General features: G+C 41.4%; 47 protein-coding genes and 2 pseudogenes (1 of these 49 running past the window's edge). 29 read left to right on the forward strand and 20 right to left on the reverse strand.

Features of this window, described 5'->3' with window-relative positions:
* Nucleotides 1-121 precede the first annotated feature (121 nt).
* The 4 genes from CDG76_RS09360 to CDG76_RS38235 all read left to right on the forward strand — a co-directional run bounded on the left by CDG76_RS09360 (nucleotide 122) and on the right by CDG76_RS38235 (nucleotide 1,760).
* Nucleotides 122-910, forward strand: coding sequence for a DUF1868 domain-containing protein (locus CDG76_RS09360; protein WP_190240806.1), 789 nt, complete (start codon nucleotides 122-124; stop codon nucleotides 908-910).
* A 152-nt stretch (nucleotides 911-1,062) separates the two neighbouring features.
* Nucleotides 1,063-1,314 carry a hypothetical protein gene (locus tag CDG76_RS09365; RefSeq protein ID WP_094348780.1) on the forward strand — a complete coding sequence of 84 codons (252 nt, stop codon included), beginning with the start codon at nucleotides 1,063-1,065 and terminating at the stop codon, nucleotides 1,312-1,314.
* Nucleotides 1,311-1,550, forward strand: coding sequence for a hypothetical protein (locus CDG76_RS38230; RefSeq protein WP_223265191.1), 240 nt, complete (start codon nucleotides 1,311-1,313; stop codon nucleotides 1,548-1,550). Before CDG76_RS09365 ends, CDG76_RS38230 begins: the two co-directional genes overlap by 4 nt.
* 12 nt (nucleotides 1,551-1,562) lie before the next feature.
* Entirely contained in the window at nucleotides 1,563-1,760 is a 198-nt protein-coding gene (locus CDG76_RS38235; RefSeq protein ID WP_223265192.1) for a type II toxin-antitoxin system VapC family toxin, read from the forward strand.
* A 144-nt stretch (nucleotides 1,761-1,904) separates the two neighbouring features.
* Here CDG76_RS38235 and CDG76_RS09375 read toward each other — a convergent pair whose 3' ends face one another.
* Nucleotides 1,905-2,690: an RDD family protein gene (locus CDG76_RS09375; RefSeq protein WP_094348781.1), complete on the reverse strand. Its 786-nt coding sequence runs from the start codon at nucleotides 2,688-2,690 to the stop codon at nucleotides 1,905-1,907.
* A gap of 45 nt (nucleotides 2,691-2,735) precedes the next feature.
* Nucleotides 2,736-3,581, reverse strand: coding sequence for a hypothetical protein (locus tag CDG76_RS09380; RefSeq protein ID WP_094348782.1), 846 nt, complete (start codon nucleotides 3,579-3,581; stop codon nucleotides 2,736-2,738).
* Between the two features lie 80 nt (nucleotides 3,582-3,661).
* On the opposite strand from CDG76_RS09380, the gene CDG76_RS09385 reads away from it, so the two are divergent.
* The 12 genes from CDG76_RS09385 to CDG76_RS09440 all read left to right on the forward strand — a co-directional run bounded on the left by CDG76_RS09385 (nucleotide 3,662) and on the right by CDG76_RS09440 (nucleotide 15,533).
* Complete coding sequence (locus tag CDG76_RS09385) at nucleotides 3,662-4,615, forward strand: stage II sporulation protein M (protein WP_094348783.1); 954 nt, start codon at nucleotides 3,662-3,664, stop codon at nucleotides 4,613-4,615.
* 96 nt (nucleotides 4,616-4,711) lie between these two features.
* On the forward strand, nucleotides 4,712-4,987 hold the full coding sequence (locus CDG76_RS09390) for a hypothetical protein (RefSeq protein WP_143854062.1): 276 nt from the start codon (nucleotides 4,712-4,714) through the stop codon (nucleotides 4,985-4,987).
* Between the two features lie 88 nt (nucleotides 4,988-5,075).
* Complete coding sequence (locus tag CDG76_RS39035; RefSeq protein ID WP_262984316.1) at nucleotides 5,076-5,210, forward strand: hypothetical protein; 135 nt, start codon at nucleotides 5,076-5,078, stop codon at nucleotides 5,208-5,210.
* A gap of 339 nt (nucleotides 5,211-5,549) precedes the next feature.
* Nucleotides 5,550-6,593 (forward strand): phosphate ABC transporter substrate-binding protein PstS, encoded by a 1,044-nt coding sequence (pstS, locus tag CDG76_RS09400; RefSeq protein ID WP_094348785.1) that lies wholly within the window; start codon nucleotides 5,550-5,552, stop codon nucleotides 6,591-6,593.
* Between the two features lie 181 nt (nucleotides 6,594-6,774).
* Nucleotides 6,775-7,752, forward strand: a complete 978-nt coding sequence (pstC, locus tag CDG76_RS09405; protein ID WP_094348786.1) for a phosphate ABC transporter permease subunit PstC — start codon at nucleotides 6,775-6,777, stop codon at nucleotides 7,750-7,752.
* Nucleotides 7,753-7,826: 74 nt separating this feature from the next.
* A complete protein-coding gene (gene pstA, locus CDG76_RS09410; protein ID WP_094348787.1) occupies nucleotides 7,827-8,708 on the forward strand; it encodes a phosphate ABC transporter permease PstA in 882 nt (293 codons plus the stop codon).
* A 177-nt stretch (nucleotides 8,709-8,885) separates the two neighbouring features.
* Nucleotides 8,886-9,665 (forward strand): phosphate ABC transporter ATP-binding protein PstB, encoded by a 780-nt coding sequence (gene pstB, locus CDG76_RS09415; protein WP_094348788.1) that lies wholly within the window; start codon nucleotides 8,886-8,888, stop codon nucleotides 9,663-9,665.
* Between the two features lie 854 nt (nucleotides 9,666-10,519).
* Complete coding sequence (locus CDG76_RS09420; RefSeq protein ID WP_094348789.1) at nucleotides 10,520-11,299, forward strand: phosphate ABC transporter ATP-binding protein; 780 nt, start codon at nucleotides 10,520-10,522, stop codon at nucleotides 11,297-11,299.
* Nucleotides 11,300-11,485: 186 nt separating this feature from the next.
* Nucleotides 11,486-12,760 carry an IS1/IS1595 family N-terminal zinc-binding domain-containing protein gene (locus CDG76_RS09425; protein ID WP_094348790.1) on the forward strand — a complete coding sequence of 425 codons (1,275 nt, stop codon included), beginning with the start codon at nucleotides 11,486-11,488 and terminating at the stop codon, nucleotides 12,758-12,760.
* Between the two features lie 81 nt (nucleotides 12,761-12,841).
* Complete coding sequence (locus CDG76_RS09430; protein ID WP_094348791.1) at nucleotides 12,842-13,546, forward strand: SDR family oxidoreductase; 705 nt, start codon at nucleotides 12,842-12,844, stop codon at nucleotides 13,544-13,546.
* A gap of 106 nt (nucleotides 13,547-13,652) precedes the next feature.
* A complete protein-coding gene (gene hppD, locus CDG76_RS09435) occupies nucleotides 13,653-14,738 on the forward strand; it encodes a 4-hydroxyphenylpyruvate dioxygenase (protein ID WP_094348792.1) in 1,086 nt (361 codons plus the stop codon).
* A 102-nt stretch (nucleotides 14,739-14,840) separates the two neighbouring features.
* Nucleotides 14,841-15,533 carry an HAD family hydrolase gene (locus CDG76_RS09440; RefSeq protein WP_094348793.1) on the forward strand — a complete coding sequence of 231 codons (693 nt, stop codon included), beginning with the start codon at nucleotides 14,841-14,843 and terminating at the stop codon, nucleotides 15,531-15,533.
* Nucleotides 15,534-15,689: 156 nt separating this feature from the next.
* On the opposite strand, the gene CDG76_RS09445 is transcribed toward CDG76_RS09440, so the two are convergent.
* Nucleotides 15,690-16,316, reverse strand: a complete 627-nt coding sequence (locus CDG76_RS09445; RefSeq protein WP_094348794.1) for a CPP1-like family protein — start codon at nucleotides 16,314-16,316, stop codon at nucleotides 15,690-15,692.
* Between the two features lie 649 nt (nucleotides 16,317-16,965).
* Between CDG76_RS09445 and CDG76_RS09450 the strand changes: the two genes are divergently transcribed.
* Nucleotides 16,966-17,685 (forward strand): response regulator transcription factor, encoded by a 720-nt coding sequence (locus CDG76_RS09450; RefSeq protein WP_094348795.1) that lies wholly within the window; start codon nucleotides 16,966-16,968, stop codon nucleotides 17,683-17,685.
* A 621-nt stretch (nucleotides 17,686-18,306) separates the two neighbouring features.
* On the opposite strand, the pseudogene CDG76_RS09455 reads toward CDG76_RS09450, so the two are convergent.
* Nucleotides 18,307-18,498 (reverse strand): annotated as a pseudogene (locus CDG76_RS09455) (DUF2811 domain-containing protein); the annotation flags it as partial.
* A gap of 471 nt (nucleotides 18,499-18,969) precedes the next feature.
* Between CDG76_RS09455 and CDG76_RS09460 the strand changes: the two are divergent.
* Nucleotides 18,970-20,244, forward strand: coding sequence for an MFS transporter (locus CDG76_RS09460; protein ID WP_094348797.1), 1,275 nt, complete (start codon nucleotides 18,970-18,972; stop codon nucleotides 20,242-20,244).
* 18 nt (nucleotides 20,245-20,262) lie between these two features.
* Here the strand turns inward: CDG76_RS09460 and hisIE are convergent, their stop codons facing one another.
* Nucleotides 20,263-20,913, reverse strand: coding sequence for a bifunctional phosphoribosyl-AMP cyclohydrolase/phosphoribosyl-ATP diphosphatase HisIE (gene hisIE / locus CDG76_RS09465; protein ID WP_094348798.1), 651 nt, complete (start codon nucleotides 20,911-20,913; stop codon nucleotides 20,263-20,265).
* Between the two features lie 235 nt (nucleotides 20,914-21,148).
* On the opposite strand from hisIE, the gene hemL reads away from it, so the two are divergent.
* Both hemL and CDG76_RS09475 read left to right on the forward strand, forming a co-directional pair.
* A complete protein-coding gene (hemL, locus tag CDG76_RS09470; RefSeq protein WP_094348799.1) occupies nucleotides 21,149-22,447 on the forward strand; it encodes a glutamate-1-semialdehyde 2,1-aminomutase in 1,299 nt (432 codons plus the stop codon).
* A gap of 724 nt (nucleotides 22,448-23,171) precedes the next feature.
* Nucleotides 23,172-24,092, forward strand: coding sequence for a polysaccharide deacetylase family protein (locus CDG76_RS09475; RefSeq protein WP_094348800.1), 921 nt, complete (start codon nucleotides 23,172-23,174; stop codon nucleotides 24,090-24,092).
* A 76-nt stretch (nucleotides 24,093-24,168) separates the two neighbouring features.
* On the opposite strand, the gene CDG76_RS09480 is transcribed toward CDG76_RS09475, so the two are convergent.
* Nucleotides 24,169-25,002 (reverse strand): fasciclin domain-containing protein, encoded by an 834-nt coding sequence (locus CDG76_RS09480; RefSeq protein ID WP_094348801.1) that lies wholly within the window; start codon nucleotides 25,000-25,002, stop codon nucleotides 24,169-24,171.
* Between the two features lie 741 nt (nucleotides 25,003-25,743).
* Between CDG76_RS09480 and CDG76_RS09485 the strand changes: the two genes are divergently transcribed.
* The 3 genes from CDG76_RS09485 (at nucleotide 25,744) to CDG76_RS09495 (ending at nucleotide 29,971) form a co-directional block, all read left to right on the forward strand.
* Nucleotides 25,744-26,538: a glutathione S-transferase family protein gene (locus CDG76_RS09485; RefSeq protein ID WP_094348802.1), complete on the forward strand. Its 795-nt coding sequence runs from the start codon at nucleotides 25,744-25,746 to the stop codon at nucleotides 26,536-26,538.
* A gap of 81 nt (nucleotides 26,539-26,619) precedes the next feature.
* On the forward strand, nucleotides 26,620-28,350 hold the full coding sequence (locus CDG76_RS09490; protein ID WP_094349382.1) for a helicase HerA domain-containing protein: 1,731 nt from the start codon (nucleotides 26,620-26,622) through the stop codon (nucleotides 28,348-28,350).
* A 637-nt stretch (nucleotides 28,351-28,987) separates the two neighbouring features.
* Entirely contained in the window at nucleotides 28,988-29,971 is a 984-nt protein-coding gene (locus CDG76_RS09495; protein ID WP_094348803.1) for an RNA polymerase sigma factor, RpoD/SigA family, read from the forward strand.
* A gap of 447 nt (nucleotides 29,972-30,418) precedes the next feature.
* Here the strand turns inward: CDG76_RS09495 and CDG76_RS09500 are convergent, their stop codons facing one another.
* Nucleotides 30,419-31,003, reverse strand: a complete 585-nt coding sequence (locus CDG76_RS09500; protein WP_094348804.1) for a calcium-binding protein — start codon at nucleotides 31,001-31,003, stop codon at nucleotides 30,419-30,421.
* A 199-nt stretch (nucleotides 31,004-31,202) separates the two neighbouring features.
* Here CDG76_RS09500 and CDG76_RS09505 point away from each other — a divergent pair, with 199 nt between their 5' ends.
* Nucleotides 31,203-32,834 carry an NB-ARC domain-containing protein gene (locus CDG76_RS09505; protein ID WP_094348805.1) on the forward strand — a complete coding sequence of 544 codons (1,632 nt, stop codon included), beginning with the start codon at nucleotides 31,203-31,205 and terminating at the stop codon, nucleotides 32,832-32,834.
* 713 nt (nucleotides 32,835-33,547) lie between these two features.
* Here CDG76_RS09505 and CDG76_RS09510 read toward each other — a convergent pair.
* Nucleotides 33,548-35,755: a CHASE2 domain-containing protein gene (locus CDG76_RS09510; protein ID WP_094348806.1), complete on the reverse strand. Its 2,208-nt coding sequence runs from the start codon at nucleotides 35,753-35,755 to the stop codon at nucleotides 33,548-33,550.
* 189 nt (nucleotides 35,756-35,944) lie between these two features.
* Nucleotides 35,945-36,229, reverse strand: coding sequence for a hypothetical protein (locus CDG76_RS09515; RefSeq protein WP_094348807.1), 285 nt, complete (start codon nucleotides 36,227-36,229; stop codon nucleotides 35,945-35,947).
* A 469-nt stretch (nucleotides 36,230-36,698) separates the two neighbouring features.
* Here CDG76_RS09515 and CDG76_RS09520 point away from each other — a divergent pair, with 469 nt between their 5' ends.
* Complete coding sequence (locus tag CDG76_RS09520; RefSeq protein ID WP_094348808.1) at nucleotides 36,699-39,746, forward strand: PAS domain S-box protein; 3,048 nt, start codon at nucleotides 36,699-36,701, stop codon at nucleotides 39,744-39,746.
* 273 nt (nucleotides 39,747-40,019) lie between these two features.
* On the opposite strand, the gene CDG76_RS09525 is transcribed toward CDG76_RS09520, so the two are convergent.
* The 6 genes from CDG76_RS09525 to CDG76_RS09550 form a co-directional block, all read right to left on the reverse strand.
* Nucleotides 40,020-41,057, reverse strand: coding sequence for an aliphatic sulfonate ABC transporter substrate-binding protein (locus CDG76_RS09525; RefSeq protein ID WP_094348809.1), 1,038 nt, complete (start codon nucleotides 41,055-41,057; stop codon nucleotides 40,020-40,022).
* Nucleotides 41,058-41,270: 213 nt separating this feature from the next.
* Complete coding sequence (locus CDG76_RS09530; RefSeq protein WP_094348810.1) at nucleotides 41,271-42,359, reverse strand: sulfonate ABC transporter substrate-binding protein; 1,089 nt, start codon at nucleotides 42,357-42,359, stop codon at nucleotides 41,271-41,273.
* A gap of 579 nt (nucleotides 42,360-42,938) precedes the next feature.
* Entirely contained in the window at nucleotides 42,939-43,802 is an 864-nt protein-coding gene (locus CDG76_RS09535; protein ID WP_094348811.1) for a TauD/TfdA dioxygenase family protein, read from the reverse strand.
* 37 nt (nucleotides 43,803-43,839) lie between these two features.
* Nucleotides 43,840-44,946, reverse strand: a complete 1,107-nt coding sequence (locus tag CDG76_RS09540) for an aliphatic sulfonate ABC transporter substrate-binding protein (RefSeq protein ID WP_094348812.1) — start codon at nucleotides 44,944-44,946, stop codon at nucleotides 43,840-43,842.
* A gap of 306 nt (nucleotides 44,947-45,252) precedes the next feature.
* Complete coding sequence (locus CDG76_RS09545) at nucleotides 45,253-46,074, reverse strand: class I SAM-dependent methyltransferase (RefSeq protein ID WP_094348813.1); 822 nt, start codon at nucleotides 46,072-46,074, stop codon at nucleotides 45,253-45,255.
* Nucleotides 46,075-46,144: 70 nt separating this feature from the next.
* Complete coding sequence (locus CDG76_RS09550) at nucleotides 46,145-47,671, reverse strand: amidohydrolase family protein (protein WP_094348814.1); 1,527 nt, start codon at nucleotides 47,669-47,671, stop codon at nucleotides 46,145-46,147.
* Between the two features lie 74 nt (nucleotides 47,672-47,745).
* Between CDG76_RS09550 and CDG76_RS36010 the strand changes: the two genes are divergently transcribed.
* Nucleotides 47,746-48,111: a hypothetical protein gene (locus CDG76_RS36010; RefSeq protein WP_190240807.1), complete on the forward strand. Its 366-nt coding sequence runs from the start codon at nucleotides 47,746-47,748 to the stop codon at nucleotides 48,109-48,111.
* Here the strand turns inward: CDG76_RS36010 and CDG76_RS09555 are convergent.
* The 5 genes and pseudogenes from CDG76_RS09555 to CDG76_RS38240 all read right to left on the reverse strand — a co-directional run.
* Nucleotides 48,078-49,130, reverse strand: a complete 1,053-nt coding sequence (locus tag CDG76_RS09555; RefSeq protein ID WP_094348815.1) for an ABC transporter substrate-binding protein — start codon at nucleotides 49,128-49,130, stop codon at nucleotides 48,078-48,080. The two genes, CDG76_RS36010 and CDG76_RS09555, sit on opposite strands and share 34 nt — an antisense overlap.
* A 311-nt stretch (nucleotides 49,131-49,441) precedes the next feature.
* Nucleotides 49,442-49,771, reverse strand: coding sequence for a 4Fe-4S binding protein (locus CDG76_RS09560; protein WP_094348816.1), 330 nt, complete (start codon nucleotides 49,769-49,771; stop codon nucleotides 49,442-49,444).
* Nucleotides 49,768-51,414, reverse strand: a complete 1,647-nt coding sequence (locus CDG76_RS09565; protein ID WP_094348817.1) for an FAD-dependent oxidoreductase — start codon at nucleotides 51,412-51,414, stop codon at nucleotides 49,768-49,770. The genes CDG76_RS09560 and CDG76_RS09565 overlap by 4 nt, the downstream gene beginning before the upstream one ends.
* 507 nt (nucleotides 51,415-51,921) lie before the next feature.
* The gene (locus CDG76_RS09570) at nucleotides 51,922-53,736 is read right to left on the reverse strand and encodes an iron uptake porin (protein WP_094348818.1); all 1,815 of its coding nucleotides are present in this window, start codon (nucleotides 53,734-53,736) and stop codon (nucleotides 51,922-51,924) included.
* 514 nt (nucleotides 53,737-54,250) lie between these two features.
* Nucleotides 54,251-54,675, reverse strand: a pseudogene (locus CDG76_RS38240) (hypothetical protein); the annotation flags it as partial.
* Between the two features lie 542 nt (nucleotides 54,676-55,217).
* Between CDG76_RS38240 and ssuD the strand changes: the two are divergent.
* The 3 genes from ssuD to CDG76_RS09585 form a co-directional block, all read left to right on the forward strand.
* Nucleotides 55,218-56,366, forward strand: coding sequence for an FMNH2-dependent alkanesulfonate monooxygenase (gene ssuD, locus CDG76_RS09575; RefSeq protein ID WP_094348819.1), 1,149 nt, complete (start codon nucleotides 55,218-55,220; stop codon nucleotides 56,364-56,366).
* Between the two features lie 99 nt (nucleotides 56,367-56,465).
* Entirely contained in the window at nucleotides 56,466-57,296 is an 831-nt protein-coding gene (ssuC, locus tag CDG76_RS09580; protein ID WP_094348820.1) for an aliphatic sulfonate ABC transporter permease SsuC, read from the forward strand.
* A 116-nt stretch (nucleotides 57,297-57,412) separates the two neighbouring features.
* On the forward strand, nucleotides 57,413-57,671 hold the 5' portion of the coding sequence (locus CDG76_RS09585; protein ID WP_094348821.1) for an ATP-binding cassette domain-containing protein. Its footprint extends 512 nt past the window's final position; 259 of the gene's 771 nt are visible here — the first part of the coding sequence; its start codon is at nucleotides 57,413-57,415; the stop codon falls past the right edge of the window.

Here is a 57,671-nt window from a genome sequence, read left to right on the forward strand (position 1 = left end):
CCCCCTATCTCCCTCATCTCCCCACTTCCCACTCCCAAAAATTAAATACTTTTGAAATCATTCTCTTAATCAAGGTAATTTTCCCTAAAATCTATCAAGTGAGAGCGTGAGGCTATGAAGATTGGACGACAACTATCAAACTTACTTAAATCGGTTAGCAAGACTGACGCTGCCAGAAGCCTACAGATCCCAAGCCCAGCATATACAGGAATCTTCTAAGTTTCAGCCACATTCTGGGTTGAGACAAGCGGCATCCTTTCCTGGCTATACGCTAATTACCCCGCCGGCAGAAGAAGAATCACACAACTCTGCTTTCTATGCCAAATTACAGACTTACCAACAGGAACTTTTGCAGTTGCCTGTAAACCGTAATTTGATTGTACCTGTACCTCCTGCTAGCTTCCATCTGACTTTAGCGGATTTAATTTGGGACAATGCTTACCTTGACACCTACGAAAAAAATCCTAAATTTGACGAGGAGTTACACTCTTGTTTAGCTGAAATATTTCAAAAATATCAACAATTGATGACAAACAGGAGTCATCCAATTAAATGGCAAATGCTGGGACTAATACTGATGCCAAGAGCTGTAGCCATTTGTTTAGTCCCCCAAGATGAACGCTGTTACGAGGAAATTATTCAATTTCGTCGAACAATTTATCAAAATCCCAAGTTAATTGCCTTGGGTATTGAGCAGCATTATCACTTGACAGCCCATGTTACATTAGCCTATTTTGGGGAGGTTCCATCTGACCTAGACCGCATAAGCTTCAGCACCATGCTTTCTCAATTGAATGAAGAATGGCTGTTGAATTTGCCAGAATTTTTGATCGATCGTGTTGAATTACGAAAGTTTGACAACATGACACGCTATTATCGTGAACCAGACTGGCCGATTTTAGCTTTTTAAGTAATTAGTTAGTAGTTAGTAGTCAGTAGTTTCCACTCACTCACTGACAACTGACTACTAATGATTAGTTATGTCTGCCTTTTTGAAAGAATTAGGATATACCCAAGAGTAAAGACGCTAAAATTTACAGATGTTGACAACGGGTTAGATTGATGAGTCCGTCACTTGAAAAAATTTTAAGCGAGATTGAGCAACTGACTCCAGAAGACCAATTGACGGTAATGGGGCATTTGGTAGAGCGCATAAAAAAGCATATTAATCAAGCCCAACCAAAACGCAAGTGGAGCGATTTGAAGGGTATGGCTCCCTATCCGCTATTGGGTGAGGATGCTCAGGAATGGGTTTCGCGGACTCGACAAGAAGGAGATGAGCATCGAGAACGGTTGTTGCGAGGAGAGGAATGAAGATTAGTGATGCATTAGCTAATGTTTCTCGCTTGTTTCTCGATACAGCACCCGTAATTTATTTTGTAGAACGCAATCCGCAGTTTGTGGATTTAGTCGATTCAATTTTTGAGCGATTGTCAACTGACATTACAGCAGTAGCATCTGGGATAACGTTATCAGAGTGCTTGGTAGGTGCTATACGTCTGGGGTTAGCTGACTTAGAGCAAGCTTTTGTCGATGTGTTGCAACAATAACAAGTGGTTTTTGTGGAGATTAATGCTGCTATTGCGCGAGAAGCTGCGAGAATTCGGGTACGTTATAACCTTCAGTTACCCGATGCGTTGCAGGTGGCGGCGGCAATAATTGCTGGTTGTGAGGCGTTTTTGACCAATGATGCAGCTTTGAAGCGGGTAACGGAGTTAACGGTTTTGGTGGTGTGTGAGTTGGAAAGCGAGAACCCGTAACATACGCCCTTGGCGATCGCTTACAGTGCTGGTTGAAGTGGTTAGCAGTAATTGTCTAAAATAATTAGCTCAAAGATAAATCCTATGATTTTGTCTTATAGGTAAAGCTAGCTTTTTGTCAATGCTCTAAACAAAATCTCCAGCCTAAAATTTCGGTTGTTGATAACCGAGGTAAATTGCTTCTAAAAAAACATCAGGCGTAACAGCTTCTGGCAATTTTTCTAAATTAATAATAGCTTTAACTTGCTCGGCTAGCTTTAGAGATAGTGAGGCTCTTGCCTTTAACGACATTGCGCCACGTCGCTGTAAATACTCACGAATAACAGCAAAATCATCTGGCATCAATTGCGATAAATCAGCAATTTCGATTAACTGTTCATGAAGTCCTTTTGCTTGTTCTGAAATTGTCAATGTTGCAGATGCAGTGGGTGCTTGGGCTTGAATGACAATTGTGCCAGCAGCCAAATCACCTAAGCGCTTTTCGCGGCTACCCAGCATAATTAAAAAAGCACCGATAAACAAAGTTTCATCAAAGGGCCGCAGTAAAGCACGTAGCGTTGCTTGTTGTAACCCGATCAGTCTACCATCATCTCGAACTACACGAATTTTAGCAAAGCGTTTACCAGGAGTTTGCCCAAACCATAAGGTTTCAAAAAATACAAAATAACCGATGTAAATTGCAAAGGCGATAATGAAGAAAATTGCTAACAACCAAATATCTAAACTTGTTAAATTTTTAAAAAAATATTCAACAAAATTTAACAGCTGTGTCGAGAAGACACTCCAAGTAAGGACAAACAGAAGCAAAGTTACACCCAACACTGTATAGTCAATAAGGAGTGCCAAAGCTCGATTACCGATTCCCGCTAGAGTAAATTCCAACTCTACGCTTTCTGGAGTCTGGAATGTGATGCGATTAAAAAAGCGCATATTTTAACTAATTCAAAATTAATAGAGTTGGATTAAGGTGTTTAATTAACGAAAATCTTGCGAGGGAGGTTCTCGTAATTGTAAACCTAGACCTTCACGCCGACTACGCAAGTCCAAGTATAAAACAGCTTTTAGTGCTTGCCAAAATGGCATGACTAAAACTCCACCGATCAAGCTTCCAATCACAGAAATAAGATTAACAATCGAGTAAATAGCAGTACCAGGCTCAAGCCTGATTAGGAATAAGCTAGGTATATAGTTTAATACAAACACCAACGGCAATGTAACGATAAAACCAACTAAAACAATGCCTTGAATGCGAAAGACTGAGGCTTTAGTTAGATCCCAACTTCTGGCAACACTTTCGCCACCATTGATATTTTCCTCAACTGCTAAGGGCACTTCAGCTACTATCCAACGGGAGTAGAACCAAGTTAGTCCTAACAATATAATGCCTGCCGTTATAATTATTGCCAATGTGGTTGCAACTATAACGCCTGAACTGCCTAATATTCCTCCTAATGCTACTCCGATCAAGCCAGCTAGTACACCGCCCACGATCGCTAATCCAATATAAATTACCAGTAAAGATATACCTACTTGGAAACCAACTCTTAAAAAAGACCAAAGACGTGGATTAACATGGCTGCGGGCAGTTTGAACACTTTCAGGCTGGTAAATCAATTCTCCAAAAGCCAAGCGTGAAATTAGTCCAGAAATGGCTGCATATTTTGCCCAACCATACACAGGAACTAGAACCCACAAGTGCGCGATCGCAGCTAGGTTAAGATAAGTCTTCAAATGAGAACGATACAACTGTACCGCAGCACTGACAACGTTCCCGATACTCAGTGGTTGTATCTGGCCGGAAGAGCCAAAGTTTTCAGACATAATGGTAAATTTCCCTTGAAATTACGGAGATGAATTTGAGGCTATCTTAAGCTAAGTTAAACTCAGTGTTCCCAAAATTCATGAATATTCAACGTTGGATTGCGCGACGAGAACCGAATTGGCAGCGTTTGGATGCCCTATTAAGGCAGATAGAAAAAAAAGGGTTAAAGTCCTTACGGGCAGCAGAAATTAGAGAGTTAGCGAGTTTGTATCGTTCTGTAGCAGCAGATTTGGCACGTGCCCGCACTCAGCAAATCGGCAATACTTTAATCCAAAGTTTACAATCTTTAACAACTCGTGCCTATACGCAGATTTACCAAGGTTCGCGGCGACAAGAATGGCAGTCAATCCTAGAATTTTATCGTTGGGGATTACCATCTGTAGTCCAGAAATCATTTGTATATATTGCTGTGGCAACGGCGCTGTTTTTACTAGGCGCACTAGTGGCTTGGTGGTATTCCTGGCAAAACCCCAGCTTTATGCCTTTGATTGTACCTGAAAGCTTGATTACCAAAGTACGAGATGAGCATAAATTATGGATGGGTTCAATTGTCGGTGTTGAACCTCTGGCATCCAGCGGCATCGCAATCAATAATTTGTCGGTGTCTTTTGGGGCTGTCGCTGGTGGGATGACGGCTGGAGCATACACAGCCTATTTGATGGTATTTAATGGTTTATTAATTGGTGCTGTTAGTACTTTAGTTGGTCAAAATAATCTGGCTTATCCTTTTTGGGCCTTTGTGTTTCCGCATGGTTCCTTGGAATTACCGGCGATCTTTTTTGCTGGGGGCGCGGGATTTTTATTAGCAAGAGCAATTTTATTTCCTGGTAAATATCGCCGTGGAGATGCACTGAAATTCTATGGTTATCAGGCAGTGCAGCTAGTATTTGGGATTGTACCAATGTTGATTATTGCTGGTGCGATCGAAGGCTTTTTCTCCCCTAATCCTAATGTACCTGATGCAATTAAATATTTGGCAGGAATAGGATTATTTATACTTTTGGTGCTATATTGTAGCCGCAGGAAAGCATGAAATGATTAGCAAAAAAATCGTTAGTACGAAGTGAAATTTATAGTTTCCTGTCTACTTCAGGGTGTTTTTATCCTCTGGCTAATATGGTGGGGAGTCTTGGCACTTCTATTACCATTCAATGAATACGAAGGGTCAAGCATTCCAATTCCAGATTGCGATACTGATGTTGAATTAGTTGCTTGGCTAAGTATGTGGGTAATATGGTTGACTACAATTATTGTGGTAGGTGTAAGTATTCGTCTCAGGTTTTGGCAGCATCTGAGAATGCTATGGTTCATCAACATTATTGCTATAATTTTTTCACTTAGCAGTATTGTGAGATATCAAGAATTGATTCATTACAGTGAGCAGCTTCAGCAATATTGTAAATAACGGGACATTCCACCCTAAATAATTTAATTATGATTATTTCTCCTTTTGGTACTGTATTTTAGCTGCAACCAAACATTAAAGAATTTAGATGGCGGCTAATTGGCAAGGACAACAACCTTTACCTTTTGAGGAAATTGAGTCTGTTTTACCAGTGCCAGAATTTTGTCAGGGGTTACAGTTGACGGTAGGTGATATTTTTGGATGGTTAAAGGTGACTGCGTAACAAATATTTGGTTCAAGCAAACTTACTATTCTTACGCTGAAATATACCAAGACGCACAAATGATATGCCAAAACGCATCATCACCGAATTATCTGATGAACAATTAGATTTCATTATTTACTCACCTTTAATTATTTAAATTAAACTTTAAATTTTTATTAATTTTTAATCAAATAATTTAGTCAATCAAAATCAATAAGAAAAAATCTTTTAATTTAATATTTAAACAGACATTAATTTTTTATTCATCATTTGTTAAACAAAGTTTAAATATAAAAAATGTACCTTGTTTTAAGACTGGAATAACACCAAGGAAATATTCCTTTAATCAGAGGTAATATGATTTTCTCGACCGCCAAATTCAATCGTGTCGTTGCTACTTCAATGGTGACAACTTCTGTTGCACTTAGTCCATTTTTTGGTGCGATCGCACAAGCTGAAACTCTCAATGGTGCAGGAGCAACTTTCCCGGCTCCGCTTTACGAACGCTATGCTCGTGAAGTGAAGAAGAAATATCCAGACTTAAAAATTAACTACCAAGCAATTGGTAGTGGTGGCGGTATTCGTCAAGTCATCGCTGGAACCGTTGACTTTGGTGGTAGTGATGCTGCAATGAAAGATGATGAAATCGCTAAAGTCAAGAATGGTGCAATCTTAGTACCTACAGCAGGCGGTGCTGTTTCTGTTGTTTACAATCTTCCAGGTGTTAACGATCTCAAATTATCCCGCGCTACATTACCAGCAATTTATTCGGGTCAAATTACCAAATGGAATGACGCAAAAATTAAAGCTGATAATCCAGGCGCTAATCTACCAAATCAAACAATTAAATTTGCTGTTCGTGCTGATGGTAGCGGTACAACTTTCATTTTTACGAATCACTTGAGTGCCATCAGCGGTTATTTTAAAGGCAGAGTTGGAACTAACACTGCTCCAAAATGGAATCTGCCAAATGTCCTCAAAGGCAAAGGGAATCCCGGTGTAGCTGCTATAGTAGCTCGTACTCCTGGTTCTATTGGTTATGTTGAATATAGCTACGCTGTCCAAAATAAGCTGAAATCAGCATTGGTACAAAATAAGAACGGAGAATTTGTTGCTCCTTCTTTAGAATCTGCAAATGCAGCTTTATCAACTGTCACTTTCCCAGACAACTACCGCGTTTTTATAGGAGATCCAGGACAAGGTTATCCCATTGTCGGTCTTACTTGGATGATGGTTTACAAACAGTATGCTAATGCTGCTAAAGCTGATGCAATTAAGAAATGGATTAATTGGGTATTGAAAGATGGTCAACAATATAACGATGACCTTAACTACACCAAAATTCCATCGGATGTAGTAAATCGAGTGCTTCAGACAGTGAATAGCTCTGTCAAGCCTTAATTTGTAATTTTTAGAAATTACGCAAAAGACGATCCCTCAATTCCCTTAAAAAGGGAAGAGTGCTTTGAATATATCCCCCTTTTAAAAAGTTTAGGGGGATTATTTTACTAATTTCTTTCCCTAATAGACTGAGTTAATAACTCCCTCTACCAGTAATAAAAATCTATTTTACTGATTTGTAATGGCAAATTTATCAGATGATTCAAATCTAGGCGATGAAAATTTCAATCTAACTACTACCAGCGGCACAAATTTCTGGTTTGACCAAGGTTTTACACAGCTAGTATACTTTTTTTCCGTGATTACCGTTGCAGTACTCTTTTTGATGAGTTGGGTAGTTTTACACGAAGCTCTACCAGCCATTAAGCAGTTTGGAATAGGGTTTTTGTGGGGACAAGATTGGGATACAGGTAATCAGATTTTTGGTGCATTACCCTATATTTATGGAACTTTGGTAAGTAGTGCGATCGCTATTTTATTCGCTGTCCCAGTGGGAATTGCAGTAGCCTTGGTCACGAGTGAAAATTTTTTACCTACATCACTGCGAACCACCCTAGCATTTGTTGTTGAATTAATTGCCGCAATTCCCAGTGTAATTATTGGTTTATGGGCAATTTTTGTCTTTATTCCAGTTCTAGAACCTCTACAAAAGTGGTTAGCCAATACTTTTAAATGGATACCACTTTTTAATACAGAAGATCCTTCTGGGACTAATATGTTGACTGCTGGATTTATTCTCGCCATCATGATTTTGCCCACAATGGCAGCAATTAGTCGTGATGTGTTAATGGCTATACCTAAAGAATTGCGTAGTGCATCTATGGCTTTGGGTGGCACTCGTTGGGAAACCATTTTTCGAGTCTTGCTACCATCTGGATTTTCTGGAATAGTAAGTGCAGCAATGCTTGCTTTAGGACGGGCTTTGGGTGAAACAATGGCCGTTACTATGGTGATTGGTAACTCTGCTCAAATCAGCGCTTCTTTACTCGATCCAGCTTATACAATTCCCTCTGTATTAGCTAATGAATTTGCCGAAGCTGAACCGGGTTTGCATATAGGTGCTTTAAGCTATTTAGCACTGATTTTGTTTGGGTTGACTTTAGCTGTAAATATTGGCGCTGTAATCTTGGTGAAGTGGGTTGGCGGGAAAAATAAATAACACTATTTTACCTTGAAATCACTACAAATAATCCAGTCTAATAAAACGTTTATCAATCAAAATTTCTCAAACTTATGAGTGGTTACATCCAGTCAGAAACAGATGAATCTTTGGCGGCAGAATTATGCAGTCCTCTCCCAACAGAGCGAGTAATATTTACATACGCAATGAATGCGATCGCTTTTGGTCTTACAGGTATAGTACTCATTCCTTTATTATCAATTTTGTGGGAAATTTTCGTCCGGGGAATATCTGGACTCAAATCAGAAATGTTTGTCAAAGCAGTTATTGATAATGGCTTTGGCAATGCCATCTTGGGAACCATAATCATGGTGGTAATTGGTGCTATTTTAAGCATTCCCACAGGGATCATGACAGGAATTTTCTTAGCAGAATTTAATCAAACTAACCCAGTTGCTAGTATCGTTCGTTTTGTTACTAGTATTCTTACAGGTGTGCCTTCAATTGTTGTCGGCGTGTTTGCTTATGGTGTGATAGTTTTGGTAACTAAAGGATTTAGTGCGATCGCAGGTGGTTTTGCTTTAGCCGTGATTATGCTACCTGTAATTATACTGACAACAGAAGAATCCTTAAAACTGATTCCCACATCTCAACGCCTCGCCTCCGCTGCTTTAGGTGGAACTCGCTTCCAAACTACTTTTCGCATTGTTGTAACTACAGCAATCCCTGGAATCACTACAGGTATTTTATTAGCTGTAGCTCGTGCGGCTGGTGAAACAGCACCCTTAATTTTTACCGCTTTATTTAGTCTAGATTGGTCAGAAGGATTGTTAAGTCCAACAGCTTCTTTACCAGTATTGATTTTTAACCTCTATAACGACCCCGACCCCCAAAAAAGTCAATTGGTATGGACTACTTCTATAGTTCTACTCGGCTTAATTTTATGTGTCAGTATTATCTCTCGCTTAGTTATTAGGCAGAGAAGAATAAATTGAAGAAGAATTCAGAATTCTGAATTCAGGTGGTCGCCGAGCGCAGTCGAGGTGAGTCAGAATCAAGATGTTTGCGTTCGCTATTCGTCAGTCGTACAGAATTCATACTGAATCCTGACTCCTGACTCCTGACTCCTGAATTCTGTTTTGATAAATTTTTATTTCGCACCTTGGGAAAGCATGAGTAACCTAATTCCAGCTATCAAAGTTAAAAATATCAGCTTTTACTATGGCACAATCAAAGCAATTGAAAAGGTGTCAATAGATATTTACCAAAACCAAGTCACGGCAATTATTGGCCCTAGTGGTTGTGGTAAATCTACCTTCATCAAAATTCTTAATCGCATTAGCGAATTAGAAGGGCCTGTAAAAATTGAAGGAAATGTAGAATTCTTTGGTCAGAATATTTATGCTCCTCGTGTCAACATAAATCGTTTACGCCGCCAAATCGGTATGGTATTTCAAAAACCAAATCCTTTTCCTATAAGCATTTACGAAAATGTTGCCTACGGGATGAGAATAGCAGGTAGGCATTCAAAATTAGAATTAGATGAAATTGTTGAATCTGCACTTCACAGTGCTGCTCTTTGGGATGAAGTCAAAGATAAGCTCGATAAATCAGCTTTAGGGCTTTCTGGTGGTCAGCAACAAAGATTATGTATTGCCCGTGCTTTAGCAGTCAAGCCAAAAGTTCTGCTGATGGATGAGCCTTGCTCGGCTCTTGACCCCATCGCCACCATGAAAGTTGAAGAACTACTCCACAGTTTACAGTCTGAGTTGACAATTGCGATCGTTACTCATAATATGCAGCAAGCCGCTCGCGTCTCTGATTTTACGGCTTTCTTTAGCACCGATGAAAGTCGGATTGGTCAAATGGTTGAATTTGGCGCTACAGAGCAAATCTTTAACAACCCATTAGACCCCCGCACCCGCGACTACATTTCAGGGCGTTTCGGTTAAGATACTTTCAAGCGTGACTTATTGATTTTTGTCGAACTAGCTTGCACTAGAAGATACTCATAAAATGTAGTTTAAAAAAGTTACTAATTTATCTTTATAAAAAACTAACTCCTCACTATTTATGAGAAATATACAGCAATACAGTTCAGTTAAGCCTAAAACTCAACTTCTATGTAGGTTGGGTTGAGGAACGAAACCCAACACTTCCTTGACTTTGTTGGGTTTCACTTCGTTCTACCCAACCTACAATTTTCTTAACTTAACGGTATTGAAATATACAGTAAAATTCATAATTCAGGAGTAAAACACTCTTTATATAGGAATCATATTTGATTTCTGAAAAAATCTCGGTAGTCTTGTAATGGACTGTCATGGCTTTAATGTTGCAAAAAAATTGTAGGTTGGGTGAAGCGGAGCGCAACCCAACAAAAGTCTACGTCTAATGAACTATTTTGCGTAGACATTCCACTACCTGCATTTCAAAAATCAAATACTAGTCCTTATCTGGGTAACAGACTTAGCTTGTGTAACCTCACCAAATTGAAATCTGCTGTATGATATTCATATTTTCATTTCTACGTAGCTATTTTAAATTGAACTAGACCTAATCCTTTTTTATAAGAAAGGATGCTATATCAGTCAAGGTGCAAAAGATAGGTATAAAAAGTCTGTAAAAGATCGATTTTGGAACACAGTCTTGATACAAATATTTAATAACACTTTATTTGCTGTATGACTAGTGTGTAGCTACGTAATTTCTATGAATATCTCATTTTGGCAGTAACATAGTGAAACAGCATTGCTGATTTGTACTGTTTTACTTAATCAAGTTTTGTTTCACACGTTTTAGGAATATGAGTAAACTAATTCCAGCCATCAGAGTCAAAAACTTCAGCTTCTCTTACGACACTCAAAAGATAGTTGAAGGCGTGTCAATGGATATTTACCAAAACCATGTCACGGCAATTATTGGTTCTAGTGGTTGTGGGAAGTCTACTTTTCTTAAATCGTTAAATCGCATGAGTGAATTAGAAGCAGAAGTAAAGGTTGAAGGAAAAGTGGAATTTTTTGGGCAGAGTATTTATGAGCGTCGTGTTAACATCAATCGCTTACGTCGCCAAGTTAGCATGGTTTTTCCCAAACCAAATCTTTTTCCCATGAGCGTTTACGATAATGTTGCTTATGGGGTGAAGTTAGTTGGATGGCATCCGAAAGTAGAATTAGATGGAATTGTTGAATCTGCCATCAAAGCTGCCGAACTTTGGGATGAAGTGAAAAATAAGCTGCACAAATCTGCTTTAGAGCTTTCTGGTGGTCAACAGCAAAGATTATGTATTGCCCGTGCTTTAGCGGTCAAACCTAATGTTTTGCTGATGGATGAGCCTTGTTCAGGTCTCGATCCTATGGGTAGTATGAAAATCGAGAATTTGATCCATAATTTGCGTTCTGAGTTGACAATTGTGATTGTTAGTCACAATATGCAGCAAGTTACTCGCCTATCTGATTTTACGGCTTTCTTTTATAGTAATGAAAATCGTATTACTCAAATGGTTGAATTTGGTACTACAAATAAAATATTCACTAACCCTGTGGATTCTCGCACCCGCGACTATGTTTTCGCTCGCGTCAGTTGAAGCGCTTCTTAAATTCTAGCCATTCAGAGGGTTACTACATAGTGCAAGCGGAAATTAAGGGTTGAATTGAATTTCCGCTTGCTTTAAGTTTTTCTGGTGTTAGGCAATGCAATCTGATATTGACAGTATTTTTTTATACTATATATTTAAAGACAAGTATTTGCTTTAGACCACCTGAATCATAAAATGAAATGTCCCCGGTGCGAATCTACTTCATATCGTAAAAATGGTCGTCGGAATGACAAGCAGAATTACCTGTGCAAAAATTGTGGTAAACAATTCCTAGAACCCGCATTCTCTCGTCCCTTAGAAACCGACTTGCTTGCTAACAGCAACGGATACACTAAAGTATCTACGGCTGAAACGATGGAACTTTCTTTAGTAAAAAACCTGCCAGAAGAAAAAATCACAGAGACAAGCCTTGACTCTTTTAGTTTGACATTAGCTGAACAACTGCTGCAAACAATATTATCGCCTGGTTGGTTAGAATCTGCTGCTTTCAGCCAATTTATTCAAAAAATTCAACAAAAAGCTGAAATAAAGTATCAATTAGAAACAGGGATATCGCTTCTACTTTTGGATGCAGAAAACTTAAAACTAGATATTAATTCAGAATTATTTTTAGCTAGTGTCTGCAAATATCCCCTCCAATTTAAAATGGCATTTGCCAACTGGAAAAATCCAAGTATTGGAAAGCAAGATATTGAACTATATAACCGTGGCTATCAACTTGTCCATGTGCCAGAGGGTAAGGATAGTGCTGATGCAAAAATGATCGCTTTCGGTGCTTGTATTGTACGTTCTTATCCAACAGTTAAAGAAATATTAGTCTGTTCTAGTGATGGAATTTTAATTCACCTTTGCAACGAACTCCAAAACCAAGGATTAATTGTCTATTGGGTACGTAGACAAGGGCAAAGTTTGCATATAGAAAACCGGAATACTGGCAAATTAACTCATTATTCCTTAGCAATGGCAACAGAAGTTCCATCCTTGGAAAAAGTGGTTGAGCAAATTCAAGATTTAATTAAAAATGAACAAGATTCAATCAATACTCGATTACACAGGTTAACAACCATTGCAAGTTTATTTCAAGAAAGATCCAATATTACTAATAAATCTAATCATAAGAAACCAGAAATTGAGGAAATTATCCCTATTATAGATAATTCATCTGCACAATCTATTCAAGAAGAATCTGCGGAAATTCCTAATGAAAAAACATTAGATAAATTACTATTAAAAATTATTCAAGATATACAAACAAAGTCTCCTAAAACTAAATTATCTGTGTCCAAACTAGGTTCAGAGTTACAGAAAATAACTGGAGAGTCTCCTAATTCAATTATTAAAAAATTAAAGTTAGGTTCCAATTTTACCAAATATTTAGAATCATCTCCCACATTTACATTAAAGGCGAGTGGCAAGGAATATGAGGTAATGGTGCTACTCAGCGAGTAAATACTTTCTATATGTCTACCTACAACCTAAGCCTGTAATTCTGTATTATGTAAAAAGATGTAAAGAAATGTAAATAATACAATGCAGGATAAAGTTGTTGTTATTGTCGGTGCTACTGGTGGTATTGGTTCAGCTTTAACACAAAAACTTGCGCCTACCGGAGTTCGGTTGGTACTGGCTGCCAGAGATGCGGTGCGTTTAACCACACTGGCTGCTGATTTACCAGGAGAAGTTTTAACTGTTCCCACCGATATTACTGACCCCAAACAGGTAGATACTTTGATAGAAAAGACCATCGCTGAGTTTGGTCAAATTGATATTTTAGTGAATGCAGCTGGTGCTGGTATACTCAAGCCCTACAACAGCCTAGAACCCGCTGATTTAGACAAGATGCTAGATGTCAACTTAAAAGGTAGCTTTTACACCACTCAGGCGGCTGCTGAAGAGATGCAAAAGCGCAAGTCTGGTCACATCTGTAATGTCGTAGGAATTCTGGGCAAGCATTCGATGGGGATGGCGGCAGCTTATTCGGCTTCTAAGTTTGGTGTTGTCGGTTTTAGCAAGTGCATGGCAGAGGAACTCAAGCGTTTTGGTATCAAGTTCACGCTATTCTACTTTGGTGGGGTAGATTCTCCTTTTTGGGATAACGTCAACCTAAAAGTAGACCGAAAAAAAATGCTCAGTCCTGAAACTGCTGCCAATGCGATTTTCTTTGCTCTTTCTGCCGAACCGCAAGCTGTGCCAATGGAAATTAACATTCAACCTGATAGTCATTTGTTCTTTTAAAGGGGGAGTGCGCCTAGATAATTCTTGCTTAGGAAGGACGTGAAAATCTAGCAAAAAAGGCAAAATTTACAGATATATAAACTGTTATGCTGAATTTTCAGTATCTATGAAAATTGATCACGTTCATTTCTATGTAGAAGACGCCAAAGTATGGCGGGATTGGTTTGTACACCATCTTGGTTTTCAAGCAGTAACCGATCGCATCAGTTCATTTCACACTTGTACAGAAGTGGTGAAAAATGGTGATGTCTGCTTTTTTCTGTCTTCACCACTGTTACCTACAAGTCCAGTAGCTGAATTTCTGCGTCAATATCCACCTGGTGTGGCAGATGTGGCTTTTGCTGTCGAAGATGTCGAAGGCGCGATCGCACAAGCTCAAAAACACGGTGCTACAATCCTACAACCCATCCAAGAACGCAAGGTAGGTACGGTGTTCATCAAATGTGGCAAAATTGCTGCCTGGGGTGGATTGACTCATACATTGATAGAAAGGTCATTGGTCATTTGTCCGTCGTCATTTGTAACTAACACAAATGACAAAGAACAAATGATAAATGACAACACTTTTACCGCCATAGATCACGTAGTGCTAAACGTGGCAGTTGGTGAATTGGATGGTGCTGTGGCTTGGTACGAAAAAATCCTAGATTTTCAACCCCAGCAGGCATTTAAAATTAAAACCAATCGCTCTGCTTTACACAGCCAGGTGATGGTTTCACATAATGGTAGCGTCCAATTGCCAATTAATGAACCGGCTTCTGAGAATTCTCAAATTCAGGAATTTCTAGATGTCAATCGGGGGCCAGGAATTCAACATATTGCCTTGCGGACGACTAATCTTGTGAGTGCGATCGCTAAATTTCGTGCCAGTGGTTTATCCTTACTCTCGGTTCCCCAAACCTATTACTCACAGCTAAAACAGCGTCCAGGACTCACGCTATCACCCTTAGAATTAGAAGCGATCGCTCAACAGGAAATTCTGGTGGACTGGCAAGAATATACTTCCGTAGAGGCACAACAAACCGCGCCCCTACTACTGCAAATTTTCACCCAGCCCATTTTTGAACAACCGACATTTTTCTTTGAGTTTATTGAACGCCGTTTCCAAGCTCAAGGTTTTGGCGAAGGTAATTTTCGCGCTTTATTTGAAGCCATTGAAAGCGAACAAATCAAACGCGGTACTTTGCAATGATGCCTGAGTGCAAAATATCAATTGAAATTAGCTAAACTTGATAGTCTCGAAAAATAGACATACATCTGAGATAATTTTAATAAAAATTAACATTTTCCGCCGATGCTAAGACTGATTACTGACTTCGACGGCCCAATTATTGATGTTTCCGAACGGTACTACCGCGTTTATCAATTCTGCTTAGATAAAACCCGTCGCCCAGATCAAGTAGTGCAAGAACTTCCGAAAGCGGAATTTTGGCAGTTAAAGCGATCGCGTGTTCCTGAAAAACAAATCGCCTTAAATTCTGGGTTAGACGAAGCCCAAGCCCAAGAATTCGCCCAATTGCGGCGGCAAACTGTGCATACAGAAGCTTATTTCAACTATGACACTCTCGCGCTTGGTGCTGTGGATGCACTGTTAAAAATTCAAGAAGCTGGAATTGATTTGGCAGTTATGACGATGCGCCGAGTTCGAGAACTAGATTATGCCTTTAAAAAATACGATTTAGGTAAATTTTTCCCGGAAAATCGCTGTTACTGTCTAAGTAACGACTACGTTAAAACTCGCGATATTGAAGATAAGCCCTTGTTAATGGCTAGGGCATTAAAAGAACTGCCCCCGGCTGCTGATACCTGGATGGTGGGAGATACGGAAGCCGACATCACCGCTGCGAAAAATTATGGTATTAAGGTAATGGCTGTAGAATCTGGGATTCGCGATCGCACCCAACTAGAACTTTACCACCCCGACTTAATCGTTCAGGATTTCAGCACTGCTGTAGATATAGTTCTAAAACCTAAATATTTGGTATAAAAAGGCTCTGTAGCTGCAACAGATTCAATAAATCAGAAATTCAGGTTGCAAATTAAAATAGGAGTCAAAATAGGTATTTTGACTCCTGACTTTTTTATCTTAGAAGAACACACATAAACCATGTCTTCTTTATACAAACGTACTTACGGCAGTGGTTTAACGTAGAAAACTACTAATTAACCACAACAATATAAACGTCACTACAGTAGAGAACTGATTCGTTTCCAGACTGATAAATGATATTTGTGGTAAGAGCCAGCTAGCAACTAGTCCCCCAACGATTAGGCCAATTATTAAACTGACCAGGGTGAACAAAACTGCTCGGCCAAATTTGCCTTCCTTGCGATTGAGAAAGTAAATACTAGTGCCTACGCCAACCACCAATGCTAACTGCAAAACCTGATCGCCTCCCTCTGGATAGAACAGGCTAATAGAACTCAAACCGAGAAACCAAGCTCCTGGTAAGAGTATATCCGCAGGAGTTGGCTGATCCAGCATCCGTTGCAGCCATGCGGGTGACTGCTGGCGAGGGGTTGGACTTTCTTTAGGAGGCGATTGCACTCGCAACTCTGGAAACCGTATCCGCTCAGGGACTTTGATTTTACCTTCCTGGCGCATCCGTAAGCGATCCATTAAAATCGCATCGTAAGCAGCCTCAATCACTTCTAAATGCTTGGCATCGCCATTATGTTGCTCGAATAGGCGATTACGAGCATCCTGAATTTCATCGAAGCTAGCCTCTTCTGATACCCCAAGTTTTTCGTAGGGATTTTGATCGCTCATGGGAGTTTGTTACTTCAGCCTCAATCAGCGGCAGTCTTTTATCGAATAAAAAACAGCTTTAGGTTTTATTTTGATCGAAACTAAAGTCTCGACCTAATTTATATGCCCTACCAGGATAGTAGCACGGGTTAGTTTGATCGACTTTGTAATTTCAACTATAGTAACTTTAACATATCGCTATAACTCCGTGTATACCCTCATGTCGTTGTCTAATTCTGGCTCTAATCTAGAATTTGAACGGAGAGTACCTAAAAGTCATGGTTTTTATGAAAAAATCAACTTTAATGTTTCAAATTTGGCAACTTACTGTGCCCTAAAAGAGTTTTTTTAATTATACTGAATAATCGCTTGTGGTATATATCCACATATCGATTTAAAATTGAAACGTTTTAAGTTACCACCTAACGGGGATTGAGAAGGTGTCTTGCTATCAAGAACGGTTGCAGTTAAAGTCAGAGCGCTTATATACTGTTGGCTAACAGAAGTTTCGCCTTCTAATTGCCTACAATCCTGATTAGAGTATTTATTTTTGAGCGATCGGGATTGTTATACCGTAGCCATGTAGATTCTTAGTTAGTCCTAAAGTGGCAACTGCGTTTTTACGCAACTTTCTTGTTAATCTTACGAATTTTTGTGCAAAGTAATGGTCATGGCTCCCGCCAAGATTCTTGTAGTTGACGACGACCCTGCGGTTCGGAATTTAATCCAACGCTTTTTAATTAAGCAGAACTATCAGGTGGAGGCTGCCGAAGACGGAAAGACAGCCTTAAATCTATTTGAGCAATTTAACCCTGATTTGGTGATTCTAGATGTGAATTTACCAGATGTCACAGGGTTTAACCTCTGCCAAGAGATGCAAAGTCGTAATGGTGTTTTTGTTTTGATGTTGACTAGCCGTGCTGACGAAGCTGATAAAATTCGCGGCTTTGCTAAAGGTGCTGACGACTATCTCACCAAGCCTTTTGGACTAGGAGAGCTAGAAGTCAGAGTCGGAGCTATTTTGAGGCGTCAGCGAGTGATAACTACTGCCGAGCAGAAACGCTTGGTATTTGAAAAACTTATGATCGATCCAGTGCGACGGGAGGTAGCACTTAATAACCAAGCAGTACCTTTAACTGCTCTGGAATTTGACTTGTTGCATTTTTTAGCTAGTCATCCAGGCCGAGTTTGGCGGCGGGCAGAACTAATCCAAGAGGTGTGGGATTATGAATATGTCGGCGACCAGCGGGTTGTAGATGTTCATATTGGCCAAATTCGCAAGAAGATTGAAATTGATGCTAGTCAGCCAGCATTAATTCAAACTGTACGTGGCGTAGGCTATAAATTTGAATCTCCTGCTCATCCCCAGCATTTGGAAGCCAAGTCCTAAGTTTATAGTCTAGAGTTTTTTAACTCTTGACTGTTGACTCTTGGGGTAGTGGTTGGTGAATTTTCTTGGTTTTAGTAACAGACAAATTTAGATAATCAAAATAAGTAGATATTCCTCAAATACACGCCAAACAGTGATTTGAGATATTTATTTATCTATTTAAGATAGTGGACAAGGGAGAGAGTCCACAGGAAAAAATTTCTTGGTAGTTACCGTTTTGGTAGATATAACGGTGCTGAGATTGCAATTCATAGGGCACATAGCTGTGCATTGGTGTCAACTTAAGCTAAATTCCCCCTAAAACCCCGTTTCTAGCCTCTTTGGGCTGCTGTAAGTCAGGGAGGCGGTAGCCTCAAATGAGAACAAAGGTAAATTTCGACCCGTTACCAACTAGTTTTGGCAATAATTAAGAGAAACTATTAGAACTTTTTTATGGATCGGAATCTACCGATCTTTTTTATTGTAATTTTGCCGATCGCTATTAGCTTAAGATCCGGTTAATGGGGCACGGTATGCCGTGCCCCATTAATAGGGGAATAACGCCCTTCATACCAGTACCTATGGGGTGTCTAGTAAATTAGCTGTTGCTGGTGAGTCGGTACAGGACATTTCTACTGTGGAGTGGTGGAACAAAGTTTCCAGATAGACTCGAGCAGCACGGCGATCGCTATCTCCATTTTGGAGTAAAAACAATGATAGTGCCGCCGTCAATACTCTGTTTTCATCCCAATCGGGATGGGTTTCTAAGTAGTTTTTTAAGGATTCGTGGAGTGTTTCAGGAATTTCTGTAAAGATGCTAACCGTTGATTTCATGAGATTTTCCTCCTATGAGGATAATCAAGAGGGACAAGTTGCTTGCGGTAAAGCGGTTTAGAGCTTTACACGCTCTTTCGCTATCCCGACAATTTGCACTTACATCCGATGGTAATATATTTTACACATTTGATGCCAGCCGATTGAACGGATTATAAAAGCAAGCCGCATCATTGTGCGCCAAGAGGGGGTGGGTTTGTCAATGCTGCGAAATGTTAAAAACGATTGTATAAAAAATAAATACGAACGAAATAATCAGAGTTTAAGGCACTTTTTTGTTACTTTACTTCACAAAAACTCAGTCCTTAAACTTCTTTGGTACTTATAATCAACAATCCCCAGTAAGACAGCAAGAAGCCTATTAGCTCGTATAGCACCTGTGGAAAACTGCTAAAATCCCTGTGGAAACCCTGTGGAATGAGTGAGGAAAATAGTAGCCAATGATAAGAATTACAAAAATGTCATCAACCTATGACATTTAAGCTCATGAAATTAGCTTCTCAATCTCAGTTATCATCGTGGTTGCCCTCGATACATCCCCAGGTCTGGATTTTCGCAATTGGGAGATTTCTCTCAGAAGTTGGCACCGGCTTTACCCTGTTTTACGCCCCCATCTTTTTTGTTAATCAACTTGGTTTATCTGCAACTAGTGTTGGGGTAGCCTTGGGTAGCGCCTCGATTTCCGGCATTCTAGGGCGGATTGCAGGTGGTTCTTTGGCTGATTCTGAATATTGGGGACGCCGCCGCACTTTGTTGCTAGCAACGGCGATTTCAGCAATTGCTTCTCTAGTTTTAGCTACAACCAATAATTTCACTTCTTTGGTAATCGGTAGCTTGATTAGCGGTTTAGGGATAGGTTTCTATTGGCCGGCGGCTGAAGCTGTGGTTGCTGACGCTAGCCAAATTGACAATCGCCGGGAAACTTTTGCGATCGCCAGACTAGCTGATAATCTGGGGTTAGCGATCGGAATTGTGCTAGCAGGGTTTTTGATCGCGATAATTGGGAGTTATCGCTGGCTATTTGTGATTGATGCCATCTCTTTTATGGTATTTTTTGGGGTTGTCTATGTGGGGATTACTGAAACTGAACAACAGCAGATAGAGGAATCTGAAAAGACAGAACTTTTTGCTGCTTGGATGGCAGTATTAAGCGATCGCCGTTTCCTGGTCTACATCGCAGTTAATATATTCTTTACAATCTATATTTCTCAAATCCACAGCACCCTGCCGCTTTACTTCAAAAACTTTGTCTTTGTCGAAAGTACCGCCAAGGGATTTGCTGAAACTACCATTAGCGGACTATTTGCTTGGCATCTGGTGTTTGCAATTATTTGTCAGTTGCCTGTCACCAGCATTTTAAAACGCTGCTCTCACACACTTGCGCTCACTGTTTCGGCTATTTTCTGGGCAATTGGTTTCGGACTGATTTGGATAAGCGGTACAGCCCCATCTCATCATCTGATTTGGGTAATATTGGCATTGGGAGTATTTGCTGTGGCGATTGTTTCTTATACTCCATCTGCTGCCTCTTTAGTGACTGAGTTAGCCCCGGAAAATCAACGCGGCGTTTATTTTTCCATCAACGCTTTGTGCTGGGCTGTTGGCTCTTTTATTGGTCATCCCTTGGGTGGATGGGCATTAGATCAACCCCATATTATTACCAATACTTACTGGCTAGGCTTCATCTTGAGCGTAGCGATCGCTGTGGTAATTTTACAGTATCTCAATCGAATTTTGGCTGATTAAGGCGATCTGTTTTTTACTCTATTGCCGACGTTCTTGGAGCTTGCGATATACCGATTTTAAATCAACTTGATGGTGAGCTAAGGCCACCAAAGTATGATATAGCAAATCAGCCACTTCACCAGCGATCGCATCTGCTTCATCATCTTTAAAAGCCATTACCACCTCAGCGGTTTCTTCACCAATCTTTTTCAAAATTTTGTTATCGCCACCTGCGAATAGTTTACAAGTGTAAGAACTTTCAGTAGGATTGTCGCGGCGATCGCATATTATTTGAAACAATTGCGACAATGTATCTCCTGGTGGCGCAAGAATTTTACCTTCTATTTGGTGAAAACAACTGCGCTCTCCAGTATGGCAAGCAACATCTCCTAATTGTTCTACGCCAATGAGCAGCGCATCACTATCACAGTCATAACGGATACTTTGCACCTTTTGGATATGCCCAGAAGTCGCTCCCTTGTGCCACAATTCTTGTCGAGAACGGCTCCAAAACCAAGTTTCTTCAGTTTCTAAAGTCTTTTGTAACGACTCCTGATTCATCCACGCCATCATCAGGACAGTACCATCTAGATAGTCTTGGACAATTGCAGGCACCAGACCCCGTTCATCGTAGCGAATTTTATCAACCGGGATGGTGTAATGCAGCGATCGCGAATCGTTAGAAGACATACCAGCTAGTTTGCTCTCATGAGAATAATTTATGGATTCACGATACCATTCAAAATAGGGCAGCTGGTATGTTTTTTTTGAATTAAATATCCAAAGTCAAGTCTTCATTGGACTTGCATAACATAATGTTATTTTTTTGGTTTCGCTACGCTAATTTTCTAGGATAGAAATTCTAAGCAGTGTTTGATCCTATCCTAAGATAGAGCTTTTTATTGCCCACTGTTAGGAGAGAACTTTGGTAAACACCACAATTAAAACAACAAAATCACAAGAAATCTTCGCCGCTGCTCAAAATCTCATGCCCGGAGGAGTCAGTTCTCCAGTTCGTGCCTTTAAATCTGTGGGCGGACAACCCATAGTTTTTGATCGTGTCAAAGGCGCGTATATTTGGGATGTAGATGGCAATAAATACATAGACTATGTAGGCACTTGGGGCCCAGCTATTTGTGGTCATGCTCATCCAGAAGTAATTGCAGCGTTGCATGAAGCTTTAGAAAAAGGTACTAGTTTCGGCGCTCCCTCAGTCCTAGAAAATGTTTTGGCAGAAATGGTCATCGATGCCGTTCCTAGCATCGAAATGGTCAGATTTGTTAATTCTGGAACTGAAGCTTGTATGGGAGTTTTGCGGCTGATGCGGGCTTTCACCAACCGGGAGAAAATCATCAAGTTTGAAGGTTGCTACCACGGACACGCCGATGCGTTTCTAGTAAAGGCGGGTTCTGGTGTTGCTACACTTGGTTTGCCAGACTCACCGGGAGTACCTAAATTAGCAACTAGCACCACTCTAACTGCGCCTTTCAATGACTTAGAAGCCGTTAAAGCTTTATTTGAAGAAAACCACGACGAGATTGCCGGTGTTATTCTTGAGCCAGTCGTCGGCAATGCTGGATTTATCGCACCTGATGCTGGCTTCCTAGAAGGTTTACGAGAACTAACTCACGAGTATGGAGCGTTATTAGTATTTGACGAAGTGATGACAGGCTTCCGCATTGCTTACGGTGGCGCTCAAGAAAAATTTGGCGTCACTCCCGATTTAACAACCTTGGGTAAGGTGATTGGTGGTGGTTTGCCAGTAGGGGCTTATGGTGGTCGTCGAGATATTATGTCAATGGTTGCGCCCGCCGGCCCCGTATATCAAGCTGGAACACTTTCTGGTAATCCTTTAGCAATGACTGCTGGGATTAAGACTTTAGAATTGCTGCAAAAGCCAGGTACTTACGAGTCTCTTGAGCGGATTACTAAAAAGCTAGCAGATGGTTTGCTGCAAATTGCCAAAGAAACTGGTCATGCAGCTTGTGGGGGTCAAATCAGCGCCATGTTCGGCTTATTCTTTACCGCTGGCCCAGTTCATAACTACGAAGATGCGAAAAAGTCTGATACAGCTAAATTCGGACGTTTCCATCGCGGGATGTTAGAGCGCGGTGTTTACTTAGCACCCTCTCAATTTGAAGCTGGGTTTACATCTTTTGCTCACACTGAAGAAGACATTGAGCAGACTTTAGCAGTTGCACGGGATGTAATGTCTAGCCTGTAACCTGTTAAGGGTAAGGGATTTCCAAAGAAAAAGTATCCTGTTAACTCTTGTGGGGTGGGTATCTTGCCCCACAAAATGGATGATTTATAGGAAGTCCCTTTTTTGAGACAAAAACAAGCGTGCGGAATTTTCGGACTCACTCTAAAGCATTATTTGCAGAATTTTCAGCAGTTAATGGTGTTCAATCCTCTGACGCTGTTGGGGATAGAAGAAATTTTTTAACAGGTTTGCTCTCTACCGTCATTACTCAAGAAAGGTCACATCTTCGTCATCATTTCGCAATGGCTTTGTCAAGAGAATATGCAATATTTAGCCTACATTAAGATTCATAGTTAATGAGGCAAGATTAATAAATTATAGAGGGCTAAGTCCCTGGCAACTAAGAAGTGTCAAGTTTTGTGACTCTTGTTTGGATCTCCGTTACAAAACTTAACTTAATTACAAATTATTTTACTTGCCTTTTGCAGTTCTCGAAATTCCCCCTCATACCCCATAGATTATAAAAATTAACACGTAAGAACGTTCTCACCTTTATGGTGAGGGTTTTGCTTATAGATATTAGCTTATTCATCGGGTAAGGTATTTTTTCAGAGTCAGGGTTGGAGCTAACTTAAAAAAAGATACCAATCATAACTGTAGCTTGTATGGCAAGGCTTACAGAGTAGAAAAAGCTGCCATAAGTATTTTGAAAAAAAAGATGATTCGACCTTGAAGGAGCTATGAAGTGGACGACAATAAGTCATTTTTTGGTCTGCAAAAAATATTAGTTACGTTGCTTGTCTTGAGTGGGAGTGTGAGTGCTAGCACGATGATGCTTATTAAGTCAAGCTCCTCTAATGCTCAAAGTACAGAGAATATAAATGTAAACAATCAACCAAGCAAAGTTGGAATTCAGCAGCAGATTGAAGAACTAAAAGCGACGATGCTTAGAAGTTGGCAGCAACAAGTACAAACAAAAGGTTTTTCATATAAAGTGCCACAGCGTTTTCAAGGAGCAATAGTTGATGCGGCAAAATTGACTCCCGAACAGAAAGTAATTGCGCTCACCTTTGATGATGGCCCATGGCCTGAAAGTACCGGGCAAGTACTAGATATTCTCAAAAAAAATCAGATTAAAGGGACATTTTTTCTCATTGGGCAAAACGTGAAGAATTATCCAGGCTTAGTGAAGCGGGAGATTGCTGAGGGTCACGTAATTGGTAATCACACTTGGCATCATTGGTATCAATTCTTAAATCCACAAGCAGCTGCCTATGAAATTGACCACACAGCAGACTTGATTTATCAAGTGACAGGGATTAAAACAAATTTATTTCGACCACCAGGGGGAATCATGCACAATGGGGTGGCTAGTTACGCTAGAAATAGCAAATATGCCATCATTCGCTGGTCATCTGACTCTGTAGACTACTCACGTCCTGCTGTACCAAAATTAATTAATAATGTATTTAGGAGGGCCAAGCCAGGTGGAATTGTGCTAATGCATGATGGTGGTGGTAATCGCTCTAAAACTGTGCAAGCTTTACCAGAAATTATTGCCAACTTTCGGAAACAGGGCTATAGGTTTGTTACTATTCCTGAACTTTTAGAAATGCAAGATAAAGATCAAAAACTAACTGCAAACAAAAAAACCGTCCAAAACTAACATCTGAACGGAATTTTAACGTATTAATACTTTATGCCAATCTAGTTATGTTGCCAGTTGTGCTGATACCTTACAACTACAAGTCAGGAGGTAAAATCACCTGATCGATTGCGTGGATTACGCCGTTACTACCTGTGATATCTGCCTGTGTGACTTTAGCATCATTGACAGTTACACCAGTAGCAGGATCGACTTTAACGTTGATTGTGCCGCCTTCAAGGCTTTTAACTTCGCCAGACTTTAAGTCAGCAGACAATACCTTACCAGCTACTACATGGTAAGTTAAAATCTTGAGCAATACTTCTTTGTTATCTGGCTTTAACAATTCTTGCAAAGCATCTGGTGGCAACTTAGCAAAAGCTGCATCTGTGGGTGCAAAAATAGTTAAGTTATCTTTGCCTTGCAAAGCTGCGCTTAATCCTGCTGCTTTTAAAGCCTTGGTCAAGGTGGTAAAGGAAGCGTTTGACTCTGCCAAGGCTAACAAGTTTTTGCCTTGATTGTCGCTTGCCCCTGGCCCTGGTGGAGTTGTAGATGGTTTGGTAGGTTGAGTTTCTGGGGTAGTACCTGGAGTGACGGGTGTAGGTTCACTAGGTGTAACATTACCACCACCACGGTTATAAGGAGGCTCGTTGAAAATACTTGGTTTGGGATTTAGCGTTGCACCACTTTTCTGTGCTACTGGTTTGCGTTTGGTATTGCCCTTTTCTATTTGGGAAACAGCTTCGGCAGGTGTATATTGAGTGTTTGCTTGAAGGCGTTGACCTTGGTTATAGGGAGCTTCGTTGAAAATACTGGGGTTAGGATTTAGTACCTCTTTCGCATCAGATGGTAAAGTAATGAGGACGCTGAAACTAGTAAATCCTGCTATGCCTGCCAACGTGGTCAGAAATTTGCTGTAATTTGTCTTCATAAATTTTGTTTTTCTTTTTGTCCACACATTACATAAAGATTTATAACATTTTGCTATGCACAAAATCTAACTCAAGAGGGAAGTAAGATTTTTCTCTAGAAGAGTTTGTGCTAGTGAGGTAAAATATTTAACCTCGATTCACGCTGATAGGTATGAAATATATCTACCATATATTTTATGTAAATTGAGCAAGTTTTCTCCACCACACGAAAATTTAAAAATCCCACTCGGTGTAACATAAATTCTCAGAAAGTGTGAAACTCTTACCTCTACAAGTTATGAGTTACAATTAGCTACGGGAAAAAATTATACTTAAAAGACAATTTATATACAAACTTGTACGTAAATTAATAGTTGATTCATAAATCCTGAATTACATAGAGAAGAAGGCTATATTTCAGAATTAACCATTGATTATTCAGCAAAAACACAGAAATTAATTACCGAAATCTTTTAACGTAGGCTAACGCTGACAAAAATTGTAGTAACTGTTGAAGACCCACGAATGAGGGGTTGAGTTTATTTATATGCTGAATTAAATTACTTAATTATTTATTTGATATTCTAAGAAATCAGAAAACAATATTTTTTTTAATTGATAATTTTGCCAAAAATCAGGCATCGGTTAAACCCTAATGTCAATTAAATAGATAGCTAACCAACTAATACCAATCAAAATTACTTAAACTAAAGATACAATTGTAAAGTTAATAAGTTGACCAGTTACAAGAGATAGAACACATGCTGGAATTATACCAATGGGAACTCTCTCAATACTCAGAGAAAGTGCGCCTAATTCTAGATTTTAAAGGACTAGATTACCGCAAAATAGAGGTCACGCCTGGGATTGGACAAGTAGAACTGTTCCGGCTGACTGGTCAAAGACAAGTGCCTGTATTAAAGGATCGTAATAAATATATTGCGGATTCTACGGAAATAGCTAAGTATTTAGATTTAGAGTATCCCGATCGCCCCCTAATGCCGCAAGATCCTAAACAACGGGGTTTAACTTTATTAATAGAAGAATGGGCCGATGAGTCCATAGGCATCAAAGGTCGCAAAGCACTATTTGCAGCCGTAAGTCAAGATCAAAATTTTCGTAAGTCTTTATTACCCACCTCAACACCAGATATATTTAAAAGTCTGGTTCAAGGAGTACCTAGTGACTTACTGACAGTGTTGGGTTTTAGCGTAGGTTACAGCCCAGATGTGATACAGTCAGCGATCGCATCTTTAAAACAAGACTTGGAAGCCTTAACGTTATTATTGGCAGATAGTCCCTATTTAACAGGAGATGAACCGACTTTAGCTGACTTAGCGGTGGCTGGATTATCGATATTACTCAAGTTCCCCTCTGGCCCCTATCTGGATTTACCAGCTTCTATTAGAGGTAAAGGATTGCCAATCTTTGCCGAGAATATAGATTATGCACCATTCTTCACCTGGCGCGATCGCCTTTACGCCCAATTCCGCAAACCTTTAATTAGTACCACTCCATCAACAGGAAGTGCGCCAACCTCGATTCAGATTGATTAGGGACTGGGGACTGGGGACTGGGGATTGGGGACTAATGACCAATGACTAATGACCAATGACAAATGACAAATGACTAATCAGATGAATTCGGCACAGCCATTAGGTTCGGTCATTCAAGGTTCTTTAACTGAAGGTTTAGAAGTCCGATTGCATCCTGACATTTCTGTAGAAGATATGCGGGTGGGTAAGTTTCTTGTTGTGCAAGGGATGCGATCGCGTTTTTTTTGTATGCTGACAGATGTAGCATTGGGAGCTGCTAATGCCCGAATTATTGCTAATCCCCCCAGTTGGGAAGACACTTTTTTACGAGATGTTTTAGCCGGAAGTGGTACTTATGGTACTATTAACCTCGCGCCGATGTTGATGTTCACTCCCGAAACTGAAGAATCATTCTCCCCAACAAATGGCAAATCGGCAAATCCTTTCCTGCCATCGATGACGGGTTTGGCTTCATTTGTGCCCCAAACCAGCACGACGATGGAATTGTTGCCTGTTAAAACTATTCCTAGCCACTTTAGTCAAGTTTACGACGCAAGTATTGACGATTTTCGCCGGGTGTTTGGTTGGGAAGATGACCCCCAAAGACGCAACTTTTCCATCGGCAAACCTTTGGATATGGATGTGCCCGTTTGCATCGATTTAAATCGCTTCGTAGAACGCAGTAATGGGGTGTTTGGGAAATCTGGTACTGGCAAATCTTTTCTAACGCGGCTACTTTTAGCTGGCGTTATCCGTAAAAATGCGGCAGTCAATTTGATTTTTGATATGCACTCCGAGTATGGCTGGGAAGCCGTTGCAGAAGGTAAGAATGTCAGTACTGTTAAAGGCTTAAAGCAACTTTTTCCTAGTAAGGTAGAAGTTTATACCCTCGACCCAGAATCGACAAAGCGCCGTGGTGTGCGTGATGCCCAAGAACTTTATTTGAGCTATGAGCAAATAGAAGTTGAAGATATTAAGTTATGTAGTCGAGATTTAGGACTCTCTGATGCAGCCTTAGATAACGCCAATATTCTGTATAGCGAATTTGGCAAGTCTTGGATTGTCCAGTTGTTGAATATGACCAACGAAGAAATCGAGATGTTCTGCGACGAGAAGCGCGGACACAAAGGCTCGATTATGGCATTGCAGCGCAAACTATTGCGGATGGATAGCTTGAAGTATATGCGAGCAGTTTGCCCCCAGAATTATATTAGTAAAATTGTGCAATGCCTGGAATCTGGGAAGAATGTTGTGATAGAATTTGGTTCCCAGTCTAATATGCTCTCTTATATGCTGGTGACGAATATGATCACCCGACGTATTCACGAGCATTACGTCAAAAAAGCAGACAAATTTCTGCAAAGCAAAAATCCTTGCGATCGCCCCACGCCATTGATGATTACCATTGAAGAGGCGCACCGTTTCCTTGACCCGGCTATCGTCCAAAGTACTATCTTTGGGACTATTGCCCGCGAACTGCGAAAATATTTTGTCACACTTTTGGTAGTTGATCAACGCCCGTCAGGCATAGATAATGAAGTTATGTCGCAAATTGGGACTCGTATTACTGCTTTGCTGAATGATGAAAAAGACATTGACGCGATTTTTACAGGTGTATCTGGTGGTAGCGGACTGCGATCGGTATTGGCAAAGCTAGACTCGAAGCAACAAGCCTTAATTTTGGGTCACGCCGTTCCCATGCCCGTAGTAGTGCGTACCCGTCCTTATGACGCAACTTTTTACGCAGAAATTGGTGAGCCAGCCTGGGAAGAAAAACCTGACGCAGAAGTATTCGCCGCTGCGGAACTAGCCAAAGCTGACCTTGGATTTTAGATTGTCCTTTGTCCTTTGCAAATGACCAATACTTCTCTACGAACGCGAACAGGGTGTCGGAGACAGAGATTGCGCCAACGGCTTACCTCGGCTCCACTCGGCACGAGTCGCTCGGTACAAGTGACTAATGACCAATGACAAATGACCAATTCGTGACATCCCTCCATTGTCACAGCAAATTAAGTTCGGTTATCCGGCTAGTTTTTGGCAACAGAAGAGGGGTTTTTGGCGTCACTATAGATGTAGTCAGTAATTTCAAAGGAAATTTAAAATTTTTTCTATAACGGCTGCTTTTGAATTATAATCATAGGTTTTATCTTAAGATAGTTTACTATTTGCCTGATTTATCGTATCATAAGTTAAGTAGAACTCATACCGACTTCGGATTTGCCGCTCGGTGTTAGTAACTGTCCAAGAGAAGAATTCTCAAAAATAACCAGCGTGCTTATAAAAGATTGAAAATTTAGGGAAGGTAGGGGAACCTATCATTGGGGGCTTACCGTCTTAACAACGGCTGTATCAATTAACTAATTGCTTTTGGTAGCTCCCAATATTTCGTGATAGATGTACTACTTTTTCCCATCCATTTTAGTAATAAAACATACATTATCTTTACGAAGTAGAGGACATCGCACCAATGCCTACTGTCAATAGCCAAACCGAAAACCTCAACACCAAATTCACGGCTGATATGGTGCGAACCTATCTGCGAGAAATTGGTCGTGTACCACTGCTAACCCGCGAACAAGAAATTGTCTTTGGGAAGCAAGTGCAACAAATGATGACGCTGATCGACGCCAAGGAAGCTTTGGCGAAGAAGTTGCAACGCGAACCAGATATTTCAGAGTGGGCCGATCACGTTCAACAATCGGAAACCGATGTGCAACAAACAGTGGCGCAAGGTAAGCGGGCAAAGCAAAAAATGATCGAAGCGAATTTACGCTTGGTTGTTGCTATTGCTAAAAAGTATCAAAAGCGAAATATGGAGTTTCTGGATTTAATCCAGGAAGGAACACTAGGATTAGAGCGGGGTGTGGAGAAATTTGACCCGATGAGGGGTTATAAGTTCTCAACTTACGCTTACTGGTGGATTCGCCAAGCAATTACTCGTGCGATCGCTCAACAAGGACGTACTATTCGCTTACCGATCCACATTACCGAGAAACTGAACAAAATCAAAAAAGTGCAGCGCGAGTTGGCTCAAACCTTGGGGCGATCGCCGACTCCAGCCGAAATTGCCAAAGCACTAGAATTAGAACCTGCTCAGATTCGCGAGTACCTGAATATGGCTCGTCAACCAGTTTCTTTGGATGTGCGGGTTGGTGAGAACCAGGATACTGAGTTGCAAGAAATGCTCGAAGATGATGGCCCATCACCAGAGTATTACACTAACCAGGAATTCTTACGCCAAGACTTGAACAATCTGCTAGCAGAGCTAACCCCGCAACAGCGAGAAGTTGTAGCTTTACGCTTTGGTTTAGAAGATGGTAATGAAATGTCATTGGCGAAAGTAGGTGAGAGATTGAATCTCAGCCGCGAACGCGTTCGTCAGTTAGAGCATCAAGCTTTGGCTCATCTGCGTCGCCGTCGTGCCAATGTCAAAGAATACGTTGCTAGTTAAAACGAGAGACGCAAGATTTTGCGTCTCTACACCACTTTGGTGATGCGCCTCCTGAATTCAGGGGGCGATTTTTTTTTGCTGAAAACTAGAAAAATGTGTGCTTGCTTCCCCGTAAGCAAATTTTTTATTGCTCATTTTTTATCAGTTTAAAGGTCAAAAGGCTTTGAATTTGAAACCCCCATTCACTAGTAGGGAATGGGGGCTAGGGGGGTTAGATTTTTGAGGCTCAGATGTGAGCAATAATACTTTTCAAACAACCTCTTAGGAGACTGGGTTAGAGAATGAGAGTTATCAAACTTTTTCCGCAATTGGAATGCTCCCCTTACAAGTGGATTTTTAACTTCCTTGGTTATAGATACAAGAGTGTAAATTCAGATAAATAAAGCTGAGGAGCGAGCTAAAATTGCGTTGCTCTAAAGTCATCAAAGATTTGTAACTGTAGTAGGACTAGACAAAGCTAAAATAATAGCTGGTTAACTCTATACCAGTCTTATCTTGAACTACTCCTAACAAGTCACCATCATTCTGATATATGAGTGTATCAAGATCGCTAGTTCCCTCATAATTTGCAGTACCAAGATAAAAAGAACTTGCACTTCCTTTCAATTGGATATAGTCATTCGCAGGATTGTAGTCTTGTATCGTAGCGTAGCCACCTCCCTGATAAAAGTTTCCATCATAGGATGTACCTAAAACAAACCTATCGTAGCCACTGCCACCATTTAAGACATCATATTCATAACTGTCGTAGGCAGTTGAGCTAGAACCCTGTAAAGTATCGCCACCATCTCCACCATATAGAGTGTCACTGCCAGAGTATCCATATAAACTGTCACTTCCATCGTCTCCGTATAAGACGTCGTTACCTGTCCAACCATTTAGGTAGTCATTGCCGCTATATCCATAGAGGTAATCGTCGTTAGTATTGCCATAGATGGTATCATCTCCCTCATAAGCATAGGCAAAAATACTGTCTGAACCACTGTAGCTTTGATAATCATTTCCACTTGTGCCGTAATAGTAATAAGCCATGTCTTTGCCCTCAATAATTTGGTTAGATTCTTGATCGATCTGAATCTTACATAGATTCTAAAGGGCTAATATCAAGTTTGTCGGTCGGAAAAGGTCGGGAAAAGGTCGGGTTCTTTTTCGTAGATTTACGTAAACTTTTGACAAAAAATCAAGTTTATGGTGTGAATATTGTAGTGAGCCTGTATTACTACCGAAAGCAATGACGGTTGAAGAAGCGATCGCAATAGTTGAGCAATTATTGGAACGAGGACGCTTAACGAGAGCGCAAGAGATTGTATTTCGCTACGCTTGGGAAGGGAAAACTTATCTCGAAATGGCGCGAACAGTCACTTATGACCCCGGTCACATCAAAGATGTTGGCTCGGAATTATGGCGATCGCTCTCTCAAGCTTTGGGCGAAAAAGTTACCAAAAATAACCTGCAAGGAGTGCTGAAGCGAACCGCACAGCGACAACAGGACATAAACACCTCCTCAACCTTAAACTTTCAACCCTTTACGAACTATACAAATTGGGGGGAAGCAATCGACGTTTCCCAGTTCTATGGACGTACTACAGAATTAGAAACCCTCAGCCAATGGATTGTGAGAGATCGCGCTCGTGTAGTCACTCTATTAGGTATGGGTGGTATGGGCAAAACCGCGCTCTCGGTGAAGTTAGCAGAACAATTACAGGGAGAATTTGAATATGTGATTTGGCGATCGCTCCGACACGCACCTTTTTTTCATGACAAGGTGACGGAGTGCATCAAAATTTTTTCTCATCAACAAGTTACCACATTGCCTGCCTCCCCCTATGAGCAAATTACTTGTTTAATCGAGTATCTCCGCAAATATCGATGCTTACTGATTCTGGATAATTTCGACACATTATTGGAGCAAGGTAAAGGGACAGGCTGTTACCGTGAGGGCTACGAACCCTACTGCGAACTTCTGTGGCGATTAGGAGAAACTGGGCATCAAAGCTCTATTTTGCTCACTAGCCGGGAAAAACCTACTGAAGTTGCTGCCTTAGAAGGTGATGGTTTGCCAGTCCGTACCCTTGCTTTATCAGGATTAGAAGTCGCAGCCGGGCAAAAAATTCTGAAACTCAAAGGGCTATCAGGCTCCGAGGACGAAACCCGCCAACTGGTTGAGTGTTACGGTGGTAATCCCCTAGCTTTGAAAATTGCCGCCACTTCCATTCGGGACTTACATGAAGGTAACATTGCCTGCTTCTTCGCCGAAGGCACAACCGTATTTCAGGGCATTGGCAATCTTCTAGAACAACAATTCAAAAGACTCTCCACGTCTGAGCAGCAAGTGATGTACTGGCTGGCAATTAATCGGGGCAAGCTTTCCTCGACAGAATTGCAAACAGCTTTCACACCAATATTGCCTAAGCCTAAGTTAATGTCAGTCCTCGAATCTTTACGCTGGCGTAGCTTGATAGAAAGCAATACTGGAGGATTCACACAGCAACCTGTAGTGATGGAATATGTGACAAAGTGCTTGATTGAGCAAGTCTGCAAGGAAATCGTAACAGAATCATCGCAATATCTGGTGACTTATGCTTCGATGCAAGCCCTAGCAAAAGACTACATCCGCGATAGTCAAATTCATCTGATTGTAAGACCTATTCTAAATCAACTACTAATAACCCTTGGCTCTGCCGATCAGCTTGAGGATAAACTTGGCAGACTAGTTAGAAAGCTCCAAAAAGAAAAACCCGATCCACAAGGGGATGAAGTTTTTAGGGATGGAGGATGGGATAAGCAGATAAGAGGGCGCAGGAACAAGGCAGACTCAAACAGTCAGAAGCAATCCCATCCCATTCTGGCTTCGCCCAGATAAGAGGGCGCAAGAACAAGGCAGTCAAACAGTGTTTGGGCAGTTGCGGTGAGTCCAGATTCTCAACAAATGTTGAGACCAGCCGCACTTATGAAGGCATGATTATTACTAGGGTGACAGGCTTGAGTGAAGCAGAGGTAGTAACTTTAAAAACTTTAGGAGCGCTAGAAGTAAATTGATACAGCAGAATTCAGAATTCGGAATTCAGGAGTGTGTACCTCACCAACTTGAAATCTGCTGTATATGTCCCAATACGCTTAGGTTAGCGCCAAAAACCTTGAAATGTGTAGTGGCGTGGCAAGCTTAAAATAGTGGATTAGATGTAGGTTGGGTGGAGCGGAGCGCAACCCAACACATATCAGGATGTTGGGTTACGCAAAGCCTCCACCCAACCTACAATTTTTTTGCAACATTTTAGCCTTGCCACGCCAGTAGGTTGGGTTGAGGAACGTAGCAAGATCCCGCAGGATAACCCAACATTTTCGGGACTTTGTTGGGTTGCGCTTTGCTTAACCCAACCTACTGGCGTGTCAAGACTAAATTTGTGCATTAGCAAACTCTTGTGGGATGGGCTTCTAGCCCGTCCTAATTGGCGGGCAAGATGCCCGCCCCACAAGAAAATTTATTGCAACATTTTAGCCTTGACACGCCACTACAATTTTCCTTAACCCAAGCGTATTGGTATATGTCCCAGTCCCTAATCCCCAGCCACCAGTTCAATTAGTTGAAAAACGTTTCAAATCTTGTAAAACTGCGGTGGCTGATTGATAGCGATCGCTAAAATGATAGCAAACCATCTTATCTAAAATTGCCGCTAATTCTGCACTCACTTGCACCGTTTGCCGCCACATCACATTACCCGTTTCTGGATCTGGATGGAGTTCTTGCGGTGGTATCCCAGTTATGGCTTGAATAGCAATCATTCCTAAAGCATAAATGTCACTGCACAAGCGGGGATGACCGGCAAATTGTTCTGGAGGTGCATAACCCCGCGTCCCGATGGCTACTGTCGCTAATTCTGTTTGTTCACTACTCGGTGGTTGCATTAATTTTACAGCCCCAAAGTCAATCAATACTAGCTGATTATTTTGAGCGCATCTAATAATATTAGTCGGTTTGAGATCGCGATGAATCACTCGATGCTGATGAACAAATTCTAGGACTTCTAAAACTTGTTTGAGCATTTCCATCACAAATGATTCGTTTTGGACATTTTGTACGGGTGGTAATTCTTCACTTAGGGTATGTCCCTCAATATATTGTTGAATTAAATAAAATTCTTGATTATCTTCAAAATAAGCAAGTAGTTCAGGAATCTGATGATGTTTACCCAAAATTTCTAAAATTTCAGCTTCACTATGAAACAATCTGCGAGCGACTTGCAAAAATCGTGTATCTTGACGGGCTGGCATTAACTTTTTAACTACACAAGTAGGATTACCCGGTCGTTGAGTATCCTGTGCTAAATAAGTCCGACCAAATCCACCTGCACCAAGAGTTTTAGAAATTTTGTAGCGTCCACTCAAAAGCAAATCACCTGATTTTATTTCTGGTGAATCAACTAGGGGAGGAAAGTCAACAGACGAGTCGGGAATTGCTGTTTTATCTTCTAAGAGTACATTTAATTGGGCGATCGCTTCTTGTTGTTTTTCAACTTGCAGAACAATCACCTGAGTTTGCCGCTGATTTTGGTAGCTAGTATAAGCGATCGCACAGATACTACTAATCACCAAAGCAAGAGCAGGAGGGATTAACGGCACCCATCCAGCTTGCAAAAACAAAGCAACGCAGATTACTACTAAGCCAAATAGAGTTACTGTTCCCACTACTAGCAAAAGCAGCGGATTTTGCCACCGCAATGCTAAAACACCACCTAATAGCGACCAGCCCCACACCCAAATAAGTTCCACCCAGTTTGGCCAATACCAAATCAAGGGTCGCCCATCCAACACTGTACTGATGAGTTGACTTGCTATCTGTGCATGAATAAATAGAGCAGGCATTCTGGCTGGTTGATCTGGCAAAGCGCTGTATGGTGTATAAAAGCCACCTGGAGGGATATTAGCCGCTGTAGTGCCAATAATTACCAGACGGTCTTTGAATAAACTGGGGTTGACTTGCCCACTAAGAACATCTGTGAGGGTTACTTGGTCGGCGAGGCTATTGGGGTGATGGTAATTTAATAATATTTGATAGCCTTGTGCATCCAAATGTTGGTAGCCACCAGAATTAGGTTGTAAACGCACAAACAAGGTTTTACCTAATATAAAATCTCCTTTTTTAGTGAAATCGTATTCAATACCTTGTTTTTCTAGATAATTAATTGCAATTAATGCACCAAATGCAAATGATGTTGTACATTTTTTGTCTGTGGAGTTAGCAAATAATAAAGTGCGGCGAATAATTTGGTCGTTTTCATTGTCAGCGACCACATCGCTAAACCCGACATTATCTATAGCGGCATTGGGCGGCGGGGGAATTTCATCTCTACCCAAACTGCTGAACAAACAGGTAGTGACAATGTTATCTTGATTTTGGAGATTAGCCGCCAAATTATTGTCTTCCGGTCGGAAAAGATATAAACCAACAATTCGCGGTTGATAAGACTCTATTTTCTTTAATAGCTGATTGATTGCCCGATCTGATAGAGGCCATTTCTCGCGTTTGAGATCGTTATCAGTAATTTTTACTAGCAAAATCCGCCGATCGGGTGCTTCTGCTGGCCGCGATTGCAACATCTGGTCATAAACTCTTAACTCCCAAGGCTGTAACCATTTAAGTTCCCGAACTCCCCAGATAAAGGCGGTAACTCCGACACTGGTAACAAAAATAATTTGCAGCCAGCTTTTGCTCTTAGAAGTTTCACGGGAATCCTGAACTTTGACAAAAGGTACGCGGAGTTTTTCTAATAGTCCACTAATCACGGCGTTGCGGCGATAGCCTGAATTGGGTAGATTTGTAGGCGCAGAAGTTAATTTTCGGAAGCTAGGTTAAAAGCTATTTAACCTGAGTTTGCATTAATGTAGCAATTTACTTGCTTTTTAGAGGCTTTGACGTATTCCTACCTTTAAAGCAAGCTTACGTCCAGCGTCAACCATAAAATCAGATAAGCACTAATCATCTGTTTGAGATGTTTGAACATCTTCAACAGAACTGGTAATTGGGAAAGAAATCGGATTAGTCGATGGAGTTAGTGAATCTAACTGAGGTTGTTCAAGTGATGCTTCAATGCTTGAATCAGCAAAATAGTAGCCCACAATTTTATCATAGTTAGAAGCAACAGCTAAAAAAGCACCACCCAAAATATAGATAGGTAATGGCAGATTAAATTCTTGCAACCAGTCAAACAGTTCCGCTAAGGCAAACAGCACTAAAAAGCAAGCAAGCCAAACCTTCATATTCTTATCCCCTGAATTGAAACAATTCTATTACTAGCTTAAATAGCTTGCATGATAGTTGATGTAATACATAATCACCAACTTACAAGAAAGCAGAGGGGCAGAGGGGGCAGAGGGGGAAGAAGATCGCCTATAAGCCTGGATTTCATCACAAGTGAGAAATCCAAGGGGTGTGGGAGGTGTNGGGGAAGAGGAGTGTGGGGAGTGTGGGGGGTAAGACTTCTTCCCCATCCTCCCACACCTCCCACACCTCCCACACCCCTTGGATTTCTCACTTGTGATGAAATCCAGGCTTATAGGCGATCTTCTTCCCCCTCTGCTCCCCTGCCTTTTCTTGCACAACGTCTATAACCTTAGATGGGTGCAGTTAGAGCCATAGCATCTGCTATATTGCATTAGAAAAATCAAAATATACTATTACAGCAGATGGGAAAACCTGGCGAGTTGCTTTTAGCCAAATACTTTTAAAATGAGTGAGAACCTGAAAGCTCAAGAGGTTACTGATTTGCAGCAATATTTGAGCGAACAGCAAGTTGCGCTGCGCGATAGTGAAGCACGCTACCGTTCACTGGCAGAAGCTAGCGCATCCATCGTCTGGAGGGCAGCACCTTGGGGCAATGTTGTTGATGAGATTCCAACTTGGCAGGCGTTCACAGGGCAAAGTCTCGAACAATATAAAGGATGGGGTTGGGTTGAGGCTCTGCACCCAGAAGATCGTTCATCGATGGTGGAAATTTGGCAACAGGCGTTTCCTACACGCAGTGTTGCAGTTGCTGAGTACCGTGTTCTACGGCATGACGGTGAATACCGATATATGAATATACGCGGTGTGCCTATACTCGATGAAATAGGCGAAATCCGCGAATGGGTGGGAATGTGCGTCGATATTACCGAACGCAAGCAGGCTGAAGCCAAATTGCGCGAGAGTGAGGCGTGTTTTCGGCTGCTGGCTGAAAATTCAACTGATATTATTTCCCGTCTTACAGTAGATGGAATTATTCTGTACGTTTCACCAGCTTGCTACACAGTACTGGGATATCAACCAGAGGAATTAGTCGGTCATCCCAGCCATGAGTTAGTTCACCCTGACGATTTAGCACAGATTGCGAAAAATTATCCAGTCAATGCTGATTTACCAGATATTTATACCATTACTCACCGTGCGCGTCACCAAGACGGACATTATATCTGGTTGGAAGCAACTGTTCGAGCTATCCGCGATCGCCAAACTCAAGAAATTTTAGAAATGCAAGCGTCTTCGCGAGATATTACTAAGCGCAAACAGGTAGAAGAGGAGCAGCGTTTCTTAGCTGAGGCTAGTGGGATTTTGGCTGCATCATTGGACTACGAGACAACCTTAGCAGGTTTGACGCGTTTAGCAGTGCCGGAAATAGCTGATTGGTGCTTAGTTGATATTATTTGTGACAATCAATTAGTTCGCCGGGTTGCAGCAGCCCATGCCAGTCCAGAGAAACAAGAATTGGTAGAACAGTTACAAAATTATCCGCCTGATTTGGCACAAACAGCAGGTGTTGCGAAGGTAATACGGACGGGCAAATCAAAAATTACTCATTTTATTTCTAATGAACAGATGCAAGGGTTAACCCACAACGCCAGTCACTTCAAAATCTTGCAAGAATTAAATCCGACATCTGGCATGAGCGTACCGCTAATCGTTCGGGGACGGGTGTTGGGAGCGATGACTTTAGTCTCTTCTTCAGGTCGTCGCTACGATAACAAAAGCCTGATGTTAGCTGAGGAGTTGGCTTGTCGTGCTGCCGTAGCCGTTGATAATGCCCGACTCTACAGAGAAGCACAGCAATCTCAACAGGCGGCTTTACACGCAGCATCTCGCACTACCCGTCTGCAAGCGATTACCGCTGCCCTTTCTGAATCTCTAACTCCGACACAAGTTGCTGAAGTAATTGTAGAGCAAGGTATAGCAGCTTTGGGAGCTAGTTCTGTTTTTGTGGCACTACTGACTCAAAACGGCACTGAATTAGAAATTGTCCGAACTGTTGGCGAACAACAAGAAATAGTAGATTCATCGCGTCGATTCTCGATTAATGCTTCTGCACCACTGGCAGAAGCAGTAAGAACTAAGCAGCCTATTTGGCAAGAGCCAACCGAAACAAAAGTTGCTCCAAATCTGGCTCAGGAATACGCCCAGTACAACTACGGCGCTTGGATTTCAATTCCATTGATCATCGAGGGACGAGCTATCGGTGGAATGTCTCTAGCTTTTACCGAAATTCAGAAGTTTAATCAAGACGATCGAGCATTTATGCTGGCACTAGCACAGCAGTGCGCTCAAGCGATGGAACGTGCCCGCCTATACGAGGCAGAACAAACCGCCCGGAAAGTAGCAGAAAATGCCAACCGGATAAAAGATGAGTTTCTGGCAGTACTTTCTCATGAATTGCGATCGCCACTCAACCCAATTTTAGGTTGGTCAAAGCTACTCCAAACCAAAAAGCTTGATGAAAAGACAATTCCTCAAGCGCTGAAGACTATTGAGCGAAATGCGAAGTTACAGGCTCAACTGATTGAAGATTTACTGGATATCTCCCGGATTTTACAAGGTAAAATCAGCTTGAATATCTACCCAGTCGATCTGACATCTGTGATTTCCGCAGCAATGGAGACAGTGCGGCTATCAGCAGAAGCTAAATCAATAGAGATGCACATCAGCCTGAAACCAAATTTGGGACAAGTTTTGGGAGACTCCAACCGATTGCAGCAAATCGTTTGGAACCTGCTCTCAAATGCGGTTAAATTTACACCAGAAGGCGGACGGGTTGATATTCGACTATCATCATGTTCTAATGTCAACTCAGCACCCAGTACTCATAACTCAGCACTGATTCAAGTCAGCGACACAGGGAAAGGCATCGACCCCAATTTTCTGCCTTACGTGTTTGAATATTTTCGTCAAGAGAATAGCAGCACCACCAGAAAATTTGGTGGATTGGGGTTAGGATTAGCGATCGTTCGTCACTTAGTCGAACTGCATGGTGGGACAGTCCAAGTAGAAAGTGAAGGCGAAGATCGGGGGGCAACTTTTACTGTGAGATTACCGTTAATCCAAAATCAATTAGAGATTAAACAAGATAGTAGCAATTCTGAGCCATCCTCAAATTTAAATGGTGTCAAAATTTTAGTAGTGGATGATGATACAGATACGCGAGAATTTATTGTCTTCTTACTGGAGCAGTATGGGGCAAATGTAACAGCAGTAACATCAGCCAATGAAGCCTTAGCTACTTTAGCCCAATCCTTGCCAGATATACTTTTAAGTGATATTGGAATGCCAGAAGTGGATGGATGTATGTTCATGCGACAGTTGAGAACACTGCCAGCAGAGCAGGGAGGAAAAATTCGCGCGATCGCACTTACCGCCTATGCTGGAGAAATGAACGCTCAACAGGTACTAACAGCCGGATTTAACAAGCATATTGCCAAACCAGTAGAGCCAAGCGAATTAGTAGATGCGATCGCCAACTTAATCGCTGAATAAACCTGCCTCTACCTTCAGTTCTAAATCATATCTGTAAAAATATTCGCGATCGCTTGTTCCTTCCTCAGTTTTTGCTAATCCACCTACCATCCATCTCAATTAACCAGACAATAGGCTTAACAAGTTGGTTGAGCAACTTGTTAAGCCCCTTGTTAAAGTTAGGCAAACTTCCGCTACAGTGTACTAGCTGCTTTCAGCCAATCTTTGCAATTGGCAAACCAATAGAGCCAGCCAAGTTAATAGCTGAATAAACCTGCCTCTACCTGTTTACCATTACTTGATATTCTCAGGAATGATCGCTTTATATACTAGATCAGAAAGAATCGCTTGTTTGATATCTATCTTACGCGAAATGATTTTTTCTGCAAAATAAAAATCAGCAACGCCTTGCTGTTCGGCAATGATAGCAGGTGTCAGTCTTCTCAATTTATAAGTACGACGGCTTGCTACCTTTTGTACAACTGATGGATCTAATTTCTGTTCATCAACTAAAATTTTGGCATAATCGCTTGGGTTTTTTTCAGCTTGCTCTCCTACCTTCTGTGCTTCTTCTAAAAACACTCGCACCAATTGCGGATTTTGGGTAACTAATCCACGCCTGCCAATATAAAACCCGCCGAGAGTATTAATTCCTTTTGCATTTCTCAGATTACGAATCGGGGTAGTTTTTTCCACAGCAGCTAAAAGGGGATCGCTACCCACCCAGGCGTCAGCTTTATCTTGAATAAAGGCGTCGCGGGCTTCAGGTGGAGTCAAAGCAAGGATTTGAATATCGCTAATTTTTAACCCTACCTCTTTCAAAGCTTTTGCTAGTAAATACTGTGCATTAGAACCTACTTGAAAAGCAATTTTCTTCCCTTTAAGATCCGCTACTTTCTTAATGGGAGAATTAGCTTTCACCACAATACCTTGGTTCGTACCATCGCTGGGCGTGCGTCCAGTAAGATAGACAACTTCAGGGATGAGGCCTGGGCGTGCAGCTTGGTCAAATATTGGAGGTGTCTCTCCGACATTGCCGATATCCACCTTACCTTCATTCAGCGCTTTTATCAATTGCGGCCCTGCTGCAAATGGCCCAACCCAATTCACAGTTATACCCAATGCTTTGTAACGTGGCTCAACAGCTTTTTTGGATTTGACAAGATCGCCAGAACTTTGATAAGCCAAGTTAATTACTTTGGCTGTCTGCGCTTGGGTGCTTTGCACAAAGCTACCTGCTAAGGGAGATAATAAAGTAAACAGTCCCAATGCTGAATATTGGAAAATACGCTTTAAGACTGTACGGCGTTGTGGTTGAAATGACTTGTTCATCAGTTATGATTTTCCTCGGAAGTTTTAGCGTTTACGTTGTCAGTCTTACTTTCAAAAGCAAGTAAGATCATAGGAAGTTATTATTTAAACCTCCTAGAACACCAACTTATGGCAAAAAATTGAGATTCTGCTACTTCAGCAAATCTCCTTGTACATTTAGTAAATTGGTATTCTAGTTTGTTTAAAAAAACAAACTTCATATTTGATTATTCTCTACTTTTCACTTATTAGTGTTGGTGGAGTAATAGTTGCATATTCTTGAGGCGTGAGCAATGCTTCTTTAACATCAATCTTTTTGGGTAAGATTTTTTCGTTATAGAACAAATCAGCAACACTTTGCTGGGCTTGCATTAGTTCTGGAGTAATTCCTCTCAGTCGATAAGTAGCACGACTAGAAATTATTTCCTGAATGGGTAAATCAATTTTGAGTACAGGTGCTATGAGTTTGGCTACTTCTTTACGATTTGCTTCTGCCCATTGACCATTTTTATCAATTTCTTCTAAAATGATCCGAACTAATTCGGGATTTTCCTTAGCAAATTCTCGTGTTCCTACATAGTATCCGCCTGGAGTACCGATATTTGTCGCATCTCTCAGCACACGGGCACCGTGGAGTTTTTCTACCAAAGCTAAATGAGGATCGCCAGTTACCCAAACTGGAATAGTGTCCTGAATAAATGCACCACGAGCTTCGACATTGGGCATACTCAAAACTTGAATATCACTATATTTTAAACCTACTTCTTTTAAGGCTTGGATGATAAAATAGTGAGAAGCAGAACCTTTTTGAAAGACTACTTTTTGACCTTTGATATCAGCTAATTTTTTAATTGGAGAGTTTTTCGGAACTGCGATCGCACTACCTTTACCAGAATTAGGGCCAAGTCTTCTCCCAGCCAAATAGATGATTCTTGCACCCGCAGCTTGGGCAAAGATCGGAGGCGTTTCTCCAACAGAGCCAATGTCAATTTTGCCCACATTCATCGCTTCCATCAGTTGTGGCCCTTGGGCAAATTGTGACCACTCTACTTTCAAGCCCAAAGGCTCCAAACGTTTTTCTAAAACTCCTCTGACTCTAACTAAATCACCAGAGCTTTGATACCCTATTCGCAGTAACTTTGTTTTAAAAGTTATAGTCTTAGCTCCTGCTGGTTCTGCTTTAGGAACAGTTCCTGTATTTGTGTTAAATACAGTTGACGTACAACTAATTAAAGTAGTAGATAAAGCTATAAAACCAGGTATTAAAAACAATGAGAATTTACTAATTACTGTTGTCTTAGATTTCACTAAATTTTGAAACATTTTTGCACCTCAGCTTTTGATTAAATACTGATATAAAAACATTGGCGAAAAGCTTAACTTTTCCAATTACTAAAGTTGATTCTGAATCCCGAATTCTAAATTCTTATTCAATTACTTATTAGATATAATTGAATCAGGCGTGAAAGCTGCATATTCTTCTTTATATTTTGCTTTTATAGGTTTAGTATTTAGGCTATACTCATATAGTATCTTTGTCTTGTTTATTTTTGATTGTTGCAGCTTATTGATAGACAAAATGAGACTTTGCAAAAACTTGAAAAGTGCCATAATATGTTTTATATTTAAATTTAATAATTTTCGTCTTAGCGCTTTTAACGAGTGCTAATAACTCTCAATTTCAGTTTAGATATTATCAAGTTTGCTTTGGAAATAAAGTATTCATAAACACTTGTTTTAAACAAAAACAATTAAGATTTTTATTATTTGTCTTGATAAGCATATAGTGTGAGATTTAGACAAGTTTAATCAGTCAAGAGTCAGAAGAACTCTTGACTCTTGACTGCCTTAAAAATGTATAGAATCAAATGCCCATTAGCTTAATCTTCTGAGCTATAAATCCTAAAAGGGACGACTACCTGCAAGGCTAACCCGCTTTAATACTCGTCGCTCATTTGGATCAAATGCTTGACGGTAATGCAAGGTAGCTTGATTATCCCAGTAGACAATATCACCTACAGACCATTTGTGTTGGTAGTAGAACTTGGGTTGAGTTAGATGTTGCCTCAACTGTTCAATCAGTTTAGATCCTTCTTCCGGCTCTAACCCGACAATTTCCACTTCTGTAGCAGCATCTAAGTAAAGATGCTTTTTACCACTTTCTGGATGTGTCCTAACTAAAGGATGGGGAAAGATCGGACTGATTAAAGGAATAGTTTTGTCTAAACGATACAAAGAGCGGGGTGCATTCCGATCTCGCAAAAATGGGTTGTAGGTAATTAGCTGTAAATCTGCAATCCGTTCTTTGGTGGTTTCATCTAATGCCTCATAGGCTAAATTGGTGTTTAACCAATACGTATCTCCACCATGAGTTGGTATTTCCAAAGCGTAAAGAAGCGAACCACTAGATGGCGTAGGAGTCCACTTGTGATCGGAATGGAAAGTTAATTCTCCAGTACCGGTATAGCCACCATCGACATTGGAAATTGGAATCACTACCGGAGTTTCTCCTGGTTTAGAAGCCAATACTGGAGTTTCATCAGATGGTACAAAGAGTGCGCCAAAGTATAGAGCGAAGTTCAAAAGTTCTTTATCGGAGAGCTTTTGGTCTTTGAAGATCAAGATGTGGCGATCGCGCAGAGCTTCCTTAAGTTGTAATATAACTTCAGGCGCGATCGCTTGGCTGGCATCAAGATCGGTAACTATGGCTCCCAAAGGGGCATTAATAGGACTTATTTTAACCTTTGTCAAAGTCGAGATTGGCATAATATTCTCCTGTGTTTTAGTTTCTTCTTGGGGATAACTACTTATTAGCTAATACATCTGAAGGAGTAATTTTGGCGTACTCTTCAGGGGTTAAAAAGCCATCTCTAACATTCACCTTTTTGGGGATAAGTCCAAGGCTATACCACTTATCTGCAACTTCCTGTTGCTTGTTAATGACTTTCTCGGTAATTGGTACTAGCCCATAATCATATTTATCATGCATTATTTCTAGAGTTGGTGGATCTAGCTGAGTTACAGGAGCAAGCAGTTGTGCTACTTCTTTGGGATGATCCTTAGTCCAGATTTCTGCCTTTTCTAACTCCTCTAGAAACACTTTGATAACATCAGGATGAGCCTGATAAAATTGGCGTGAAGTTGAATAAAAGTTGCCAGTATCCCGCAACTTACCACCATCTGCTAAAACACGAGCGATTTTATTTTGTACATTTCTAGTAGCGAATGGCTCCCAAATATACCAAGCATCCACCTTATTTTGACTGAATGCCGCATTTGCATCTGCCGGTGCTAAAAAAACTGATTGGACATCGCTCAGTTTCAACCCCGCATCTTCTAATGCTTTAACTAATAAATAGTGACCAATGGAGGCTTTCTGGAAAGCTACTTTTTTACCCTTCAAATCGGTAACACTTTTAATCGGAGAGTTTACAGGAACTAAAAGTGAAATTGCTTTACCACTAGGGCGTGTAGTAGCTAGATAAACAAGAGGCGCTCCGGCTGCTTGTGAAAATACAGGAGGCGATTCGGCTGTAGATGCAATATCCAATCCATTTGCATGCAAGGCTTCTAGCTGTTGTGGCCCAGCCGCAAACTCAGCCCACTGTACTTTAAAACCCAGAGGCTCTAATCGCTTTTCTAAGGAACCCTGTTTTTCTAAAACTGCTAGAGCAGTAAGTTGTTTTGAACGTACAATCCGTACTACTTGTTTCTCAGTTGACTTCTCTGTAGTGCTAGATGAAGCTACCGACTCAGGGGAAGCTGGTGACTGCTGAGTGCTATTTTTTGCTTCACCACAACTTGATAGGGTCGTCGATAGCATTAAGCAGTAGCCTAGAGCAAACAATAAAGAACGACGTGTTGTTCTCTGGCTTTTTCTGAATTCAAACTTTCCTTTTAAAGCTGGCATGGGTTGTTTTATTGATTTCCCTCTAAGTGGTTAAAACATGATGATTAATTGCTATGTAAAAAAACAAAAAATCTTTTTTATTAAGTTATTTAAGAATTAAAAAATACTTCTAACTGAAAAAACTTTATATATTAACTTAAGAAACAGGTGGGTTATACCCACCCTAAAACGACTCGAGGAACTGAGAATTTAATAGTTAGGAGGCAAAAATTTAGGAAGTGGAGTGAGAAAGACCCACTCCAATGTCGTGCTAGTGGAAGATTGAAATTTATGAATGAAGCTCTGTTTTATTTGGGTGCAATTTTGCTAGTGCTTCCAAGCGACTAGGATTGTAGCTTTGAGTTCTTCTGTAAAGTGTCCAGACGGCTCAACTGCGAGTAAGGCTTCTCTGAGATCCTTTTCAAATGCTGGGGCTTTATCACCATAGAAAATTTTCAGAGAGAAGGCTGTAGTGTATAAGTAGCCGAGATAGCTATCGACAGTCCAAGATTTTTCAAATGGCACTTCATAGTTTTCTTGGCGAGCAAAAGCCGAATTGCCAATGACAACTTCATGGGGAGGATCGACTGGCTTACGAGTGCCTTGTCCTCGTTGCCCAGTTCGGCGTTCTTCACCTAACCATTTTTTCACTACTCCAACAGCAGCTTGTTTCCAAGGTAAATTACTTTCCCAAGGGTTGTCACCAGTCTGAAGCAGTGCTAGTCCACCATCATCAGTAAGCAATTCATAAAGGCGCTCAAGCACTAATTCGCGTTCCATCCAGTGGAAGGCTCTACCAATTGTGGTTAACTTAAATTTCCCTAAACTAGAGTCGATTAACTCTGCTCCTTGCTCTAACCAAGTAATATTATGTGCTCCGACTGCTGCTGCTTGCCGTTTGGCTTCTGCAATCATTTCTGGATCGGGATCGATCGCCACAACTTCTTCAAATTTGGTTCGTAGACCAATTGAAATTAATCCTGGGCCAGTACCTAAATCAAGGAGTCGTCCTTGACCATTGAGATTAAATATTTCGGCTAATTTGTCAAATACAATCGGTGGGTATTTGGTTCTATATTGAGCGTAGCCTTCAGCGGCTCCCTCAAATAAACTTGGGTCGTAGGTAGGAAGTGTTTTTAGTTGAGTCATATCAATTTTGGATTTTAGATTTTGTAGAGACGGCGATTTATCGCGTCTCTTACCTGATTTATCGCGTCTCTTACGTTAATTTCCCAGCCAAAAATTCATCTGCTGCTTTCTCGACAGCCGTACCTTTGAAGAAATCACGATTCAGGCTGGTGTACAACTCCAAGGGATGAATTGACAGGAAATATTGCAAATCTTCTTCAGTGATAATCTTGCGTTCTACCATTGAATAGGTATTAGCAGCGATCGCAGTAATATCAGGTACATCCCAGTGACCGGAATCGGAACCCAAGAAGGCTTTAACGCGTTGGCTTTGCCCGCCGTAGGCATCGCCATAAGGATTAGCTTTCCGGTTAAAGGCTTGAGCTACACGGGTATCATCCGATTCTGTCCCGAAGTAGAAGTGATTCAAGAAGCGATCGCGGATATCTTCTGGCTTGGTAACTCCTGCAACGGCGAATTCATCTAAATCACCAGGTTCTAACGGCGCTACTAACTCAGCGTGAAAACCTAAACCGCTACCTAGTTGATCCAAACGACCATGTACTAATTCACCACCGTAACGGGTATAGAGTTCTAGCAATTCTTCGCGATCGATATTGGCGGGATTGTTATTTTCCACCAAATGGTCTTTATTGCGAGTATCCCAATGCCAAATCAAATCGGTGTACAAACTAGCACCCCAAGCTGCACCTCCTTCTAAGAAAGCAAACTTGAGTGTGGGGAAGCGGTGAGTGACACCACCAAAGAATAAAGATTTACATAGTGCTTCCGCAGCCGATGCAAAGTGACCAATATGGTTGTATTGGTAATTGCTAATGGAACGCCGATTGATCCAGCCCATACCAGAAGAGTGGGTGGTGGGTACAACTTTCAGTTCTACGCACTTCGCCCAGAAAGGATCGTAATCATATTTACTATCTAAGCCAAAGGTATCAATCCAGATGGCTTCGTTGGCTACTTCTTCGCCATACTTCTCGAAGGCGGGAATCGGGCGGCGGATATGTCCGGGGATTTGAATTGCTTTGAGTCCCAGCACTTTCACCGCATATTCCAACTCTTCAATCGCCTCTTCGGGCGTATTCATGGGAATAGCAGCAATGGGTGTTAAGCGATCGCTATAAGGACGGAAAATCTCAGCGTGATAAGTATTAGCCGCACGACAAACAGCCCGCCGCATTTCTTCATTGCCGATGTGTGGTGCCATCGTTGCCAAGTTGGGGTACACAACGGCAAAGTCTGTACCAGCTTCTTGTAAGCGTTCGTGCAACAACTTCGGTAAGCTAATGGTAGCTAAATTTAAAGCATCGTTAGTGGGACGAGTCCAGAAAGGAGGGCGGGCGGTGCGGTTAGCGCGGCGTTCATCCCAAGATTGCTTAAACCATTTAGAGCGAGATGCACCGGGTAAGTGTTCTTGGAAACGCTGTGCGTAGGCGTAGCCCGCCGTAGGCATCGCAGTTCCAGCAACTTGGTCTAAATAATCCAAGAATGCTGGGGGAAACTCTTGGGTATGTACATCAGTGTCGATGATCGGATAACCCAGTTTTTCCCGAATTTGAGCAGACTTAGTTTTCTGTGGACGGTCTAGTGCAATAGTCATAGCATTTTACCTGAATTTGTAGATGGATTACTCAAAAGGCAGGAGCCAGGAGGGAAGCAAAAAGCTTTTGAAATATGACGGTTGAGCCTTTGAGCCTGGGAGTTGCACCTCTGAGCCTGGAAGTTGAGCCTTTTAGCTTGGGAGTTGCACCTTTTAGCTTGGGAGTTGCACCTTTTAGCCTGGGAGTTGCACCTTTTAGCCTGGAAGTTGCACCTTTTAGCCTGGGAGTTGCACCTTTTAGCCTGAAAGTTGAGCCTTTTAGCCTGGAAGTTGCACCTTTTAGCCTGAAAGTTGAGCCTTTTAGCCTGGAAGTTGCACCTTTAAAAGACTTAATTACAAAAATTTGTTTTTCTTGCTCAGAAAAGTTACTGATTTCTGCCTCCTCATCTCCCCCACTCTCCACTCTTTATTTTTCTTTAATAGCCCAATCTGTTAATTGAAAGTTTGACTTTGCTAAACCCTGCGAAACTAAAAAATTCTTTGTCCCTTCTAAAAGTTTCACGCCCTCGACTGGTAATGGTTCTTCTGATATTTGTTTGAGTGGTAACGATACTTTGATGATATCGATGGGATATTTAGTAATTTGGGCGTGGTACTGATAATATTCTTCAGAATTGGCTTTTAAATCCTTGGCTGCTTCTGTCAGGATTGCATTAAATTTATGTGAAAAATCAGGTTGTTTCGCCAAAAAGCTTTCAGTTGCGACAACTAATGATGTCCCTGAAAGACCTTTATGATTCGCAGAAGAATCAATCACTGGAAACCCTTGTGATTTCAGAAAAGGGCCTAGATCGCTTGAGGTTGCATAAGCTGCGACATCACCACGTTCTAAAGCTGCTTTTGCCTCAGTAGTCATTAAGTGAACAACTTTTACATCTTTGGCAATTTTAGCTTCAGCTAATAGTCCCAGCAGATATCGATGCATATAAGAACCTTTTTGGGTAGCTATTTTTTGACCTTTAAGTTCAGCAAGCGATCGCGCACCATTCTTTTTCGCCACTAACCAAGCGGTTGTATTAAATTGAGTAATCCTTAGCAGTCGGGTTTCTTGACCCCTTGCTCTCAAAACTATGGCTGGTGTATCGCCTAAAGAACCAACATCTAATTGTCCGGCGACAAGCGCCTCATTTAGATCGGGCCCGTTAGGAAATCTTGCAAAAGTAATGTTTTTAAATCCTGCTTTTTGCAACTCACGATCTAAAATTCCTTTTTTCTTTGCCCAACCAAGTGGCCCTGTAGGTTCTGAACTACCTACATAACCTATTCGTAGGGTAGAAATATTATTGGATGCAGCAACAGTGTTATTGACATTAACAGCCTCAACAGATTGAGCAGATTTAGTTTCCCCTTGGCTACATCCTGTAGTTAGTAGCAGTAGGAGACAAGCCACTGAAGTTGAGAATCTGGAAGTAAATTTATTTTTACTGATAGAACCTGTTCCTACTGGTAACGACAGCATGACTATTTTCTCCGCCGTATTATATATACGCAGTGTGAAACTTTCTCTCATATCATGTCCGCATAATTAGTTATGTTAACCACAGTCATTGCACCCCACCCTTTGTCTCCCCTCCCCGCTTGCGGGGAGGGGAGACAAAGGGTAGCTTTGGCGGGGGTGGGGTTCTTCGGGTTTAATAAGCAATTAAGCGGACATGATATCAGACCTAACCCCCTTCCCTACTAGCGTTGGGGAGCAAGAATCAAAGCCTCTCGAAGAGTGGGGGAGAGGAATGGAAGCGGGGTTCTAAGAATAAGTTGCACATCGCGTTACTATTTCATCTGCTTCAAAATTTGGAATGTTTCATCGGCTTTTGCTGTTGAGGTGCGTTTATGTCCCCAACCAACGTTTTCACGGTAACTACCTAATAGCCCAATTTCTATTAATTCTGCCTCGTTGACTGAAGTTTTCATATCGCTTTCTGGTGCAACATAAAGGGCATCAACTGGACAATACAATTCGCATATATAACAGGTTTGACAGTCACTCTGTCGGGCAATGGTTGGCGGTGCATCTGGCACTCTGTCAAACACATTGGTTGGACAAATATTCACGCAGATATTACATTCTATGCACCGCGACTCGCTGACCAACTCAATCACACTGCTGCTCCTATTTTGGATTGTGACTTTTCTGTACTATGTAAAGACTGACTCTTCACCCAGACTCGATCTAATCCGCCACTAATCAAGTGATGTTGCTGGTTAGCATCTTGTTCTGGATAGTCTAGATGTCTGTGCATCCCACGAGTTTCTTTACGTTCAATGGCACTGCTGTACATCCATCGCGCTGTGGCTACCATTGCCGCAGTTTCTCGCGCCCGGATCAGCTCTTTATCTGAAGTTACCTGGCTACTACGGAGTTCTTGCCAAAGATGATTTAACCTACCCAAAGACTCGGTTAAGCCTTGTTCTGTACGGAAATAGTTCTTTTCGTAAGGGAATACTTCAGCTTGGACTGCCTGAATAATTTCATCAGTCGCTAAGGTGCGATCGCTCCCACTTTGTAATACTACCTCTCCAACTCCCTTAACTTGTCGTTGAGTTTTGTATTCTCCCAAACTGCGGCTATATTCAGCAGCCGATTTCCCCGACCAATAACCAGAAGATATTGCCCAAGCTGCATTATGACTACCACCGCCAGTAAATCCGCCACAAATCAGTTCGCGTGTGGCGGCATCTCCAGCTGCATAGAGTCCTCGTACAGAACTGGCACAACTCTCATCGACAATCCGAATTCCCCCCGTTCCGCGCACAGTTCCCTCTAAACGCAGAGTCACAGGGAAACGTTGAGTAAATGGATCGATGCCTGCACGATCAAAGGGTAAAAAGAAGTTGGGCTGTGCTAAACGCATAGATGCCCGCATCGATTCCGCCGCTTTATCTATAATGGCGTAAACTGGCTGTTGCAGCAATGTCTGGGCAATTACTGAACGTCTATGAGAACTTGCACCCGGAATCACAGTACCATCTTCGTAGGTGAAAGTTGCCCAATTATAAAACAGGGTTTTGGTAACTGAAGAAAAGGCGGGAGAGATGCCATAAGCATTAGAAAATTCCATACCCGACATCTCGGCTCCTGCTTCTGCCGCCATCAGATAACCATCCCCCGTCAGGACGTTGCATCCTAACGCTTTACTGAGAAACGCACAGCCACCAGTTGCGATAATTGTGGACTGCGATGTCTGGCGACAAGCCGCTTCGCGTCTACGCACTATCCATTTCTCACCAGTCTGACGGTTCACACCTGTTGCACCGGCAACAGCACCATCGTCATCAACCAGTAATTCTAAGGCGGGGCTGTTGTCTAAAATCTTGACTCCAGCGCGTTGAATTTGCCGCCGCATCAGCCGCATATACTCTGGCCCTTGCAGCGATCGCCGATAGGGTTTGCCTTCATCGTCGGTAGGGAAGGGATAACCCCACTCTGCTAACTGATTGACGTTTGCATAGGTCTGATCCAGTACTCGATCCATCCAATTGCGATCGGCTAAAAACCCACCCAACGACTCCCGACTCGCCTTTGCAGTTTCTCGTGCTTCTGGATCGGGTGGCACATACCATACACCATTACCAGATGCCGCAGCGCATCCAGTCGTACCACAATATCCTTTGTCTACGAGGACAACTCTAGCTCCATTTGATGCAGCACTCCATGCCGCCCAAGTTCCAGCTGGCCCACCTCCAATCACAAGCACATCTGCTTTTAAGTCGAGTTCAAAATCGGTTGTTAACGTCTTCAGCATCTACCATTTCCCCTCATCAATAAACTCTTAAGAATCAAGTCTTCACCCCATCCATACTGCAAAATAAATATTTAAAAATCTAGAAATTGCGACCCCTTAATACAGGTTCTGACTAGCTTGATATTACTTAAATACTTTAAACCGATCGATAAACCGTAGTTTTTAGCATAATAAAGTCTTTCACAGTTTTCAACAAAAAGCAAGCATTTTACCAAACAACTCCAAACGTAAATTTATGTAAAACCAACTGAGTTATCTTTCTCAATAACTTGCTTTGTAACGTCTTTTGTGTAGTGGCCTAATTTTGGTTGATAAAATATTTAAATTCGATAAATTTACAGTAGTTTAATAAATTTTTCTAAACGGTTTTGTCTAGATAGAAAAGGCGCGAAATTCGATTGGGCTTTGTCTTGCGGCGCTAACATTGCTCCCTTAAGACTCAAGAATCCCCGGACTTTTGATTAAATGAATGTAAAAATTTTTATTCAGTCCGGGGAGTGTCAAAGGTTAAAACCTAAAGACAGTACGAACCCAAGCAAATAAACTATCAGGATTGCTGGAATCTGAGTTCGGTGCAGTAATCCAGATCAAACCCGGCGTCACCTCAATATTATCTCCGATTTTATATTGGTAGAATGCTTCAACGTGCAGGGAAGTATCTTTGTCGGCTTGTCCCGCACCTGCCCCCAAATCTACACCCTTACTGAGACTAATCATTTTTGGTTCCATACCAACTAAAACCCCCCCTAGAGCGCCTTCACTAAAAAGATCCGGGAATGCCAGTCCTACCGCCCAATCCATAGCTTCACCATCTCCGCGCCCCAAATAGCGGTGTGCTGCATAACTTACCCAGGCATTGATTGCGAACTTGGGATTAACTTGATAGAACGCCTGTAGACCATAAAGATTGCCCACAGTTGGGGCTCCAGCCACGGTACTGTTTACTAGGTTACTCCCGACTGCTGGGCCGAAATTTGTTCCACTAAAACCTAGAGTATTTGGTGGGCTATAGGTATTGACGTAAGTTGCCGCCACCCGAAAATTCCGATTAGAAGAGTAGTATATTAACTGTGCTAAAGCTAAATATCTGCCTGTAAATAAGCCGTTATTAGTTGTGGGATTACCACCGTTTGGTGCGCTGTACGCTATCCCTAATTGAAGTTGTTTGCCCAATCCCTGGAGTATAGCAATTCCAGGGCCGCTATCTCCGTAGTTATAGACCAAAGACCGCCGTGAAAATCGTGAAATCCCATTAGCACCAGTTGCAGAAGACGATTCAAAATATGGGTTAATAGGGCCAGAAAGACCTATCTCACTAGCTCCGTCAGACAAGGGATAAATGTTGACTTGGGTATTTGGAAAAGGTAGAAACCGATAGCGAACACCACTGAGAATAAGAGTGTTGCGTGCAAAAGTAATACTGGAGTTATCAGCAGTTCTCCCCTCATAAGTTCCCAATAATCCAGCTCTTGTTTGTCCTAGTGATTCAATATTTCCACCTCCTATTGTTATACCTAGTGAATCTTTTCCGTTAAAACTGGTGTTTAACCGTAAAGTCGTTGAGCCTTGAAGTGTGACATTGTTAGGTGCTGGTCTTTTGGTGACAACGTTATTGCCCGCTATAAGTTCGCTAGCAACAATCTGGACTCGACCTATAAGTTTGGTTGTGGTCGTAAACTGAGTTGCTTCTAACTTCGCACTTCGTGCTTCCAGGCTATCTACGCGTCCCCGAAGTTGAGCGAGTTCTGGAGAAAATTGTTCTTGTAGTTTTTTGATGGTATCCAAGTCTTCGCGCTTGACTAAATCTGTTGTCGAAGTCGCTATTAGTTCATTGAGGCGATCTAAAGCTGCATTCAACCCAGCGGCAAATTCATAGCGCGTTAGGGAGCGATCGCCTTTAAATGTACCATCTGTATATCCTGCAATTACACCGTAGCGCTCAACTAGAGACTGTAATGCTTGAAATGCCCAATCTGTCGGCTTAATATCTGATAGTTGCGAGACGGATGTCACTTGTCCTGCTGCATTATTTGGAGCTTTTTGCTTAGTTGGCGGTGTAGCTTGCAACAATTGCGATACAGGTATCACTCGATCTCGGAGATCGTTTGGAGCTTTTTTAAGAGTGACTGGTGCAATTAAAGTGTCTACTGTTTGATTGACAACTGCTTCTGGAGCTTTGTTCTTTTCTACTTCAATAGTAGATAGATCAGATTTCGGTAATTCAGCCTGACTTTTAGCTGGATGAAAAACCAGTATAGCTAGAATATTTAGCACCGAAAGCAGGAACACTATGGATCTATAATTCCAGCGAAATTTTGACATGACTCCTTAACTCCTCAACCTTAAAGATGAATAAGTTCGCCCTTGATTTGACAGAAAAGACAAGATAAATCATTGTTCTAATGTTTGTAGCCAACGATTAGAACATCGATTTACCAAAGCTTTAGCTGCTGAAAAAAGCGCAAAATTCTGATAAATATCGAAACCAGTACTAAGTAGTTGAGTCTACAATCCAAAATTCGCAGTTAGCTAGGAATTATGACGCTTAAAATAAGCCTAAAACGTCTGGAATTAGACAATAACGGACTTAGCAAAGACTTCTCTACTTTTAAGGGAAACTCAACCACACACTATATAAACTGATACTTCTGAAACATCCTAAAGTCCATTTTTTGGTTATGCTGTACAAAGTTCATCAATGGCTACTGACATTGACGAAAGCTTGATTTCGATTCAAGTGACTATTTGCCAATTAACATTAGTTGAAAACACTATTTTGTAATCAGCTATATTTTGACAGCATCAATCGTTACATAAGTACGATAGTTCTATCGACTTACCGTACTTTGGTAGAATTATCTTTGCATAGAGCTTGGTACAATGCAAGACCTAGTACTTTTTCTTCGTAGATGCGCCCTATATATTCGCCTTAAATGCCAACACTGAACTAACTGCACAGATCCGAGGCAGAAAATTGCCATCAAAATAATCGTAAACCCGGTTAAAGGCGAATAGGGGACAAAAAGACGCCGATACAAGACTAAGCTGTTAAGTACTTAATTTACACGTTGAGATCGCAGGGGAGAGGGTTTGAAGTTCTTACCCACAATTTAAATTGTGCAACTTGTATGCACAACAGCTTAATAAAGCCGTCGCTGCTACTAAGCCTAAGTAGGTTGATAACCACAGTGGCACTATTGAAAAGGACACTAGACCATTGATAGCAAGGGCTAAGGATTTGCTAAAAGTGTATTTAATATCATGTTCGGGTAATTAGTTGTGATTCCCATAGTCATTGCACCCCACCCCCAGCCCCTCCCCGCCGGCGGGGAGGGGAGACAAAGCATAGCTTTGGCGGGGTGGGGTTCTTGGGGTTTAGTAAGTAATCAAGCGGACAATGATATAACTTCCCCAGCCAAGCGGGGGTTGCGCTCGAACCGAATTGCTGTTTGCTGAAAGCTAACCCAAGAACGCAAAGATCGTAACCTTTATCCAAACACAGACTTAGAAAGTGCAAGTTAGCAAGGTTTCTGTCGATGAAACTAGAAGTGAACACTTCAAAGTCGCAAAAATGTGGGTAATTAACACAAAACTTGTATTCTTCACGACAGCTATTGTTGCAAAAAAAGTGTCATGATTATTGGCATTGTGCGTGAAAACGTCAATCTTGTAGGCAGTTATTCTTTATAAATCGTTAATCTATCACTGGCGTTTTAAATAATTTCCTGTAAAATGCTGACTATAAACTACGGTAATTCGATCGATCTATCGTAGAAAATACCCTTATACCCTGCCTGACACAAATGCAAATTCTTTGGTTTATTCCTACTGGATCTCATGACGGACGCTATTTAGGCACAGATATTGGCTCTCGTGTTGTCACACCTGATTATTTACAACAAGTTGCCCAAGCTGTGGATAGTTTAGGCTACACGGGCGCATTGTTACCGACAGGGAGTTCTTGCGAAGATGCTTGGATAACTGCCGCTGCTTTCATTTCTGTCACCAAGCAGATGAAATTTCTGGTGGCAATTCGTCCAGGGATTACTTCCCCAGGTGCTGCTGCACGGATGGCAGCAACATTTGACCGAATTTCTAAAGGAAGATTGTTAATTAATGTGGTGACAGGTGGAGATCCGGTGCAGCTGGCTGGGGATGGCTTGCATCTTAGTCATGACGATCGCTATGATTTAACCGATGAATTTCTCAGAGTTTGGCGGGGTATCGTCAGTGGGGAAACAGTCGATTTTAAAGGAAACTACCTGGATATTAAAGGTGGTAAGCTCTTATTTCCACCAGTTCAAAAACCCTATCCACCTTTGTGGTTTGGTGGCTCATCTGCTGCTGCCAAGCGGGTTGCTGCTAAACATATAGATGTTTACCTGACTTGGGGTGAACCTCCACAACAAGTAGCCCAAAAGATTGCCGAAGTTAGGAAATTGGCGGCTGAACAAGGTAGAACAGTCCGTTTTGGGATTCGCTTGCATGTAATTGTGCGAGAAACCGAGTCAGCTGCTTGGGATGCAGCCAATGAGCTAATTAAGTATGTGGATGAGGATGCGATCGCTAAAGCTCAGAAAGACTTAGCTCAATCTGATTCTGAAGGACAGCGGCGCATGAGTCAACTACATAGTGGTAGTCGAGAAGCCTTAGAGATTAGCCCCAACCTCTGGACAGGAATTGGATTGGTGCGGGGTGGTGCTGGTACGGCTTTAGTTGGAGATCCTGACACCGTTGCCGCTAGGATGCTGGAATATCGGAATTTGGGGATAGAAACATTCGTTTTCTCTGGGTATCCCCATTTAGAAGAAGCGTATCGCACCGCTGAATTATTATTTCCTCGCCTACCTTTGCAAAGTGAACCTGCACCTTTAACGCCACCACTATTGAATCCCATTGGCGAAGATTTCGCCAATGAAAAATTTGCGAAACAATTAACAAGTGCTTCATGACCTAATAATTCGTAATTCGTAATTAAAAGAGCAAGTTACGAATTATGCGAACGATGCTTCTAGATTCATCCTTGTGGACAATCTAAAACTCCAAATATCATGACTATTTCTCTTAAACACACCAAAAGCAACAACAATACAATATTCCTGAACGAATTGTGGGAAAACCAACAATTCCAGAAGATAGTTCCTTGGATTGTGCCTGTTACCGTATTAGTTCTTTGGGAACTTGCTTCTAGAACTGGTCTACTTTCAACCAGGATTTTACCAGCACCAAGTGGTGTAATCGCTACAGCAATTAAACTAGGCTCAACTGGAGAACTGTTCCAACATATAGGAATTAGTGCAGGGCGGGCGATATCTGGTTTTATAGTTGGTGGCAGTATTGGCTTCGGTTTGGGATTACTCAATGGCTTTTCCCCTGTAGCAGAAAAGTTATTGGATAGTTCCTTACAAATGCTCCGTACTATCCCTAATCTGGCATTAATTCCGCTTGTAATTCTCTGGTTTGGTATTGGCGATCAAGCTAGACTATTTCTAGTGTCTATGGGGGTATTTTTTCCGTTATATCTCAATACATTTCATGGTATCCGTAGTGTTGACCCTGGACTGATTGAAATGGGAAAAGTCTATGGATTAAAAACACCACAACTTCTGTGGCAAATCATTTTTCCAGGAGCTTTGTCTTCGATTCTCGTTGGTGTCCGTTTTTCGTTGGGGATTATGTGGCTGACACTAATTGTGGCAGAAACGATCGCAGCAGATTCCGGTCTTGGTTATATGGCAATGAATGCTCGTGAGTTTATGCAAACCGATGTTGTGGTTTTGAGTATTTTAATCTATGCACTACTAGGTAAATTAGCAGATGCTGTTGCCAGAGGATTAGAAACAAAATTTTTGGCTTGGAATCCCAATTATCAAAAATCATAAATGCTAAGTTCACCAGAATCAAAGGTTGAAAAATCTTGATTTTAAATGTGGTTTACTTTCTTCAACATCTCATCAAATAATTAAATTCCAATTGTTCTCAAAAGGAGGTTTTACAAGTGAGTTCAAATGTACAGGGTACACAACTAAGTATTTTGGATTTGACGAAAGCTTTTGGCAATAAAACTGTTTTAAACTCGCTGAATTTAGAAGTTGAAGCAGGTGAGTTTGTCGCTATTGTTGGACGAAGTGGTTGTGGGAAGAGTACCTTATTGCGTCTTGTGTCAGGATTAGATAGAGCAACTTCAGGTGGAATACTACTGGATGGAGAACCACTACATAGACTCAGCCGCTTTGTAACAGTGATGTTTCAAGATC

It is taken from the genome of Nostoc sp. 'Peltigera membranacea cyanobiont' 210A, assembly GCF_002246015.1.
Taxonomy (GTDB): domain Bacteria; phylum Cyanobacteriota; class Cyanobacteriia; order Cyanobacteriales; family Nostocaceae; genus Nostoc.

What these genes read in the sequence shown, in the direction of transcription:
- CDG76_RS09365 (WP_094348780.1), top strand. Translation starts at nt 1,063, where the DNA reads ATGAGTCCGTCACTTGAAAAAATTTTAAGCGAGATTGAGCAACTGACT.
- CDG76_RS38230 (WP_223265191.1), top strand. Translation starts at nt 1,311, where the DNA reads ATGAAGATTAGTGATGCATTAGCTAATGTTTCTCGCTTGTTTCTCGAT.
- CDG76_RS09375 (WP_094348781.1), bottom strand. Translation starts at nt 2,690, where the DNA reads ATGCGCTTTTTTAATCGCATCACATTCCAGACTCCAGAAAGCGTAGAG.
- CDG76_RS09380 (WP_094348782.1), bottom strand. Translation starts at nt 3,581, where the DNA reads ATGTCTGAAAACTTTGGCTCTTCCGGCCAGATACAACCACTGAGTATC.
- CDG76_RS09385 (WP_094348783.1), top strand. Translation starts at nt 3,662, where the DNA reads ATGAATATTCAACGTTGGATTGCGCGACGAGAACCGAATTGGCAGCGT.
- CDG76_RS39035 (WP_262984316.1), top strand. Translation starts at nt 5,076, where the DNA reads ATGGCGGCTAATTGGCAAGGACAACAACCTTTACCTTTTGAGGAAATT.
- pstS (WP_094348785.1), top strand. Translation starts at nt 5,550, where the DNA reads ATGATTTTCTCGACCGCCAAATTCAATCGTGTCGTTGCTACTTCAATG.
- pstC (WP_094348786.1), top strand. Translation starts at nt 6,775, where the DNA reads ATGGCAAATTTATCAGATGATTCAAATCTAGGCGATGAAAATTTCAAT.
- pstA (WP_094348787.1), top strand. Translation starts at nt 7,827, where the DNA reads ATGAGTGGTTACATCCAGTCAGAAACAGATGAATCTTTGGCGGCAGAA.
- pstB (WP_094348788.1), top strand. Translation starts at nt 8,886, where the DNA reads ATGAGTAACCTAATTCCAGCTATCAAAGTTAAAAATATCAGCTTTTAC.
- CDG76_RS09420 (WP_094348789.1), top strand. Translation starts at nt 10,520, where the DNA reads ATGAGTAAACTAATTCCAGCCATCAGAGTCAAAAACTTCAGCTTCTCT.
- CDG76_RS09425 (WP_094348790.1), top strand. Translation starts at nt 11,486, where the DNA reads ATGAAATGTCCCCGGTGCGAATCTACTTCATATCGTAAAAATGGTCGT.
- CDG76_RS09430 (WP_094348791.1), top strand. Translation starts at nt 12,842, where the DNA reads ATGCAGGATAAAGTTGTTGTTATTGTCGGTGCTACTGGTGGTATTGGT.
- hppD (WP_094348792.1), top strand. Translation starts at nt 13,653, where the DNA reads ATGAAAATTGATCACGTTCATTTCTATGTAGAAGACGCCAAAGTATGG.
- CDG76_RS09440 (WP_094348793.1), top strand. Translation starts at nt 14,841, where the DNA reads ATGCTAAGACTGATTACTGACTTCGACGGCCCAATTATTGATGTTTCC.
- CDG76_RS09445 (WP_094348794.1), bottom strand. Translation starts at nt 16,316, where the DNA reads ATGAGCGATCAAAATCCCTACGAAAAACTTGGGGTATCAGAAGAGGCT.
- CDG76_RS09450 (WP_094348795.1), top strand. Translation starts at nt 16,966, where the DNA reads ATGGCTCCCGCCAAGATTCTTGTAGTTGACGACGACCCTGCGGTTCGG.
- CDG76_RS09460 (WP_094348797.1), top strand. Translation starts at nt 18,970, where the DNA reads ATGACATTTAAGCTCATGAAATTAGCTTCTCAATCTCAGTTATCATCG.
- hisIE (WP_094348798.1), bottom strand. Translation starts at nt 20,913, where the DNA reads ATGTCTTCTAACGATTCGCGATCGCTGCATTACACCATCCCGGTTGAT.
- CDG76_RS09480 (WP_094348801.1), bottom strand. Translation starts at nt 25,002, where the DNA reads ATGAAGACAAATTACAGCAAATTTCTGACCACGTTGGCAGGCATAGCA.
- CDG76_RS09485 (WP_094348802.1), top strand. Translation starts at nt 25,744, where the DNA reads ATGCTGGAATTATACCAATGGGAACTCTCTCAATACTCAGAGAAAGTG.
- CDG76_RS09490 (WP_094349382.1), top strand. Translation starts at nt 26,620, where the DNA reads ATGAATTCGGCACAGCCATTAGGTTCGGTCATTCAAGGTTCTTTAACT.
- CDG76_RS09495 (WP_094348803.1), top strand. Translation starts at nt 28,988, where the DNA reads ATGCCTACTGTCAATAGCCAAACCGAAAACCTCAACACCAAATTCACG.
- CDG76_RS09500 (WP_094348804.1), bottom strand. Translation starts at nt 31,003, where the DNA reads ATGGCTTATTACTATTACGGCACAAGTGGAAATGATTATCAAAGCTAC.
- CDG76_RS09505 (WP_094348805.1), top strand. Translation starts at nt 31,203, where the DNA reads ATGACGGTTGAAGAAGCGATCGCAATAGTTGAGCAATTATTGGAACGA.
- CDG76_RS09515 (WP_094348807.1), bottom strand. Translation starts at nt 36,229, where the DNA reads ATGAAGGTTTGGCTTGCTTGCTTTTTAGTGCTGTTTGCCTTAGCGGAA.
- CDG76_RS09520 (WP_094348808.1), top strand. Translation starts at nt 36,699, where the DNA reads ATGAGTGAGAACCTGAAAGCTCAAGAGGTTACTGATTTGCAGCAATAT.
- CDG76_RS09525 (WP_094348809.1), bottom strand. Translation starts at nt 41,057, where the DNA reads ATGAACAAGTCATTTCAACCACAACGCCGTACAGTCTTAAAGCGTATT.
- CDG76_RS09530 (WP_094348810.1), bottom strand. Translation starts at nt 42,359, where the DNA reads ATGTTTCAAAATTTAGTGAAATCTAAGACAACAGTAATTAGTAAATTC.
- CDG76_RS09535 (WP_094348811.1), bottom strand. Translation starts at nt 43,802, where the DNA reads ATGCCAATCTCGACTTTGACAAAGGTTAAAATAAGTCCTATTAATGCC.
- CDG76_RS09540 (WP_094348812.1), bottom strand. Translation starts at nt 44,946, where the DNA reads ATGCCAGCTTTAAAAGGAAAGTTTGAATTCAGAAAAAGCCAGAGAACA.
- CDG76_RS09545 (WP_094348813.1), bottom strand. Translation starts at nt 46,074, where the DNA reads ATGACTCAACTAAAAACACTTCCTACCTACGACCCAAGTTTATTTGAG.
- CDG76_RS09550 (WP_094348814.1), bottom strand. Translation starts at nt 47,671, where the DNA reads ATGACTATTGCACTAGACCGTCCACAGAAAACTAAGTCTGCTCAAATT.
- CDG76_RS36010 (WP_190240807.1), top strand. Translation starts at nt 47,746, where the DNA reads ATGACGGTTGAGCCTTTGAGCCTGGGAGTTGCACCTCTGAGCCTGGAA.
- CDG76_RS09555 (WP_094348815.1), bottom strand. Translation starts at nt 49,130, where the DNA reads ATGCTGTCGTTACCAGTAGGAACAGGTTCTATCAGTAAAAATAAATTT.
- CDG76_RS09565 (WP_094348817.1), bottom strand. Translation starts at nt 51,414, where the DNA reads ATGCTGAAGACGTTAACAACCGATTTTGAACTCGACTTAAAAGCAGAT.
- CDG76_RS09570 (WP_094348818.1), bottom strand. Translation starts at nt 53,736, where the DNA reads ATGTCAAAATTTCGCTGGAATTATAGATCCATAGTGTTCCTGCTTTCG.
- ssuD (WP_094348819.1), top strand. Translation starts at nt 55,218, where the DNA reads ATGCAAATTCTTTGGTTTATTCCTACTGGATCTCATGACGGACGCTAT.
- ssuC (WP_094348820.1), top strand. Translation starts at nt 56,466, where the DNA reads ATGACTATTTCTCTTAAACACACCAAAAGCAACAACAATACAATATTC.